The following is a 57,671-nucleotide window of genomic DNA, read 5'->3' on the forward strand; positions in this document are numbered from 1 at the left end:
TCATGATGACTGTTCCTGATTTAGATTTATGTCGCTGTCACAGGAAACATCATCTTTGAAGCGCCATGCAGATCAAGCAAAGATTTCGGGATGTTCCCACGCAGGGGCTAGCCGATTTTTGTGACCGACACATGGCCTGCCGTCCAGCCGCCCGGCCAGACTTCGGCCTCGCCATTACGAAGCGTGCGAACCAGTCCAATCGGCACATCCTTGGCAATCAGAACTTCGCCATCGGCACCGTCATCAAAGGTCGGTTCGGTCTCGGCAAAGCGGCCGGTATGTCCTAGTTGCGGTTCGCACGGGGTATAGACCGAACAACCGGAATAGTTGGTCGGATTGTTGGTGGTGTTGACCGCAGCACCCGTCGTGCCGCAGGCAGCAACCACGGTCATCAGTTCAACCGCACGCGCCTTTGCACAGCCAAACACCCGGTGATAGCCCGATGGTGTCAGTGTCATGGACGGGACCAGCAACAAATCAATATCAAGCGGTGCCAGCAGGCAGGACAAGGCTGGCATTTCAATATCGAGACAGATCAGCACGGCAACATTCAGCCCACGCCATTTGATGACATTAAAAGCCTTGCCCGGCGTCAGGTTCCAGTTTTCAGGTTCCTGTTCGCCCGGAGTCAGGGAAAGCTTGTCCTGAATGATGGCATCGCCTTCGGGGGTGAAAATCATTGCGCTGTTGGTTTGCCCGGCATCTGGATTTTCAGGATCAATGTGCCAGGGCATGCTGCCAGCCACGAGCAGCATGTCATGCTTTTTGGCAAGCTCGGCACCATATTTTCGGGCCTCTGGTGCAAGGTCGGCCATCCAGGCGATTTCTTCACCTGTTTGCAGACCATCTGGCTTGAAGGCCAACCATTGTTCGCTGGCATATTCCGGCAAGACAAAGATCTTTGCCCCCTGCTTTGCCGCCTCGGCCATCTGGGCATCAACGTGATTGGCCCACCCCGCCATGTCTTTAACGGGTCGGCCAAGGTTCGTCGCCCACAGGGCCAGGGTTACATATTCGGGGAAGGATGCCGGAGACGTCATGATCAGCGTTCCTGATATTCAGAGGGGCGTTTAGCTATAAGCGGCATGATCCGGCCATCAACTGACAGCCGGATCAGATAGATCGGGAATGGAACCAGACTTAGTTTTTAAGTTTGGTCCAGACACGGTTACGAAGATCACGCGCCTTGACCGAGCAGTTCTGCGACGCGATCAAAAGGTCTGCGTATTCTTCTGGCATGTTCACGGCCGGATCGGAATTCAGCGCCGGATCCATGAATTCGCCAGTCCCCTTGATCGAGTTCATGTAACCGGCATAGTTCGAGGCTTCTGCCGCGTTCTCGGGCTGCATCATCCAGTTGATGAAGGTCTTGGCATTTTCAAGGTTCGGTGCACCCGCCGGAATGACGAAGTGATCAGCCCAATAGGTCAGACCTTCCTTCGGATAGACAAACACAGCCTCGGGGATGCTTTCCTTGGTCCGGTGGGCGGCACCGTTCCACTGCATGTGCATCTGAACTTCGCGGGCCGACATCCGGTCGATGGTCCCCTCAGAGCTGTAAACAGCAATATAGGGTTTCTGTTTCATCAGAACATCAAGGACCTTCTGGGCCTGTTCGGGATCTTCGGTACATTTTTCAACACCGGCGTAGTAGGACGCGGCATTGAACATTTCGACTTCGTCGTTCAGCGCGCCAATCTTGCCGCGGAATTCTTCACGCGGTTCAAAGAACTCTTTCCAGCTTCTTTCAAGTTCGCCGTCAACCGCGGCCGCATCATAGGTAAAACCGGTAGTGCCCCAAAGATAGGTCACGGAATATTCGCGTTCCGGATCGTATTTCATGGTGTCATGCGGCTTGGCAACATTGCCGAAATTCTCAAGGCTTTTGGCATCAAACTTGGTCGCCAGACCTTCCTTGATCATCACGTCAACCATGTAGTCGGATGCAACCGCAATGTCATAGCCCGATGCACCGGCCTGAAGCTTTGCCAGCATGGTTTCGTTGGAATCATACACATCAAGGGTCACCTTGATGCCGGTTTCTGCTTCGAACTTTTCCATCAGTTCCGGCGGAAAATAGTTCGACCAGTTATAGAAAAACAGTTCGCCATCCGCCTTTGCCGAACCGACCGACAACAAGGCGATCGCGGATGCTCCCAGAAGCACAGAACGTAGTTTCATCGTGAGACTCCCAAATAAGGACGGTGGGTTGTTTTGTTATTCGGATGGCCGGCCCGTCCGGGAACCGGCAATCCCGTTTTGAGTTTCAGAGATCAATATCGAATACGATCAATCAGGAACGAGATGCTGACAAACAAGATTGAGACAATCAGCATCATCGCAGAGACAGCATTGACCTCGGGCGTGATCCCGATCCGGATCATCCCGAAAATATAGATCGGCAAGGTCGTTGCCCCTGCACCGCCAACGAAATAGGAAATGACAAAGTCATCAAGCGAGATGATAAAGGACAACATCGCGCCTGACAAAATCCCCGGCCATAGCAACGGCAAGGTCACACGCCGGAAGGCTTTCCATTCGTTGGCATATAAATCATTTGCCGCCTCGACCAGTGCCGGGTCCATGCCCTCCAACCTCGCGCGGATCGGCAGATAGGCAAACGGAATGCAAAAGACCGTATGGGCAATGATCACGGTCAGAAGACCAAGCTTGATCCCCAATGCGACAAAGAACAGAAGGGTCGCAATCGCGGTCACGATTTCAGGTACGAGCAACGGCAGAACCAGCATGGCGGAAACACCTGCCTCGCCCTTGAACCGGCCGCGTGACATGCCCATCGCAGCCAAGGTGGCGGCAATTGTGGCCAGCACGGTCGCCGACACCGCAATTACGATGGAGTTCTGGGCCGCACGCAGCATGTCATCGTTGGAAAGGGCCGTGACGTACCAGTCCATGGTAAAGCCGGTCCAGATCGTCGCCAGACGGTTTTCGTTAAACGACAGCGCGATCAGAACGACAATCGGCAAATACAGATAGGCAAAGAAAAACATTGCCGTCGAGGTGATCCCGCGAAAACGCCACAGCGGGTTGGAAGCATCGACTTTCATCGGCTTTCCTCCGGCAATGATTTGAACTTGAACGAATAGACCATCATCGAGATCAGAACGAGTGCCAGAAGCACAAAGCCAAGCCCGGCCCCAAGCGGCCAGTTACGTGCGGCACCAAACTGGCTGCCGATCAGGTTGGCAATCATCATGAACTTGCCACCGCCTAGAAGCTCCGGCGTTACATAGGCGCCAAGACACGGAATGAAGACCAGAATACAACCCGCGGCAATGCCCGGTGCCGCAAGTGGCAGGATCACCCGGCTCATCGCACGGCGCTTGTCCGCGCCTAGATCAAAGGCCGCCTCGACCAGGCGGTGATCCAGTTTCTCAAGGCTGGCATAGATAGGCAAAACCATGAACGGCAGATAGGTATAAGTCAGACCGATGGAAACTGCGTACGGCGTGTAAAGGACATCAAGCCCACCGGTTTCAATCCCCATCCAGTTCAGCGCCCCATCAATCAGGCCGCCATTGCGCAGCAACAGCATCCACGCATAGTTCCGTACCAGAATGTTGGTCCAGAACGGAATGGTCACCAGAAAGATCAGGAAGTTCCGGCGGCTTTGGGGTTGGGTTGAAATGTAAAACGCGGTCGGAAAACCCAGCAAAAGGGCAAAGACCGTGGTCATTGCCGACAGGCCAAAGGAACGGGCAAAGATCTGAAGGTAATCAGTATTGACCACCAGATTGTCCATCAGATCGCGTTCAAAGATGAAACTGATATACGCATCCATCGAGAATACGCCCCAGTTCACCCCGCCATAATCGCCGCGCTCCAACATCGAAACATAGGCCATCTGCAACAGCGGCACGGCCATGAAGAAGCCGATATAGACCACCGCGGGCGCGACCAGCCAAAATCGTTTGGATCGTATGATATTACCCATGATCAATCCGCCAGTACCCGAATGGAGTCAGGGGACATGGTGATGCCAACACGTTCGCCCTGGGCGAAATCGGCCTTCGCACCCGATCCGTTTTGCATCCGGACTGTCAACAGGGCGTCATTGCCGAGATCAATCTGATAGGTCGTATCCGTGCCGAAATAGATGACCGTCGAAACCGTCCCGACAAGCAGATTGGCCCCGGCCTGGTTTTCAGCAACCAGTCCAAGACGTTCCGGACGGACCGAAACAGTGACCTCGCCACTTCGTTGACTGGACACATCCTGTGTCAGTTCAATGACCTGACCACCGCCAAGCTTTATGGCGCGTTTGCCAGTACCCTCATCGACAAGATTGCCAACAAGGAAATTACTGTCGCCGATAAAGTCGGCAACAAATCGGTGGGTCGGGGCTTCATAGATTTCACGGGGCGCACCGATCTGAAGAATTTCGCCCGATTTCATAACCGCAATGCGGTCTGACATCGCCAATGCTTCTTCCTGATCATGGGTGACAAAAACAAACGTAATCCCGGTTTCTGTCTGCAGGCGTTTGAGTTCGACCTGCATTTCCTTGCGCAATTTCAGATCAAGTGCAGATAGCGGCTCATCAAGCAGCAAAACCTTTGGCGCCGGGGCCAATGCCCGCGCCAGCGCAATACGTTGCTGCTGGCCACCGGAAAGCTGGCTTGGCACGCGGTCGCCATATTGGGCGAGCCGCACAAGTTCAAGCATCTCTTCGGCGCGGTCATCGGCCTGTTTGCGCGCCACGCCCTGCATTTCAAGACCGAACGTGATGTTCTGCCGGACCGTCAGATGCGGGAAAAGTGCATAGGATTGAAACACCGTGTTGATTGGCCGCTTGTAAGGCGGAAGATCATTTAGCGCCTTTCCTTCAAGCAAAATTTGCCCGGAAGTTGCCTGTTCAAACCCGCCGATCAGACGCAGCAAAGTCGTTTTGCCACAGCCCGAAGGACCCAACATGGTGAAAAATTCATTCTGAAAGATATCGACAGATACGTCGTCCAGTGCCGTGACTTTATCGGCACCCGACCCAAATGTTTTTCCAACAGACTTTGCCGAAATGACTACTTCTGACATGCACTTCCCCGAATTTGTATTTTGTAAAATGATATAAAATCTACAGAGACTTGCAATCCAGTGGTCGAGAAAGCGCCGATATTTGCAGAAGTTCCGCAATATCCGCCTTAAAATGGCATCCAAACTGGTTCTGATTGCGTCATATAGACACTTTACAAAATAATGTGCAGCGCACTATTCCCGCAAAACGAGGACTTCTGGGACAGAAAGGCAATCAGAGGACACCAAACGCACGGACATGGCCATCAGATCAGACAATGCCGGCGTCACGCAGCTTGGCAATCTGGCCGTCACTAAGGTCAGCCACCTTGCGCAAGATTTCATCGCTGTGTTGCCCCAGCATCGGCGGTGCTTTTTCATCCGTGATCGGTGTTTTGGAAAACTTGATCGGGTTGGCAACTGTCGGGACAGTTCCGGCCGTCGGATGATCAAGCTGCTTGACCATACCGCGATGCTTGACCTGCGGGTTATCAAACACACGATCAAGGGTATTGATCGGACCACACGGTACATTGGCCTTTTCAAGCACATCAATCCATGCGTCGGTGGTTTTGGTCACCATTGCCTGACGGATTAGCGGCACCAGTTCGGTGCGATTGGCCACACGGTTGCGGTTGGTGGCATAGCGTTCATCAAGCGGCAAGGCATCCAGCCCCGCGACCGCGCAGAAGCTTTTGAACTGGCTGTCATTGCCAACCGCCAGGATCAGATAGCCATCCGCCGTCGGAAAGGCTTCGTAAGGCACGATATTGGGATGCGCATTGCCAAGGCGGCCCGGCGCATTGCCGGTCGCAAGATAGTTCATCGCCTGATTGGCAAGAACGGCGGTCTGCACATCCAAAAGGGCGAGATCGATATACTGCCCCTCGCCGGTTGCATCGCGGTGGCGCAGGGCCGCAAGAATGCCAATCGTGGCATACAGCCCGGTAAAGATATCGGCAACCGCAACGCCAACCTTCATCGGCTGCCCACCCGGGGCACTATCGGGCGCACCGGTGATGCTCATCAACCCGCCCATGCCCTGAATCATGAAATCATAGCCCGGACGATCCTTATAGGGGCCGTCCTGACCAAAGCCCGTGATAGAGCAATAGACGAGTTTCGGGTTCACCTTGGAAAGGGTCGCATAATCAAGGCCGTATTTGGCAAGCCCGCCGACCTTGAAGTTTTCCAGAACCACGTCACTTTCAGCCGCAAGATTGCGCACGATTTCCTGGCCTTCGGGCTTGGTGATATCGATGGTGAGCGACTTCTTGCCCCGGTTCGCCGTCAAGTAATAGGCGGCCTCGGTGGTGTCATTGCCATTGGCATCCTTGGCAAAGGGCGGCCCCCAGCCACGGGTATCATCACCGGCACCGGGACGTTCGATCTTGATGACCTCTGCCCCCATGTCAGCAAGGGTCTGGCTGGCCCAGGGCCCGGCCAGTACGCGCGAAAGGTCAAGAACACGAAGCCCGGAAAGTGCGCCAGTCATCTGAATATCCCGAAATATCGACTTGGAAAAGGCAGCTGGGAAAAAGCAGCTGGAATCAAATCGGGCGACAACATTTCTGCCGCCGCCCGATCAAGCTTTTGGTATCAAGCCTCTGCGGTGAAGGCCTGAATTCCGGTCTGCGCCCGCCCAAGGATCAGGGCGTGAACATCATGGGTACCTTCGTAGGTATTGACCGCTTCAAGGTTCATCGCGTGACGAATGACATGGTATTCATCGGCGATACCGTTACCGCCATGCATGTCACGGGCAACACGGGCAATATCAAGCGCCTTGCCACAGTTGTTACGCTTCATCAGCGAAATGGCTTCCGGTGCGCCCTTGCCTTCGTCAAGCAGACGACCAACCTGAAGCGCGCCCTGCAGGCCAAGGGTGACTTCGGTCTGCATGTTGGCCAGTTTCAGCTGGATCAGTTGGTTCGCCGCAAGCGGACGGCCGAACTGTTTACGATCCATGGTGTACTGACGTGCGGCGTGCCAGCAGAATTCAGCAGCGCCCATCGCACCCCATGCAATGCCGTAACGTGCCTTGTTCAGGCAACCGAACGGACCACCAAGGCCCTTGGCATTTGGCAGCATGTTTTCTTCCGGCACAAAGACATTGTCCATGACGATTTCGCCGGTGATCGACGCACGCAGCGAAAACTTGCCTTCGATCTTCGGTGCCGACAGCCCCTTCATATCCTTTTCAAGGATGAAGCCGCGAATGACGCCTTCGTCATCCTTGGCCCAGACGACAAATACGTCTGCGATCGGGCTGTTGGTGATCCACATCTTGGCACCCGACAGGGTGAAACCACCATCGGCCTTGCGTGCACGGGTTTTCATGCCGCCCGGATCCGAACCGTGATCCGGCTCGGTCAGGCCAAAGCAACCAACCCATTCACCGGTCGCCAGTTTCGGAAGGTATTTCTTGCGCTGTTCTTCGCTGCCATAAGCATAAATCGGATGCATCACAAGCGAGCTCTGCACCGACATTGCCGAGCGATAACCGGAGTCAACGCGCTCAACTTCGCGGGCCACCAGACCATAGGCGACATGGTTGACACCCGGTCCGCCGTATTCCTCGGGGATGGTCGGGCCAAGCAGGCCAAGTTCGCCCATCTCGGTCATGATTTCACGATGGAAAATCTCATGACGGTTGGCTTCCAGAACGCGGGTCTGGAGGTTTTCCTGACAATATGCACGGGCCGCATCGCGGATCATGCGTTCGTCTTCGCTCAACTGCTCTTCAAGCAGGAGCGGATCTTCCCAATGAAACGGTGCGCGGCTTGCCATTCACATGGTCCTTTATGAATTTTTCTACAGAAAGCAGGGGCAGCGCCATAGAAGGGCGAGATGACGCTACCCCTGAAAAGCTTAGTTGCTTATGGGTTAAAGCTAGGAACTCACCAGCCAACTTGCAAATGATAAAAGTGATGCAGATTATGCAAAAAACTCATAAACTATCCTGAATTGATCACATCAGGATATCGTCTTGGCCCGTCGCATTCCCAGCCTGAAGGCACTGAGTTGCTTTGAACAGACTGCCCGGTTTGGCAGCGCATCGCGCGCCGCAGAGGAACTTTATCTGACGCAAAGTGCGGTCAGTCGCCAAATACAAGGCCTTGAAACCTGGCTTGGCTGCAAGCTTTTTGCCCGTGAAAAGCAACGATTGGTCTTAACGCCAGAAGGCGAAAGTTATCTGCAATCCATCCGACCGGCCCTTGATCAGCTTGAAAGTGCGACCTTGACCCTTTTGTCGGGTGGATCGGAAAGCGGGGTTTTGACGGTTGCCGCGCCGCCGACATTCGGATCGCGCTGCCTTATTCCATTACTGCCTGACTTTCGAGCCAAGTATCCCGACATTGCGATCAATTTCATTTCGCGGATCGGCATGCCCGATTTTGATCGTGAACAGATCGATATCGCAGTTCTGTTCGGCGAAGGAAACTGGTCAGAACTTGATGCCCACATCCTGCATGGCGAGGAAATGGTCCCGATCTGCAGCCCGCAACTGGTTGCCAATCTGGGACGCACGCCACAGCCAGAAGACTTGCGAAACTTTCCGTTGTTGCATATCGCGACCCGGCCACGCGGTTGGGCCGACTGGCTTGCGGCAAGCGGGCTTAGTGATATTGACGGTGAAAACGGACCGAAGTTTGAGCATTTCACCATGGCCATGCAGGCCGCCGTTGCCGGACTTGGTGTGGCATTGTTACCGACCTTTGCGATCACCGATGAGCTGGCAACCGGCCGGATCATTGCCCCGTTCGGCCAACCCAAGGCCAGTCCGTTTCACTATTACGCCTGCTGCCCGAAAAGCCGCGCGCGGCTTCCCAAGATCCGGGCTTTTATGAACTGGCTTGATCAACTTGATACGGTAAAGAACCTTGCCCGTGAAATTGCCATGCAAGGCAAACTGGCCTGATCAGCTTGCCTTTTGATCGGCTGATAGCGCACGCAGTGCATTCATCCCGCGGCGGCGCAGCACATCAGCATCTTCCGGACCATCGACAATCTCAAGCAAGCGTACCGTGGCCATCAAGTTTCGCTGCGCGTTCGGAACTTCTTCGGGTGTCAGTCGACGCATGCTGTCAACGCCTGCACGACCGATCTGATTGAGCTTTTTCTTAAGCTCCACCACCGCCTTTGCTGCCGAACTTTGGGCGGCAAGCACATCGGAAATGCGGGCGGTTTCGGCAATTGCCTCGGCCGATTTTTCAGCGGCTAGGACTTTCTCGTCATCGAATTCCTGCGAGAAGATCGGACGGGCAAGTGCACCACGCCCCGATCCAGGGCCTTGAGCCGCTTCAAGCTTTGGCAAGGCATCGATCACGCGTTCCGGCGTTGCGCCAAACATCGTATCGGCAAGCGCGCGCGATACCCGACGACGGGTTTCAAGCAGCTTTTCACCCCAACGGCCATCCTTGCGGATTTTAAATTCGCGCGTGATGCGGACAAATTCCGACGCATACCAGCGGGCGAGTGACAGGATGTGGGCTTCGTCCTTGCCGGTGCCGACACCCTGTTCAATCTCGGTTACTGTCTCGGCCAACAGGTCAATGATCAGATCACCGGTTTCAGCAAGGTTGGTTTTCTCGATCGTGCGGTCATCAGACTTGGTCGACAGCACACGGATCAGCTTGAACAACTCGCTCGGCCGCAAAAGGCGCGCCAAAACCGCGAGCAGGAACATCGGCTCAAGCCCGGGCTTATCCTTTGAGATCGACATGAACAGGTCACGCAACCATTTCACATCGCTTGCATCAAGCACCCTGATCGGTGCGGACGGGAAGCGTTCACGCAACTGCGCAATTTCGTCGCCAACCCGCAAGATCTTGCCGACTTCGGCAAAGGCCGTAAGATGAATGCGCGAGCCAAGACGGGTTGCCAATGCGCGTTCCTGCTTCACCCCGGTATGAGAATTTTCAAGTTGATTCTCAATCGTCTGCGCCCCTATCTGCCAAAGCTTACGCTCGGCGATGGCAAGTTTTGCAGTGTCGCGGGTCGCAGCAGCCTTGTCGATGTCCTTCATCGCCTGTTGGAACTCAGGACCACCGGATTCCACCACAACATTCCAGATTGGCATCAGTGATGACCGGCTGATCCGGATGCTTTTTTCATTCGGCTCGCCAGAGGTCAGCAGATCTTCAAACGGATCGCAGAACTGACGCATCGGTGTCGGATAGCGTTCCGGTTTGAGCGATGCCAGACGCGGGCGCAGGATCTGAAGAATGGCTTCATGGGGCAATGGCAATTTGGGATCGGCACGATCGCTTTCGATCGCGCGCGTGAAGCGGGCAATTTCGTTACTGCTGAGCGATTCAAACAGTTTGCCAAGTTGCGAAACGCCAAGCTTTCCGGCGTCTTCAATCTTCATGCCGACTGTCTCCTGAAGCGTTCGAGACGATCCATCATATCGGCGTCAATTTCACCACTGCCCAGCTTACGCAATTCACCAGCCCAAAGCATCTGATTAACACGGACATCAGCCCAGAACTGCTGTTCGGACTTCTCAATCTCTGAAAGCGGCAAGACCGGCGCAAAACTTGCGACTTCCTCAACAGTTTCGCGCTGTTTTGCGCGATCCGTAAGAGACCGCCTATCCCAGACATCAATCAGTTCCTGCCAACCATCAAGCAGCCACCAGAGATACTCAATCGTTTCACCAATAGCCTTTTTGGCAGTTTCCCAATCCGTCAGAACCTTGCCAAGTTCGCTGTTCCAGCTATCAACTTCCTCGATGCGCTTCAAGGCATGATTACTTGTCGAACGGGTCGCACTGACGATACGCCCGGCCATAAACCGGAAGTCGGACTGTTCGGAATTTGACCATTCCTCGATATCTTGGGCGAACTTCTTAAGCCCGTTGGCCAGAACGCGAAGCTGGCCCTGACATCCCTCAAGGTCCAGACCAACCGGGGCGATCATCTTGCTCCATTCGCCAAGACTATCAATGATGGTGTCATTGGCGACCTTGTGCTCGGATGCAAAGCGGTTCAGCGCCCGGCGAGCGCGAATTTGACCTTCGGTGGTCATCAATTCTTCGCGCTTCATGTCCTTGACAGCATCACCACCGAGTTGGCGCAGGGCCTGATGGAGAACCGCCATCTGCCCAAGTTCGCGTGATGCTTTTTCCGTCCAGTTGCGCCGCGTGCAGGTGCGCGCCAGCTCCACCCCGCCAACGCCGGTACTGCCAACGTCGCGGCTATGCTCCAGAACCGTTTGCGGACGTACATCCTCCAACTCGATAAGGCGGTCGTAAAGCATACGGTCATGAACCGAAAGATCGAACACTTCGCGCAATGTATCGAGCGGTAATTCATAGGTGCCAAGTCCGCCAGACAGACCGGGCAACATGATCATTTTCCGTCCGGCCTTGCCAATGGAAACGCGCGCGTAACGCAGGGTTTTGGTCGTAAAGGGAGTCCTGACACCGCGCGAAGCAAATGTTTGCGGCAAACACGCCAAAGGATCGTCCGGCACCTCATGCGGTTCAGGAGATTTGTGGCTGACGGAATTTACGATCTTCTGTTTATTCATTCTTGGCTTTGGCTAAGCGGTATCGGCGCTATAATGTCTGGTGGTCACCCTGACGCCCCTTTAAGGGCAGGATTCCCGGCGTAAGAAAGCAGTACGTAATGAACATTTTGTCATTTTGGCCAGAAATCCTCGGGACAACTCAGACTACCCCGACAAGGTGGTAAATACATTAACAACCTTCCCCGAAATTACCACGATCAACTGGCGGCGCCAAATTGCCATTTTTCACCGAATGTCAGCAAGTCCTTATAGTGTCTCTTGCGCTTTTTCCCACGTTTTCACATACGCCTTCCATTCTGCGCCGTCCGGAATGGATTCATCAACCGTCAGGAATGCCCGACTGTCGATCATGACGGCCACTTCTTCGGTTTCCACCGGTGCCTTTACCATCTTTGTCTGATAGGCGCTTGGATGCGGTCCGTGCGGGAAACCGCTTGGATGGAATGTTGCCATGCCGGCCTTTATCTCGCCGCGGCTGAAGAATTCGCCCCGGTGATAAAAGATGAACTCGTCAGCATCTTCATTCGAATGATAGAACGGCACACGCATGATGCCGGACTCGCCCTCTCCCACCTTGGGGATGAAGGTGCTGATTGAAAAGGTTTCTGTGACAAAGGTGCACGACGCTGCGGGCGGCGTTCTCTGACCTTCGGAGCGATGTTTTGCAAGGTCGCGCCAATTCAGTTTCACCACACAAAGATCGCCTTCCCAACCAATCGCGTCCAGCGGATTGAACGGATAAGTCAGGGTCGAAACCTGCCCGCGGCGCTTGATGTGAATTTCCCAGAAGGCATCGTCTTGCTGGGAAATGAAGGCGTCATCAATTCTGGGCAAGCTAAACAGCATCGGATTAATCGCGCTTGGCCCACCCTGTGATGCATCCGGCAGCTTGAAGGCAGATGCCGTTGCCTCGATCATCATGAATTCCGAAAGTTCAGATGGTTCAATCCGCCAGGCGGTGCCACGCGGCAAAAGGATATAGTCCCCGTCGCAATAGGGTAGATGACCGTAATCGCAAAACAGCGCCCCGGACCCGTTGTGAACAAAGATCAGCGTATCGCCATCCGCATTACGGGCAAGCGCATGCATTTTGCTTTCAGTTTTCCAGTAACGTACTTCCATATGATCATTGTGAAGCACCCGGCGGGCTTGCAATGGACAAGCCGGGCCTGGTGAGAGCTTGCCAAGGGAAAACGCACGTGGTCGCAAAGGACCTTCAAATGTCGCCCAGCCGGCCGGCGGGTGACGATGATAAATTTGCGCAGAAGGGCCGGAGAAACCGGCACGCCCGACTTCGCGCTGATATGTTTTTTGGTCGCCTTGCCCATCAGAGCGCGCGACACATTGACCTTCGCTGTTTGGCAGCCTGATCCAGTTCGTCATGTGATCCTCCCAGATCGGTTTTATCGGGAGCCAAACGGAGTGGATCGCAACCAAGCCCCCTTTCTACCGATATGAGAAAGAAGTGGTTGTTTTTCAAGCGTTCCGAATTGCAAACACAAAATCATTGAGCATCTTTCTGCATTCGCAAAATCAACCTATGATATCACTACAGTTCTTTAAAGGCAGTGTGCAGGCCAGGGACCGGAAACGATGTCAGATTGTGACACTCAGAAGGCGATTTTCCCGAAACAAGGCAAGGGCCGCAGCTACGACATGGGTCGAATTAAAGCCGACTTTAAGGCCGATGGTCAGGAAACAGCCAATCAGTATTCCATTTCTGAATGGTGGATGGAGCCAAATACCAAAGGTATTGGCGCGCATTCCCACGATGACGGGAACGAGATTTTCTATGTGCTTGAGGGTACAATGAGCTTTCTGATCGGTGAAGATTGGCAAGAAGCAGAAAAAGGCAGCTTTATATACGTCCCCGCCGGCATTCAGCACGATTTCGAAAACCGCAGCAGAGAAAAGGCGGGCGTGCTGAACATTTTTGCGCCCGGCGCCTTTGAAGAAAATATGCCGAAGATCGTTGAATGGTTCAAAGAAAACCCGCCACAGGACGCGGTATGAAATCGGGCTTCAAGCCCTGCACCAGGGCATGCTTTGTTCTTTTGGTCATAGGGGATAAATGGTGCGCCCGACAGGATTCGAACCTGTGGCCCCCAGATTAGGAATCTGGTGCTCTATCCTGCTGAGCTACGGGCGCACTGCCAAAAGGCAGCTTTCCATTAGCAGCAAAACCGATGGCGATCAATCCACGAGGGGACGGATATTGCCCCAAACGCAAATCAGCCGAGGATGTGATCACCCTCGGCTGAGTAAAACCTTTATCGATGATCGCCTTAGTCGAACAGGCGCTCGATCGGGAAGGAATAGGTCAGGGACAGGATTTCTGTACCCGGGTTCTCGTCACCGATGCTGGCGTTCGAGATGTGCGAGATACCAAGGCTGAGACGTTCGTGGCTGTCAAAGCGGAAGCCCAGCTCAAGCCCCGAACGGAATTCGATCCAGTGACCAAGATCTTCACCATTGCCCTGATGGTATGCACCAACCGAGGTATAGACACTGGAAACGAAATGATCGCCCCACAGAACGTCAACAGCCAGACCGCCATAACCGTGAACGGCACCTTCGGAAGTGACCATCACACCACCGATCGGGCGGGTGACATCAAACATCGCGTGCTGTGCACGGTAGTTCAGACGAAATTCTGCAGCTTCTTCGTCCTGCGTGATGTCGACCATACCGGTCGAAAATTCAAGCAGTCCGGAATCGTTATCATTTCCAAGAATTTGCTGTGCTTGTGCGGTGTTCAAAAAACCAAACAGTACGCAAACTGCAAGCAGTTTCCCCAAAACCAACTTCATTAACCAAGTCCCCACTAGATCAATCGGTTCGATATACTACCCAACCGTGCTTCAAACTCAACAACACAATGCTGCTTGTCGGTTAATTTTACACAAACTTCTTGCCATCGAACCGGTTGGTCGCCAGCACAAGCTCCCGGATAATCCCGGGTTCACTGGCCGCATGCCCGGCATCATCAACGATGACCAGCTCAGAACCATCCCACGCCTTGTGAAGTGCCAAGGCCGAAACCGGCGGGCACACAACGTCGTAACGCCCCTGAACAATGACGAGCGGTGCATGGGAAATGCGACCGACGTTCTTGATCAACTGGTCTTCTTCAAAGAAGCAGCGATGGACAAAGTAATGATGTTCAAGCTTGGCCAGCGCCAACGCGATCTGATCGCCTTCAAAGTCCTCGACCAGACCATCATCAGGCAGAAGCGTACAGCATGTTGCCTCATAGGCTGACCACACGCGTGCGGCATCAATGGCCGCGTCTTCACCATCCCTGCCAGAGAAGATATCGGCATAACGGTCAAGCAAGGGCTGATAACCGGGATTGTCTTTGAAACCAGCAGCATCAAGGAAGCGGCGCTCTGCCTCGGGGAAGAACCGCCCCATGCCTTCCATGAACCATTTGATTTCGGATGTCGTGCCAAGAAAGATACCGCGCAAGACAAAGCCTGTGACGCGTTCCGGGCACGCCTGACCGTAGGCCAACGCCAAAGTCGAGCCCCACGAGCCCCCAAACACAAGCCAGCGATCAATGCCGCGTTCCTTGCGCAGGGCTTCGATATCGCCAATCAGATGATCGGTCGTGTTATTTTCAAGGCTACCGAACGGGCGTGATTTTCCGGCCCCGCGCTGATCAAACAAAATCACACGGTACTTTTCCGGATCAAAGAAGCGGCGGCTGTTAGGCGAAATACCCGCACCCGGGCCGCCATGCAGGAAGATGACCGGCAGCCCATCGGGGTTACCAACTTCTTCCCAGTAAATCTCGTGACCGTCTTCACGAGGTAACCAACCCGACTGATGGGGCGAAATTTCGGGATAGAGCACGCGAAGGACCTTTTCTTTATTAAATGGGACGCTGTCTTTTCGCCGGTGGCGGCGCGTACAAGAAGTCGCATAAACGACCGTATAAGAACAAGCTCTATTGCGCCCCCGACTATCGGGCGAGGCAAAGCCAGAACGGGTTTTCAAGCGTGATGTAAGGGCCACCGCGATTTTCAATCACGCCACGTACCCGAACTTCCTGCCCGACCCAATCCTGCAGGATGTCTTGAAAGTCTTCGCCGTTGGCGACTGCATCCCGGAAGGTGGCATCGAGTGCGATGGTGAAATCTTCGCGCCAGTTCGATCCGAAGTTAAGATAACTACGCCATTCCTGATGTTCGATGCTTCTGATCGTGCCATCAATCACGGCAAATCTGCCGATTGCATCACGGGCGATCGGGATATTCTCTGCCCCTGCATCATGGGCCCGCACGTAATAAGCTGTCTCTGGGCTCGGGTCGGACCAAATGCCAGACTGATTTTCTATTGCGGTGTCTTCGATCCCGATCAGCTCTGACACATCCTGCCTGCTTTCAGGAACAAGCATCCCGAGACCGGCAGCCACAAGTTCTGCATGCCAATCGCCGACACCTTCATCTTGAATGCGAACCGGTAGTCGCCCGAGAAAGTCCGACCTTTCGGCCAGCGGCGTGATCGAAACCTTGTTCGTACTGGCCTGTTCTAGCCATGCCCGTGCCGCGTCTTCATATCCCGGTACAAACGCAATATCTGCCAGCCGAAATGATTTACCCGGCAGCTCGGCGGCAGTGAATGCATCAACCGCTTCAATATTAAGTTGCACGTCATGCCAAACCGGTCTCGGATCCGTTGAGAGCAGCGTTTGAGCATCACCCGCGATGATGTCAGCCCCACAGCGCCAATCTGCGGCCATCACGGGTAGATTGACCCCGCAAAAGACGACAACAAGCAGCATTAATGTGCATTTACGCCACACCAATGTCGATCCGGCCCAAAAATTTCCCCATTTTTGATGCTTTATCGGTGAATGCGAAAAGATTGAATGATCAAGGAACACGCGCTACCAATTCCCGGTTGGTTTTGCAAATATATTGCGCCACAGCTTACGCGGCCAAAGGACACGAGGAAAGATATCAATGGGCTGGCTGAACTTTCGTTCACATAAACATATTGCAGGTGTGCTTGCGGCCATTGCGCTGAGTACTGCCGTTGCCGGATGTTCGACCAACCGGGCGACCGGCGAAGACAGCTTTACGGCCTTCATGTCGCCCGAGCAGGAAAAACAGATCGGCTCGCAGGAACATCCGAAAATGGTCAAGGAATTCGGTGGTCAATACACCGAAAAGGACCTGCAGACCTATGTGACAGAAGTCGGTGAAAAGCTGGTCGCGGTTTCGGAAACCCCGAACGAGAAATTCACCTTCACGGTCCTCGATTCCCCGGTCGTCAACGCCTTTGCCCTGCCAGGCGGATACGTTTATATTACGCGCGGTCTGGCGGCCCTTGCCACCAACGAGGCAGAACTGGCAGGCGTCCTTGCCCATGAGATCGGCCACGTCGTTGCCCGCCATTCCGCACAACGTTATAGCCGTGGTGTGCTGACGCAAATTCTGGCGGGTGGTCTGGCCGTTGCCGTCGGAAACGGTGCTGGCGAGCTGATTGGCACCGGGGCAAACGCATACCTCAAATCCTTCTCGCGCGAACATGAATTCGAAGCCGACATGCTTGGCATTCGCTATATCACGCGTGCGGGCTATGACCCAGATGCCATGGCGACCTTCCTTGAAAAGCTTCGTGCCCATTCACGACTTCAGGCCAAACTTGCTGGTCGATCCCCCGATGATGTCGATCAGTATGATTTCATGGCAACCCATCCGCGCACGCTTGATCGTATTGAACAGGCCCATCAAAGCGCCAATGTCACCGCGGTTGCCAATCCGGAAAGTGGTGCTGTGCGCTATATGACGGCAATTGACGGTATTCTGTATGGCGACGGCCCGGATCAGGGTTATGTCCGGGGACAGGAATTCGTCCATGTGCCATTGAATTTCCGGTTTGAAGTCCCCGATGGCTTCACAATGACCAACCAGCCAAATGCCGTTATCGCCCGCGATGGCAAAGGTGCGCAGATCATCTTCGAAGGTGCGCCGGGCGCAAAGGACATGCGCCTTGATAGCTATCTTCAAAACGGGTTCTCGAAACAGATCGCCATTCGCAATATTGAAATACTCGACATCGAAGGTCAGGAAGCCGCCACCGGCAGTGCTGATATCTCGTTGCGTTCGGGTCCTGCACGCCTGCGCGTGGTTGTGATCCGCCATGGCAGCTCGGCCTATCAGTTCCTGTTTGTCACACCGCTTGATCAGGCTGATAGCTATAACCTGCCACTGCGCCGCACGACCTATAGCTTCCGCCCGCTCACCGATCGGGAAAAGAAGATCTATACCCCGCTTCGCATCAAGGTACGTGCCGTAAACCCGGAATATGACCTGCAGACCTTTATCGACGACATGGAAGTCGACAAGGCACCAGCAGATGTCTTTGCAACTATCAACGGCCTTCGCGATGGGCAGGCCCCGGCGGTCGGGTCGCTGGTCAAGGTGGTTCGGCACTAGAACGCCAACCTATCCAAACCCAAAACGACAAAAGGCAGCATATTAATGCTGCCTTTTTCTTTTTCGATTGCGCCCTGCCCCGAGGGGATAACGGAAAGTCTAACTGCTCGTGATCTGCTCGATCACGGCACCCTGTCCATCAAGGGCAACCGCGATTAAATGACCACCGCGGCCTGCACCACCGTCCAGCGACAGGGTAAATTCGCGTTCCTGCAAGCCTGTCTGACCTTGGGATGCACCGCGCACAATACGGGCACAGTCGTAATACCGTTCGGTGATGGCTTCAAACATTGATCCGCCCCACCAGAAGGTATCCGTCTGGCCTGTCAGTGGCCGTGAGCCATCCAGCCCTGTATGAACAAAGATCAGGCGCCCATCTGTCGAATAGGCCGCGTGCTTCAGATCAGACATCAATGCGTTATGGCCGCTATGGCGACGCACGGCATCCGCAAAGCCCGAGGTCCACTGCGAGATCGCATGTGCGCCCTGATGCATGGTTCTTTGGACACTGACCGGATCAAAGCCATAGGCACGCACTGGTCCGGCGATGCCACGGGTCAGCATCCAGTCAAAAACCTCGCCCGGGTTTGGGGCAAACTGGATCTGCTGCAACTTGGACAGCATTTCTTCGGCTGCACCGCGCAGGAAGGCGATATCACTGATATCAACACCATCCTTGGCAATGAAGAAACGGCGAAACAGCAACAGCTCGTTGATGGTTGCGACGACATTTTCGGCCGTGCCATCGCCCCAGTAATTGCCAAGATAGACAAGCCTGTCGCCCGGTTTCATATGTTGCGCAAGTTTCTGGTGAACGGCGCACAATGCGCCATGATCACCATTGATTGCGCCGACGACCCAGATTCGCTCAGCCGGCTTGATCGGCGCCAGAACTGTACTCATCGCTGTAACCTGCCCAAAACAAAAATAAAACCGGCCCAAGCGTATATCGCGGGCCGGTTTTTATAAATAGTTGTCTGAAGGGCCCTTCGCAATCAGGCAGCCTTCTGCAAAAGCTTTTCGAGTTTGCCAGAAGCCTTGTCCTTGTCGATTTTTTCAATCGCGGCAAGTTCATCAACGAGGCGCTCGAAAGCTGCTTCGTAGATCTGGCGTTCGGAGAAGGACTGTTCCGGCTGGGTCGCGCTGCGGTGAAGGTCGCGCACGACTTCGGCGATCGAAACCGGGTCACCCGAATTGATCTTTGCTTCATATTCCTGCGCACGGCGGGACCACATGGTGCGTTTCACACGCGCGCGGCCCTTAAGGGTAATCAGCGCGGAATCCATCTGTTTCTTCGAGGACAGCTTGCGCAGACCGGAGTTGCCAACTTTGTTCACCGGCACGCGCAAGGTCATGCGGCTAGATTCAAAGGTAATTACATAAAGGCGCAATTCCTGCCCCGCAATTTCCTGGGTTTCCAGGCCATCAACACAGCCAACGCCATGTGCGGGGTAAACAACGTAATCGCCAACAGCAAACGGCAACTTATCCGACATCAAGCATCCTTCCGGCCCAATCAGGCCTGGTCATTCAACTGCAACACTACAGAACCAGCGACGCAAAGAGCTGCACGCGACCAAGCTTTTTGGCAAAGTCGCGGTTCAGACAGGAAATTCAAATACGGAAATCCGACATTTCGGAACGAGCCTGTCGAGCCCTTAGCGCGAATTGTGAACCATAACACAACACGCCATCAGTTTACAGGAATTTTCCCGGCAAGTCGTTCAATGCAGCCATGCGCAAAACCCACTGGCGCAAACCAGTGGGTCAAAAATCGCATGAAATATCGGGGGTTAGCCCAAAAATCAGTCGCCCGTTCCCGGGGCTTCGGACAGCAATTCGGTCTTGCCGGATTTGCCATTCCATTCATCCGCATCGGCAGGCGCATCGCCCTTGCGGGTAATATTTGGCCAAACCTCTGCAAACTTACGGTTGATTTCCAACCAGTTATCCAGATTCGGTTCGGTATCGGGAATAATCGCTTCAGCGGGGCATTCCGGTTCGCAAACACCACAATCGATGCATTCATCAGGGTGAATCACCAGAAAGTTTTCACCTTCATAGAAGCAATCGACGGGACAAACCTCGACGCAGTCCTGATACTTACACTTGATGCAGTTTTCCGTCACCACATAGGTCATGGTGTAACTCCGTACAGGTTGCGGGGCCAGATTGCGGCTGCACCCGCTTTCGGCCATGTTCTCTCTCGGGAATTGGGTTATCACGCACAGCAGTTGTGTGCAACTCCAATAAAACCCTAATTTTTTACGTAGTATTTTCTTCACGACGCACTGACAGGCTGCGTGGCGACTGCTTCGAGTTCGCCCTCAACGCTGCAGTGCAGCGCAGAACATACAGATTTCTCGCGGCTTTTCCAGTTCCTAAATCCCGCGGAGAATTGCTTTTACCCCCGCAAAGCCATAGTCTGCTTCGCAAGGGGTATAACAGAAGAAACTGTGGGGATCGGATTGCCGGAAAAAGGCCTTGATCAACAACGGCTTAGATGGCGCGATCGCTTGTCTGTCAAACAGGCAAGGATTGCGGTCGGCCTTACTTTGCTGATCGGCCTGTTATTCAGTGGCATTCAGATTGTCTGGGATCTTCGTGAAGAACAGAACCTGATTGACCGAACCGTAAACCAGGTTCTTGCGACGCTGCGCGAGTCTGCGACCCAGGCCGCATATGGTCTGGATGAAACACTCGCAGCCCGTGTTATTTCCGGCCTGTTTGAATATGAGCCTGTCTACGAGGCCGAGCTTCGCGACAACTTCAAAAATGTTCTGGCACGCAAGACCGAACAGCCAATCAATTCCAACCGCACATTCCTGACCCAGATCATGTTTGGGGAAAATCAGGAATACGAAATCCCGCTGAATACAGACGGACCAAACGGTCTGGTCGGCCATCTTAGTGTCAAGATCGATACCGACATGATCGCAGAGGGTTTCATCAACCGTGCTTCGCGCATTCTGTTGTCGGGGATTGTGCGCAATCTGCTGCTTGGTCTGGTTCTGGTTGCTTTTTTCTATATCACACTGACCAAACCGCTTCTGGGCATTGCCGCACAATTGCGCCAAATCGATCCGGAAAAGCCAGACTCTGCTGCCATCAATATTCCGCCGCACCATGCCCGCAATGAACTTGGCATGATCCTGCAGACAACACGTGGCCTGGTCGAACGGGTTTCATCAACACTCGACAGGTTGCTTGAAAGCCAGCAAAAGGTCCGCGATCGTGAAAGCCGCCTGAGCGCCATCGTTCAAAATGTCGCGGACGGCATTCTGACAATCACGCCGACGGGTCGCATTGTCGAATGCAATGCCGCAACCAAAGAGATCCTCGGCCTGATGCGTGATGAGACACCGAAGGGCCGTACACTACATGAATTCCTGCTGCCGCGTGCCGTGCCGCTTCTCGAACACAGTCTGGAAGAACTCGCCGCACACGCCCCCGGTGCCGAGGCCGTCGAAAAACGCTTTACCCTGCCGATTGTGCGCGCCGATCAGAAGGAAATCGATGTTTCCATTGCATTGCGCCTGATCCCCGATAGCGCAACACCATTGATGACGGCTGTTCTGAACGACATCACCGTGCGAAAGCGTTACGAAGAACAACTGGTCTATATGGCCAATCATGACACGCTGACCAACCTGCCCAACCGCAGCATGCTTGAACGCAGCCTGTCGGAAGCCTTGAACACCCATAAAAACAATGCGTCCGAGCGCAGCGGCGCCACCGCAATCCTGTTCATTGACCTTGATCGTTTCAAGGTGATCAATGACAGCCTTGGTCATGATGTCGGTGACCTGATGCTCAAGGCCGTCGCACTCAGATTGCAACGCGTGATCGGGCGACAGGAAATTGTCGGCCGATTGGGCGGCGACGAATTCCTGATCATTATTCCTGACCTCAAGGAAACGCAGGATGCCGTCATTCTGTCGCAGGCTGTGCTTGATGCCTTGGCACCGGCCTTTGACATCAAGGGACGCGTTCTGTTTGTCACACCGTCCATCGGGATTGCCCTTTATCCATCTGATGGCGAGGATTTTCCAGCCCTGATGCGCAATGCCGACACCGCAATGTATAGTGCAAAATCCAGCGGCGGCGGTACCTATCACTTCTTTACCAAGACCATGAACGAAAGTGCCATGGCGCGCCTTGTGATCGAAAATGATCTGCGCGAAGCTCTGGTGAAGGATGAATTTGAACTGCATTACCAGCCGAAGGTCGATCTGCGGACAAACCAGGTCTGCGGCCTTGAAGCGCTGATTCGCTGGAAGCAGCCGGGCCGAGGCTATATTTCGCCAATGCAGTTTATTCCGGTTGCCGAGGAAACCGGCCTGATCAGCAGAATTGGCGAATGGGTTTTCCGCGAAGTCTGCCGCCAGATTTCCGAATGGGAGGCACAGTCACTTCCACCGATGCCGATTGCGGTCAATCTATCCCCAAGGCAGTTGATCGAGGGCCACATCACCGAGACGATTTCACGCATCCTTGCCGAGACAGCAACACCAGCTGCCCGTATTGTGCTTGAAGTCACCGAAACGGCGATGATGCAGGAAATCAAGAAGGCGGCCACCATCCTTGATGAGCTGCGCCATCTTGGTTTAAAGATCGCGGTTGATGATTTTGGTACCGGGTATTCGTCACTCGCTTATCTCAAACGGTTGCCGATCAATTCCATCAAGATCGACCGTTCGTTCGTTCGGGATGTCACCATCGACACAGACGACGCCGCGATCACGCGCACCATTATTGCGATGGGGCACAACCTTGGCCTCAAGGTTATCGCTGAAGGGGTCGAGACCCAGGAACAAATGAATTTCTTGCGGGAATGCAATTGTGATGAAGTCCAGGGCTTCCTGATCGCAACTCCGCTGCCGCCCGAAGAAATTGTCCAATACATTCGACGACCATCGATCGACATGTCGAGTGAAATCTAGCCCGCCAGACATGCCCAATTGATAGATGCTTCGCCACCACTGCCCCGCAAAATCGAGATGAAAATGCCAAACACCAAATCCGTATTGCTCGTTGATGACAGCAAGTTTGCCCGCCTTCTGGTCAAGGCATTCATTTCCAGCAACTTTGCCAATTGGGAAATCGACGAGGCCGAGGATGGCGCCAAGGCGCTTGAGATGGTTGACGCCAAAACCTATGACTACATGCTGGTTGATTTCAACATGCCGGGCATGGATGGGCTTGAACTGGGCGAAAAGCTGCGCAGCCGGTTCCCCGGGGCTGTAATTGCGCTTCTGACTGCCAATATTCAACAGGAGATCCAGAACAAGGCCGAGAACCTTGGCCTTGATTTCATCGCAAAGCCCCCGACTGAGGATAAAATTCGCGACTACATCATGTCGCGGGAAGCAACCCGATGATCGAACTGACCGAACTTGAACATGATACAATTAGTGAACTGATCAATATTGGTGTCGGGCGTGCCGCGTCGTCCCTTTCTGAAATGGTTGATCAGCCTGTTGAATTGACCGTGCCTGCCATCTCGTTTGTCGAACGGTTTTCCGACAGCGAACTGGCCAACGCCCCGACCGAAGTTGTTTCTGCCGTCAGTCAAAGTTTTCATGGACCGTTTACCGGTGAAGCCATGCTTGTCTTCCCGGAAGTTCGCAGCCTTGAGCTTGTCCGTAGCTTGCTTAAGGTTGACGTGCCGCTTGATACGCTGACCGATCTTGAACAGGAAGCCCTGATGGAGGTCGGCAACATTATCCTCAATGCTTGCCTTGGCAGTATTTCGAACGTGCTGGGTGAACCGATCAATTGCTCCATGCCGACGTTTCGCAAACGCGAAACGCGTGCATTGCTTGACGATGACACCGCAGGGGGCAGTGCTGCCACGAATCCCGTTTTGATGATTTTGCATGTACAATTCATGCTGCGTCAGAACGATATCGATGGCTATGTTCTGTTTGTGATGGACTTGGAGTCCATCCAGATGTTGCGTGAACTGGTGCGGCGTTTTCTGGCCAACTCCCTTGGATAACCGGTGAGAGGTGAATGACAAAGTCGCAATCCGCTAAGGGGGACCAACCTCCGTCATTTGATCTGAACCGTGACAGCGATGCTGCTGATCTTTTTGCAGCACTGCTTGATACGGCCGATACAGGGCTGATTGCGCTTGCCCCGGACGGGACGATTTGCCACTGGAACCAATGGATGCAAAGCCGGTCGGGCAAGGATGCCGATCAGGTGATGGGCAAGGCGTTGCACGATGTGTTTCCCGACACGAAACTGGGCCGTGTCAGCCTTGCGATTGAAGATTGCCTGAAATTCGGCATGCCGGCTGTCATTTCGCCCTCACTCAATCAGGGTGCCTTGCCGCTTCGTCCCCTACCGCAATTTGCCGCCAGTTTTGATCGTATGGAACAATCCATTCGTGTTCATCCGATCCAGACCAAGCGTAATGGCACGCTTTGTTCATTGATCATTCGCGACGTCACACTGGCTGTTCAGCGCGACCGTCTTTTGCGCCAGCAGGCCGCTGAGCTGGCCGACCTTGTCACGCAAACCAAACGCAGCGAAGACCGCACACGTGCGATTTTGCAAAACACCATCGATGCCATTCTTGTCGCCTCTGACGATGGCAGCATCGAACCGCTTAATTCCCGCGCGCAGGAGCTTTGCGGTCCGACGGGTGATCCGGAACTGCGCAACATCATCCGGTTCTTGCTACCCGATAGCGAACATACCCCGCTGACCCCGCCGCCGCCAAACCGGCTTTTGACCGACCTTGGCACCGGCGTGATCGAAGTACTGGCATCGACACTCAGTGGTCGGAACGTGCCGCTTGAAGTCGCGATCAGCCATTTTTCGGCCGATCAGCGTTATCACTACATCATTACGCTGCGTGATATTTCCCAACGCAAACGTCACGAAAAAGAAATCCAGCGCACGATGCAGGAACTTGAACGTTCGAACGCGGAACTCGAACAGTTCGCCTATGCCGCCTCGCATGACTTGCAGGAACCGCTGCGCATGGTTTCAAGCTACACGCAGTTGCTTGCCCGGCGGTATGAGGGGCAACTCGACGAAACTGCTGACGAATTCATTCATTACGCGGTTGATGGCACGCAACGCATGCAGCGGATGATTGATGACCTTCTGACCCTGTCGCGGGTTGGACGCCACGGCAAACCGTTCAATCCCGTGCCGCTCGACAATCTGTTTGATGCCATCGTCACCAATTTCAGACGTGCCGGTTCTACCATCGAAGGCAACATCATCCGCGAGGGCCACCTGCCGACCGTCATGGGGGATGCAAGCCAGTTGCTATTGTTATTCCAGAACCTGGTGTCAAACGGGCTTAAATACAGCGATCCGAAAAACGGTCAGGTCCGGATTTTTGCCTCGGAAACACCCGATAGCTATCGGATCTTTGTCGCCGATAACGGGATCGGCATCGACCAGCAATATCACGAAACCATCTTTGAAATCTTCAAGCGCCTGCATGGCTATGGGGATTATGCAGGGACGGGAATTGGTCTTGCGATCTGTAAAAAGATCGTCGACCGCCATGGTGGCGGCATCGATGTCACCAGCAAGCCCGGCCAGGGCAGCACATTTTGTGTCGAGCTGCCAAAAGATTTGTCGATTGTCGCCGCATCCGAAAGCATGTAGCTTTCAGTTTACGTAAGCGTAAAGATGATTGAGCCCCCATGAGCGACAGCTACACCATCACCGATCTTGCCCGCGAATTCGAAGTCACCACCCGAACCATCCGCTTTTACGAGGATCAGGAACTGATTTCGCCCGAACGGCAAGGTCAGACCCGGATCTATAGCCAGCGTGACCGTGTGCGCCTGCGCTTGATCATGCGTGGCAAGCGACTTGGATTTTCACTAAAGGAAATTCGCGATTTGCTGGATCTTTATGACGGTGATCGCAGCGAGATCACCCAGCTGACCACACTGGTCGACAAGGTCAATGAACGCCGCGCGACACTTCGCAAGCAACGTGAAGACATTGACGCAACGCTTGATGAGCTCGACAAACTTGAAGAAACTTGCCAGGAAGAACTGTCGCGTAAAAAGGCAGGCTAAGAGCCCTGCCCTTTGCCAGCGTTATTGACTGCTACCTGTTGGGTTCTGCACCTTGGCCAACCGGGCTTCCGAAGGGCGGGACAGGATAAAACAGCTAACAGGAATGGCGACCAGAAGCTGAATAAACGCCACCCAGCGGTTCTCGATCAGCACCAATGATGCCGTAATCACCACCAGAAACGCCACCATCGCAAGAGTTTTGGCACGTCGATTGATCACGCCATATTCGTTCCATTGACGGATCGACAAACCAAAACGCGGGTGATTGCATATCCAGTCATGCAGGCGCGGCGATCCCTTGGCAAACAGCCAAGCGGCCAACAGCATGAAAGGCGTCGTTGGCAAAAGCGGCAGGAAAATACCGATCACACCAAGACCAACAGAAAGCCACCCAAGGGCCAGATAGATATGCGAGACGCGCAGCATTGATTTCCTGTTTACAGTCAGCCCGACCCCTGACAGGTTAAAGCAGAGCTTAATGTAGGCATAGAAATCAGCAAATTCAATCAATCGCCGACCATCACACTCAGTTAATTGATCACCTTGAAACAGTTCGACAATCTGCACGGTTTCCCATGCTTGAAATTGTAAATGGCCTCTATCTGGATGAACGCCATCTGAGTTTTCAGTTTGTCCGTGCCTCCGGCCCGGGCGGGCAGAACGTCAACAAGGTATCCAGTGCTGTTCAGATGCGTGTGCGCATTGATGACCTGACCGAATTGCCAATGCATGTGCGCAATCGCCTGCGTGAACTTGCCGGCAGCAAACTGACCAATGACGGCGAAATCATTTTTGACGCGCAGCGCCATCGCACCCAGGAACGCAACAAGCAGGATGCGATCGACCGCTTTCTGGCACTTTTGCGCAAAGCAGCCGAACGCAAAAAATACCGGGTCAAAACCCGCCCCAGTCTTTCTGCCAAACGCAAACGCGTCGATTCCAAAAAGAAGCGCGGCGACACCAAGAAGATGCGACAAAAACCGTCCTATTGATCGCCCCCACACAAAGGCCTGCCATGACCATCGACTGGAACAGGATTTCAATAGCGTCTCTTCCGGCCAATTGCGGGTGGAAGGGAACCTATCGCGTTCGTTACTCCGAGATCGGCGACAATGGCAAGGTCATGATGTCTGCACTGGCCGACTATATGCAGGATGCCGCTGGCTGGGGCGCGCGTATCCTGAAACTGGCCTATGATGATACGGTCGATCAGGGCATTGCATGGGTTCTGGCGCGCATGGTCATTCATATGCGCGACTATCCGGGAAATGGCGAGGATATCCTGATTGAAACCTGGCCGTCGGGGGTATCACGCCGGGTCGCTACCCGTGACTTTCGCCTGACCAATAGCAAGGGCGAAATCATCGGTGTCGCGCAAAGTTTCTGGGTGATGTTTGACCTTGGCACCCGTCGTGCGGCCCAATGGCCCGATTGGGTGGCCGAACGCCTGCCCGATCCCCCCGGCCCCAAATTGATCGAGCCACCTTTGCGACCAGTCTTTACCACCGATCCTTTGCCGACCATGGATAACATCAAGGCACGGCCGTCCGATCTTGATCTGTATGGACACGTCAACAATGTGCGCCTGATGCAATGGGTCATGGGGGTTGCGGGTCCGGACGGTCGACCGGACTTTCACCCCGAAAGTCTGGATATTCAGTTCCGCAGTGAATGCCGTGTGCAGGAACGTGTTGCCATTCGTCATGCGGATGGCTTTGCAGCCATCACCCGCGAAGAAGATGGCACCGATCTGGTGCGTGCCCACATCATGCCGTTTAACCAGACTTCCGTGGCCTAGGCCCAAATGCCGTGAAAGCGGACCTAGCGGCCATCCATCATCGCATCAAACAAATCAGCAATCGGCTTGAAGCTTTTGCGGTGATGGGCGGTCGGGCCCACCTCGCCCAGTCCAGCCATATGTTTTTTGACCCCGTACCCGGCATTGCCTTCCCAACCAAAGAACGGATATCGCGTGGCCAGGCGGGCCATGGCGCGGTCACGCACCACCTTGGCAACGATTGATGCCGCGGCAATGGAAAGCGACTTGCTATCGCCTTTCACCACCGTTTCCACCGCACAGGGCAACCCGGGATCGCGATTGCCATCGACCAGTGCCTGATCAGGCAAAGCCCCAAGGCGACTGACAGCACGGCGCATGGCGACATAGGTCGCCTGCAGGATATTGATCTGGTCAATCTCGCGCACAGATGCCGCGCCAATGCCGACTTCGGCACAGTTCATGATAACCGCGTAAAGGTGATCACGTTTCTTGACCGAGAGTTTCTTGGAATCATTAAGCTCGGACAGCAGCTCCACCGGCAGACGTTCATCGCGCGGCAGGATAACCGCCGCCGCAACGACCGGACCAGCCAGCGGCCCCCGACCGACCTCGTCGATCCCGGCAATACGCCCCTGATACTGATCTTCGATGGAAAAATCCGGCATGGTGATCTCTGTCCCGTCCCTCTCTGTCATTCGTCTTAGCAACTGGGATGCACGCAGGCAACACACCCTAAAAACAAAACGGCACCGGTTTCCCGGTGCCGCTTGAATTCATCAAAGGTCCTGACCCTTTCAGGTTTCCTTTTCCTGATATTCCTCGCTGGGGTCATACCCCTCTGGCCCGATCGGATCAAAGGTTGCCCAACCTTCATTCTGTTTGCTGGGCGGTAGTTCCTTGTTCGGATCAACATTCAGCAACATATACGCCTTGGCGATCAGGTTTGCGGTGATCGGCGCTGTCAGGAAGATAAACAGCGTAATCAGCAATTCGTGAATGGTGAATTTCCCGCGTTCGATCCAGAAGAACAGCATGGACGCAATCAAGACACCGCCAAGCCCGACAGTGCTGGCCTTGGTCGGTGCATGCAGGCGCGGCAAAAGATCACGCAACTTGATCATCCCGAACGACCCAACCAGCAAGAACAGCCCGCCGATCACGATCAGAAGCGAAATGATGAGTTCAACAACAAACGGCATCGTTACGCTCCCTTATTCGATGATGTCGCCGCGCAAGACGAACTTGCAATAGGCCACGGTTGAAACAAATCCGAACATCGCAAACAGCAATGCCCCTTCGAAATACATCGCGGTCGCCTTGCCGATCCCGTACAGCACCAGAAGGGCAATGGCATTGATCGCCATGGTATCAACGGCCAAAACCCGGTCTGCCGTGGTCGGCCCGACGGTCAACCGATATAGGTTCATCAGAAGTGCCAGCGCAACGCAGATAAAGCCGAAATTCAGTGCATAATCGATCATTCGAAAATCTCCTTCAGACGGCGTTCGTAGCGGTTCTTGATATCGTCCACCACGCTCTGCGGATCGGGTGCGTGCAGGCAATGCACAAGCAGGCTTTTGGCATCGGCACTCAGATCAATCGTCACGGTTCCCGGCGTCATGGTGATCGTACCGGCAAGGGTTGTGATGGCTTCTGGCGAGGTCAGATCAAGCGGCACGACAACCGACTTTGATTCCAGACTTTCGGTCTTCCGAAACAGGATCAAACCAGCCACGATCACATTCGCCACCAGAATGTCCCACAGCACAATCAGCCCGTACTCGCAAATGCCATAGACGTTGCGCAAGCGCGGTCGATCCTGCCAGAAACTGGCCGTGATCAGCGGAATGATGATCGCAAGAATAAGCCCAAAGATCACCGCACCGGCCGAGACTTCATTGACCAGGAACACCCAGACAACAAGCAGCACAAGTGTCAAAAGCGGATGGGGCAGATAACGTTTTATCATCTTTCTATCCTCTCCCCTTATTGACCGACCAGTGACAGGGCGTTTGCGCCCAGCACCGCTTCGATGTAATGCGACGTATCAAACAACTGTGCCGCAACACCGTTCAGATACTCGGTAATTGGTCCGGCAAAAATGGTCAGCGCAATCAGGCCACTGACCATACCGCAACTGGCAATGATCGGCAGAACCGGCCATTTCGCACCTTCGACCGTGATTTCGCCGTCGACGGAGGCACTTTTCCAGAACAGCACACTGCCCGCCCGGCCAAAACCGACGATACACATCAGTGACGTCACCAGAATGATCGACCAGATCCAGACCATGGCATCACTATCGCGTGCCGCATCAAGGATCTGAAGTTTACCGATAAAACCACTGAGTGGTGGCATCCCGGCCATACCGATCGCACCGACAAAGAACAGAACAGCCAGGAAGCCGGTCTGATGGAAACGCGGCGCGGTATGCAAGCTATCGCCGAACTGCCCGCGGCGTGACACCACAAGATCGGCAATCAGGAACAGGGCCGCCGCCGAGAAGGTCGAATGCAGCATATAATAAAGACCGGCCGAAATCGCTTCGGGCGTAAACAGCCCGATGGCAATCAACAAGGTCCCCATTGATCCGATCACCGAAAAGGCGATCAGACTGTTAAGGCGCTTCGCCGCCAGAACCCCGGTCATACCAAGTACCAGGGTCACCAGTGCGGCCGGCAGGACATAAGGCGCTGCGAGCCATGCCATGTCGCCTGCCGTATCGCCAAAGGCCAGCGAATAGACACGCAGCACGCAATAGGCCCCGACCTTGGTCATGATGGCAAACAGGGCTGCCACCGGTGCCGGTGCATTGGCATAGGTGCCCGGCAACCAGAAATGAACCGGAACAAGTGCGGCCTTCACACAGAACACCAGAAGCAGGATCAACGCACCGGCGCGCAGCAGGGCCGCATCACCCGACGCGACATTGGTGACCTGAATGGCAAGGTCGGCCATGTTCAGCGTCCCGGTGACGGAATAGATCATGCCGACACCAATCAGGAACAAGGAAGACCCTGTCAGGTTGATGACGACATATTGCATCCCGGCCTTCAAACGTTCTGCGCCCGCGCCATGCAGCATCAAGCCATAGGACGCAATCAGCAGAACTTCGAAGAACACGAACAGGTTAAAGATGTCACCGGTCAGGAACGCACCATTGACCCCCATCAGCTGGAACTGGAAAAGGGCATGGAAATGCTTGCCGCGCTGGTCCCATTCGCTTGATGCGAAAAGAACAACGCCAAGACCCAGAAGCGATGTCAGGAACACCATCATCGCCGAAAGACGATCAAGCACCAGAACAATGCCAAACGGTGCCGGCCAATCCGAAAGCGCATACATTTCCGGGCCATTGCCACTGGCATAAACCAGAAGCGAAAGTGTGACGGTCACAAGGGCGACCGTGGCCGTGATGGAAAATACGCGCTGCAAAATGATATCGTGACGCACCGCCAGGACAATCAGGGCGGCCATCACGGCGGGCAGCACTATGGGAACAACAATCCAGTCACCCATCAGTTTTTATCTCCTGCTTCGGATGGCGCGCCAACCGGACGACCGTCAACATGGTCATTACCGATTTCAAGGAAAGTCCGGATCGACAAAACAACGATCAATGCCGTCATACCGAACGAAATCACAATTGCCGTCAGGACAAGCGCCTGTGGCAGCGGATCGGTATATTCGGTGACACCCTCACGCAGGATCGGCGGCATATTGATGGTCAAACGTCCCATGGCGAACAGGAAGACGTTCACCGCATAGGACAGCAGGGCCAAGCCAACAACCACCGGGAAGGTTCTCCCGCGCAGCAACAAATAAGTCCCGCACGTGGTCAGAAGCCCAATACTGCTTGCGACAAGAAATTCCATATCAGGCCTCCTTGCCCGGCGTTGCCGCCGGTGCTGCCGACAACGACGGATCGTGGTCCATCGGCTCGGTATTTATCTCGACATGTTCGGCCATACGTTCGACCTGCGAAAGTTTGGCAAGGGCCAGCATCACCGCCCCGACCACGGTCAGGAAGACGCCAAGGTCAAAGCCCATGGCCGATGCCAGTTCAAACTCGCCAACGATCGGCAGGTGAACATGAACAAAACCACTGGTCAGGAACGGCAGACCCGCAACCCAGGCTGAGACACCGGTAATCGCCGCGGCAATCACGCCAAGACCGATCATGCCATGGTAATTGACCTTCATACGGTTCTGGGTCCAGCCAAAGCCCGACGCCATATACTGCATGACCAACGCAACCGACACGACCAGACCGGCGATAAAGCCACCGCCTGGTTCATTGTGACCGCGCAGGAAGATGTAAACACCCACCATCAGAGACAGCGGCAACATCACACGCGTCGCCACAACCATCATCATCGGGTGACGATCAGCCGAGCGACGGTTGCTGACAACCCAGTTGGCCAGACGTTTGGCCGCCTCGCCCTGGGTCACGGTTTCAATCAGCGCAAAGATCGAAAGTGCGGCAATTCCAAGAACGATGATCTCGCCAAAGGTATCAAACCCACGGAAGTCAACGAGGATGACGTTCACAACGTTGGTGCCACCACCTTCGGTTTTCGAGTTCGCCAGATGATAGGACGAGATTGTGTTTGGCAGATCGCGGGTCATGATCGCCCAAATCGCACCTCCAACCCCAAGACCAGCCGCAATCGAGACAATACCGTCACGCATTTTGCGGCCCGGCAGGCTTTCCTTCGGCGTTTCCTTGGGCAGGATGTTAAGGGCAAGCAACATCAGAATGACTGTCACTACCTCGACCGAAATCTGCGTCAATGCAAGGTCCGGTGCCGAAAGATAGATAAAACCAAGCGACACAATCAGACCAACCACACCGACCAGAAGCAAGGTCAGCAAACGGTTGTGATGCATAAAGACCGACGCAATACAGGTCACAACCAGCAACAACCAGCCAATCGCGGCTGGCGGCGAGACTTCAAGAAGCTCACGCGTGCCTGACTGGAAGTCCGGCTGCGCATAGAAGCCCGAAAGCCCGATCCCGATGGAACCGATGATCGTGATTGCAAGATAACGCTGCAATGATCCGTTATGCAGATTGTCCGAAACCAGTCGGCTGAGCGCGACGGCCTTGGCCATGCCGCAATCAAACATTGCCTTGGCATCGGGCCGCGACAGGTTGGCGGTTGCCGACATCAGGCCACCATGGCGCATCAACAACAGCGATCCACCGATAATCGCAATCACACTCATGCCAAGGGCCGGTGTCAGACCATGCCAAAGTGACAGGTGATAATCCGGCAATTCACCACCGATAACGGCCCCTGCGGTCGCAGCGACTAGCGGACCTGCGATGGCTGCCGGGAACAGGCCGATCAGAACCACCAGAACCGTCAGCAATGCGGGCGGTGCCCACATGCCAAACGGCGGGTCATGCGGATGATGTGGCAGGTTTTCATCTCGCGGCTTACCCAGCCAGACGTGGAAGATAAACCGGAAGGAATAGGCCACAGAGAACAGGGCACCAACGGTTGCCAGAAGCGGAACCACCCAGTTCTGATCCAGCCACATGGTGTGCCATGCTTCTTCCAGCATCATTTCCTTGGAAATGAAACCATTAAGCGGAATGATCCCGGCCATCGAGGCCGCGGTGATAATCCCGATGGTGCCTGCAATCGGCATCAGGTTCAGCAACCCACCAAAACGACGGATATCGCGGGTCCCGGTTTCATGATCGACGATACCGGCCGTCATAAACAGGGCCGCCTTGAAGGTCGCGTGGTTGATGATGTGAAACACCCCGGCAACGGCTGCCATCGGCGTTCCGAAACCAAGCAGCATGGTGACAAGACCAAGGTGACTGACGGTTGAATATGCCAAAAGCCCCTTCAGGTCGTGCTTGAAGATCGCAATCCATGCGCCCAGCACCATGGTCACCAGACCAGCGGTCGCGACGATATAGAACCATTCCGGCGTGCCTGACAGAACCGGCCACATGCGTGCCATCAGGAAGATGCCCGCCTTCACCATTGTGGCAGAGTGCAGATAGGCCGAAACCGGCGTCGGTGCGGCCATCGCGTGCGGCAGCCAAAAGTGGAACGGGAACTGTGCGGATTTGGTAAAGCAGCCCAGCAAAATCAGGATCAAGGCCGGCAAATACATCGGCGATGCCTGGATCAGATCGGCGTTCTGCAAGATCACGGTCAGATCATAAGACCCGACAATATCGCCAAGGATCAGCATCCCGGCAATCATTGCCAAACCACCAGCACCGGTCACAGCAAGCGCCATGCGCGCGCCCTGACGGCCTTCTGGCAAATGTTTCCAGTACCCGATCAGAAGGAACGATGACAGCGACGTCAGTTCCCAGAAAATCAACAGCAGCAGGATATTATCGGAAAGAACGATACCGACCATGGCCCCCTGGAACAACAGCAGGAACACATAGAACCTGCCCATCGGGTCGTCCTTGGAAAGATAGAACCGCGCATAGATGATAATTAGCAGACCGATACCCAGGATCAGCGTCGCAAACAGCAACCCGAGCCCATCGAGGAAGAAGGTCACATTCAGACCAAGTTCCGGAAGCCAACTATAACTGACCTGAAATACCTCGCCGGCAATGACCGCCGGGGCCTTTGCCATCAGCAAGATCAGGGCAAGCAGCGTGACAGAACCGGTCGCTGTGGCACAAGCATTGCGCCCGGCCCTGATCATTATGGCGGGTAAGACCGCCCCAATGAAGGGAAGCAAAACAATGAGGGTGAGACTCATGAAAGACCCTTATTTTTGGATATTCGCCGCATCGCCCCGAACGCGAGACAGCAAGAAAATTCCGCCAGAAGTTAATATTAGTACTGATAATGGTCAAGAAAACCCAAACAGCGCAGCTTTTTAACACCCTGCTGTCAAGTGAAGCCGATCACCAAAGATCGCAATTATAGCGGGAAAACCTTACTTTTTACCGGCTGCAAGCTGTATCGCCTCTGGCATCATGCGCAGCCTGACCATGGCAATCGTTCCCAAAGCGGGCCCGACAGCCAACATGGCAAACGCCCCCCACCAACCTGCTTGATCGGCGACAACCGGCACAAGATGGATGGAAACAAGTGCAATCAGGAACCCGATGGCATTTTGCAGGGTTAATGCCGTGCCGACTTGATGCGGGTCGGCCAGTTCAATGACGCAGGACGAGAATTGCGCGGAATCCGCGATCACGGAGATGCCCCAAACGATGCAGACCACAATAAGAAGTATAATCGGGGCATCGGATAGCCCACCGGCAACCAGCGCACAGGCGCCACTAACGATCATGGCGGCAATCGTCACGGTCGTTCTGCCAATCCGGTCTGCATAATACCCCCCGGCCAACGACCCGAACGCACCGATGCCAACAATGGCAAAGGTCGAAAGTGCGGACCAGACACCGGGACTATCCATCACACGATCGGAAAACGCGCCGTACAGGAACAATCCGATCCAGCCCCACATGGCATACAGTTCCCACATATGCCCAAAATAGCCGTAGCAGGCATGGCGCAACGGCTTGTTTGACCAGATCTTGCCGACCATTTTTGGATCAAAGCGCGGGGAACGTCCCGGTGTCCCGCCCAGATGCACGAACAGGATGGCAATCGCCGCGATATAGGCGGTCACACTGGCGGTCATGATCACGTATCGCCAGTCCAAGGGTACCGCCACCGCAAAAAGGTGCGGCATGGCAGACCCCATTGTCAGCGCCCCGACCAAAAGCCCCACCAAGAAACCGGTATCCCCGCGTGACCAGGTTGCCACCATCTTCATGCCAATCGGGTAAATCCCGGCCATACAAACGCCCGTGATCAGCCGCAACAGGATCACAACAATCCCATCAACCGGAACAACGAGGATCAGGATATTGGCGGTCGCGGCAATCATCGCCGATGCCGCCCAAAACCGCCGGGGTTCGATGCGATCCGCCAGACCAAGGATCGCACTGGTTACAGTTCCCAGAACGAAGCCCAGCAAAACTGCACTGGTAAATAGCGATGATTGCAGCGCCCCAATACCAAACTCACTGCGCAATTGCGGCAGCACCGCCGTAGCCGAAAACCACAGCGCAAGCGCCATCAACTGGCAGACCGTAATCATGGAAACGGCAAAAGTCTTGCCCGTACGCACCGTGCTTCCCCCGCGGCATTTTTAGTATTTCGGCCATCATACACAGATGTTGGCGAATGCCTATCTTGGAACACCTTACCTTTCCAGCCGTTTAACAAGGACCCCGACACCTGAGATGGCAGGAAGGTCACAATGGATTTGCTAGATCAATATTCAAACGGCGTCATGACCGCACTTGGTTTCTTCTGGAACGCGCTGTGGGCGTTTGTGCTTGGTTACTCCATCAGTGCCGCGATTCAGGTTTTCGTCCCCAAGAACCGCCTGACTGCGCATATGGGCGACGCCGGTATCGGTAGCGTTTCGCTTGCCGGTTTGTTTGGCGCCATATCAAGTTCATGCTCGTTTGCGGCCCTTTCGGCGGCACGATCGCTGTTTCAGAAAGGCGCACATTTCATTGCCACTGTCGCCTTCATGTTCGCATCGACCAACCTGGTCATTGAACTTGGCGTTCTGATCTTCCTGTTTCTGGGGTGGCAGTTTCTGGCCGCGGAAATCATTGGTGGTATCCTGATGATTGCGATTTCGGCTGTTCTGATCCGTGTGACATATCCCAAGGAGATGATTGAAGCCGCCAAGCAACATGCCGACCAGGAAACCGGCAGCGAAGAAGACGACTTCGACTGGAAGAAACGCATCAAGTCCAAGCAAGGCTGGCAACAGGTCGGCAACCGCTTTGTAATGGAATGGCAGATGGTCTGGCGTGAAATCCTAATCGGTTTCACGATTGCCGGCTTTATTGCGGTCTTTGTCCCGGCCGAATTCTGGCAGACCCTGTTCCTTGCCGGGGACGGCACCGGTAAAGCGTCAGACTTGCCATTTCTGACCGTTCTTGAAAACGCCCTTGTGGCACCATTTGTCGCCGCCGCGACCTTTATCGGCTCGATGGGTAACATTCCATTGGCCACGGTTCTCAGTGCCGGGGGTGTCAGCTTTGCCGGGATTATGGGCTTTATCTATTCGGACCTGATGGTCCCGCCACTGGTCAAGGTCAATGCCCGGTATTATGGCTGGAAAACTGCGCTTTATATCGCAGGTGTCATGTATGCCAGCATTGTGGCCACCGCGCTTATCCTGCATTACGCCTTTGTCGCACTCGGCGCGCTGCCCGAAAGCAGCCGTGACATTGCCGAGGTCAGTGCCTTTGGCGTCAATTATACGCTGTTCCTGAATATCGCGGCCTTTGGGCTGATTGGCATCCTGCTGTGGCTCCGTCGCGAAGGCCAAAAGGCAGCACAGCATGAACACGAGCATGATCATGGTGGCCACGACCACGGACACGATCATGATCACGACCATGGCGATGGGTCTTTGCTTTCGCTTAAAAACGTGATTGTCGGGACGGCTCTGACGCTGCTTGCAGGTGGCCTTGTGCTTAAAGCAGCCAGCTTGATCTAGAAAAAAAGTGCCGCCGGCAAAGCCGAGCGGCACAGGTTTCCCGAGCGGGAATGAAACACTAAGTCAGCTAACTCAATCAGGTCAGATCACGCTGATCATCAATCACCTTGCCGTCATTGGGCAGACTGCCAACCTCTGCCGCCAAAACCGTCCCGCGCAGCTTGCAAACACTGGCTAGCGTTTCGGCAATCGCATCAATCTGACTGTCTTCAATACCCTCGCAGGTCAGGGTCATGACGTCGTTATCGTTTTCCCGGGTAACGACAAGGCGCGCCTTGGCAATATCGCCATGACGTTTGACGATTTCGCCGATCTGTTGCGGATGAACAAACATGCCCTTGATCTTGGTGGTCTGATCGGCACGCCCCATCCAGCCCTTGATACGATGGTTTGTGCGACCACAGGCACTCTCACCCACAGCAATTGCCGACAAGTCGCCAGTCGCAAACCGGACCAGCGGATAGTCCATGTTAAGCGTGGTGACGACGACTTCGCCAACCTCACCCTCTGCCACCGGCTCGCCCGTGCCCGGACGGACGATTTCAAGAATGATGTCTTCGGCAACGATCATCCCGTCCTTGGCATCGCTTTCATAGGCAATCAGGCCAAGGTCGGCACTGGCATAGCATTGCAGCATGGCGATATCGCGCTCGGCAAACCAGGATCGCAGGCTTTCCGGAAGCGCTTCGCCCGATACCAGTGCCCGTTTGATCGATGAAATATCCGCACCAAGCTCCTCGGCCTTTTCGATCAGGATCTTCAGGAAGGATGGCGTACCGCTATATCCGGTTGGCTTAAGGTCGCTGATTGCCTTGACCTGTGCCTCGCTTTGTCCGACGCCGGCCGGAACGACGACACACCCGCAGGCCCGTGCGCCACTGTCAAAGATGAAGCCACCCGGTGTCAGGTGATAGGACAGGCAGTTATGCACTATATCACCCGGCCGGAAACCGGCAGCAAAGAACGCCCGGCCCATCCGCCACCAGTCATCGCCCTTGCCCTGCGGGTCATAGATCGGCCCCGGGCTTTGGAACAGGCGCGCCATCGCCGGGATTGGCGTTGCGTTCAGACCCGCCAGCGGCGGTTCCTTGTCCTGCGCATCAATCAGATCCGACTTGCGGGTCAGGGGCAGTTTTGCCAGCGCCTCGCGGGTGGTGATTTTTTGCGGCTCGATATCGGCCAACAGTCGACCATAAGCCTTCGATTGTGACTTAGCATGATGCAGAATGCGCGGCAGTGCTGCCATCAAGCCGGCCTCGCGGCTTCCGGGAGTTCGCGTTTCGCGCTCGTCATAGTAAGTTTTAAGCATCATACCCGTCTTTCATTCAAAGGCGTCCACCACACCGATATACGGCCCCGGTGTTTTAATCCTAGAGCCAACGTTTGCGGCGCTTGTAGGACTTGATGTTCTTGAAGCTTTTGCGTTCTTCAGAACCGCCGCCAAGATAGAACTCCTTGACGTCCTCGTTATTCAGAAGCTCGTCACGGGTGCCATCCAGAACAACCTTACCGCTTTCCATGATGTAACCATAGTCGGCAACCTTAAGCGCAAAGTTGGCGTTCTGTTCAACGATGAGCATGGTGATGCCCTGTTCGCGGTTGATCTTTTCGATAATCCCGAACACTTCCTTGACCAGAAGCGGCGACAAGCCCATTGACGGCTCATCAAGCAGGATCATTTTGGGCCGCGCCATAAGCGCACGGCCGATCGCCAGCATCTGTTGCTCCCCACCTGAAAGGTACCCGGCAAGTCCGGTACGTTCCTTAAGGCGCGGGAAATATTCAAAGACCATTTCAATATCGTCTTTGACCTTGTTGTCCTTGCGCGTGTAGGCGCCTAGACGCAGGTTTTCGATGCAGGTCATATCCTCGATGATACGGCGGCCTTCCATAACCTGAAACAGGCCGGAGCGCACGATATCCTCGGGGTTTCCATTGGCAATCTGGTTGCCCATGAAACTGATGTCACCACGGGTGACTTCACCGTCTTCGGTTTTCAGCAAACCCGAAATCGCCTTAAGCGTCGTGGATTTACCAGCCCCGTTCGGGCCCAGCAGAGTAACGATCTTGCCTTGCGGAACCTCAAGCGAGACGCCACGCAGGACCAGAATCACCTCGTCGTAAACAACTTCGATATTATTGACCGACAGCATCGGTTCGGCGGTTTCTATTTTGCGGGCGGGCTCTGCCATGGTGTCCCTTTCGAATGATCTTCTTGTGATCTCCAGCTGTCGGAGACAGGGCATCTTGCGTCTTATGCCCTGCCTCCGAACAGTCTGGGAGACATTCGTCTTACTGGATGGTCTTAGTAACCAAGCCAGTCGTCACGACGCGGCAGCGTTACAGTCGTTACTTTTTCGACCGTTGCTTCACCGCCTTTGGCGCTACCGTTATAGATATTGACGGTGTTGATGCCGCGATGGTCTTCGGCGGTCCAGGTTGCTTCCATGCAAACGCCTTCAAGACCGGCCGGCACCCAGTTCTGGCGGGCATACATGCCTGCCTTGATGTTTGCACCGGTGATGCCGCCATTGTTCTTGGCCCATTCCATGGCTTCTTTCATGTAATAGGCAGAGCAAATGCCGCGGATATAGTGATGGGTGCGGAACTCTTCGCCAGAGCGGTCCGACATCTTGGAGATTTCGCGCACCAGATCCATGCCCGGAACACCTTCATCGGTCCAGAAGCTGGTCATCGCCGGGAAGATGTAGTTTTCGACATCGCCAATGGTTTTAAGGGTCTCGTAGTCACCAGCCCAGATGTTGGCCAGCCATTTCGGGGTCGCACCAACCGTGTCACAGGATTTCACCAGCGACACAACCGACGGGCCAAGGTTACCGAGGTAGCCATAGTTGGTCCCGGCTTCCTTAAGGGTCAGGCACTGTGCCTTGAAGTCACCCGGCTTCATCGAAACAACGACCGGTGCAGTTACTTCAAAGCCAAGCTCTGTTGCGTATTCCGCACAGGCTTCTTTCGGGGCGTTCGGATAAGGGTGGTTATCGCCGATATGCGAGAACACCGGCTTGCCCGAACCACCGGATTGTTTCCAGTCTTCTGCAGCCCACTGAACCAGCGCACGGCAGGCGTCGGAATAGGACGCACCATAGAAGAAGTTATAAGGTGCCGGTTTGGCGGTTTTCGGGTTTTTGCCCGTCGGGTCGGTCAGGTGACCGGAATAGGATGCGGAATAGACCGGTACTTCATCCTTGGCAACGAAGCTGATCAGGGCTTCGGTATCGCCCGTGCCCCAGCCCTGCATCGCAACCATGTCGTTGCGCGAACGCCATTTCTTGTAGTTCGCAATCGCCTGCGGAACCTTGTAGGCATAGTCAACAGATTCAGAATCCAGAACCGTGCCATCAATACCGCCATGGGTGTTGATGTAAGACAGCGCATCACGCACACCATCGGCATAGAACTTGCCGATAAAGCCGGTGGCACCGGTGATGTCCATCAGATGGCCGACAAATACCATATCGTCATCTGCTTGTGCTGCCGAGAACGACAGCCCCGTCGCGACCATCGCGGTCGCAGCAATCAGTCTTTTCATAACGACGTCTCCCTTGGACGTTTTCACTAAAGTAAGCCTCCCGGTCGCCCCGTTTTTGTCCCGGCCCTTTTGTTTTTTGTAAGCGGGCCGGGTTCGGGGTTTTAGTCAGTACGAGAAGGGATAAAGCTTCCAGTACGCCCTGATCTGTTGCCAGCGATGGGCAAGCCCATCCGGCTCAAAGATCAGGAACAGGATGATGGCCAGACCAATTGCCATCTCCTTGATATAGGCCAGCCCGTCGGTCACAGCCGTCGAATTGGCCCATTCAAAAACGCTCAGTGCGCTGACACCGGTTTCCATGACTTCGGGCAACAAAACCATAAACACCGTGCCCATCAACGTCCCTTTGACGGAACCAAGACCACCGATGATGATCATGCCCAGGAACTGGATCGACAGCAGAATGGTAAAGCCCTCGGCCGAGACAAAGCCCAGATAGTGGCCATACATCGCCCCGCCGACACCGGCATAGAAAGACGAAATCGCAAAGCTCATCAGGCGATATTTCGTGAGGTTGATCCCCATGATTTCAGCCGAAAGATAATGGTCACGTACCGCGACAAAGGCACGACCATCGCGGGTCCGCATCAGGTTCGTCCCCAGCAGGTACATCACCACCAGGAAGAACAGACAGACATAGAAGAAGCTGAAATCATCCAGAACTTCGTAGCCAAACACATTGACCGGGTTGGCGGCCGCGCCATAGGAACCGCCTGTAAACCATTCGGCACGGGCAAAGAAATCTTCGAGGATGAACTGGGCTGCCAGTGTCGCAATCGCCAGATAAAGCCCCTTGATGCGGGCGGCTGGCAACCCAAACAGCATACCAACCGCAGCGGTCATCAACCCGGCCAGTGGGATCGACAACAGGACGGGAATGCCGGTTGTGTTGTTAATCCAGGCCGACGCAAAGGCGCCAAAGCCAAAGAAGGCAGCGTGGCCTAATGAAATCTGCCCGGTAAAGCCGACCAGAATATTCAAGCCCAATGCGGCAATCGCGAAGTATGAGATCTGAATGAACAGGTTGACGTAATAGCCATCCAGAACAAACGGGATCATGGCGACCGCAAAGATGCCAAGGATCGCGGCGTTGCGGATATAGGTCGTATCAAAGATGCGGGTATCCTGACGATAAGTCGTTCGGAAGTCACCGCAAGGACGTATAGAAAATCCAGCCATAGTATATCTTCCTCGTCCTTAGGGCCTATTGATGATCAGGATGCCGTCGTGGCGGGATCGTATTTTCCCACCTGCAAGAAGTGGATGGCGCTGCGTGGCGGGCCCCACGAAAGCCAGCCGCGACGCTGTAGGTGGGAAAATACGCCCCGTCCCAGAGGGATTGCCGCCTAAGGGCGCGACCCCGCGTCCCTCGTCCTTGAATATGCCAAGCATGTCCTGCGTCCTCACTCCTAATTTCGCGCCCTTAGGCGGCAACCACGGCGGCACCCTGATCATCAACAGGCCCTAAATACGTTCGATGTCTTTGGTGCCAAACAGGCCATATGGCTTGATGCACAGGATAATGATCAGCACGTAGAACGGTGCGATCGAGAACAGGTTGCCCCAGTGCAGATACTGGCCATCAACAAATTCCGCGGTGTTTTCAAGCAGACCAATGATCACACCACCGACAATGGCACCGATGATTGAATCAAGCCCGCCAAGGATCACCGCCGGGAACACCTTGATCCCGATCACCGAAAGGGCGGACGACACGCCATTGACCATGCCGATCACGATCCCGGCGACACCCGATACAAGGGCCGAGATTGCCCAAGACATCGCGAATACGGTTTTGACGGAAATACCAAGGCTTTGCGCGACCTGCTGATCAAAGGCGGTTGCGCGCATGGCAAGGCCAAGCTTGGAATATTTAAAGAACCAATAGAACCCGGCCATGATGAACAACGAGATCACGAAGCTCATGATATAGGCCGTCTCGATCTGCATCCCCAAAAGGTTGACCGATCGGGTTTCAAACACCTGCGGATAGGTCGCGGTGGTTGCCCCGAAGATCCACTTGGTTGCTGCCTGGAAGAAGATCGAAAGCCCGATGGTCACCATGATCACCGAAATGATCGGTTCGCCAATCATCGGTCGCAAGACAACCATCTGCAGAACGATGCCAAACGCCATCATAAACAGCAAGGTAAACAGGAAACCCAGCCAGAAGGGCATATGCATCTCGACAAGGAATGCATAACACACCCATGCCCCGATCAGCAGGAACTCACCCTGGGCAAAGTTGACGATCTGGGTCGATTTGTAGATCAGGACAAAGCACATGGCGACAACGCCATAGAGTGTCCCGACAATCAAACCGTTCAGCAGAAGCTGGAACAGAAGTTCGAAATTCATGTTGCCATCCCTGTAATGGCGACCCAAGCCTTTGGCCGGGGCCACAGTTATGCTGCTGCCTTATTCGGCGGCTTTCGGGGCCGTCTGTGCGGCCTTGTCATTATCAAGATCAACGACCTTCACACTCGTCTGGATGCGGGTTTTGGACCCGTCCTGGAAGGTGATCATGGTGTCGATATCAACCTTGTCATTGCCGGCATAAACCGCATCGATGATGTCGGCATATTTCTCGGCAACCACACCACGGCGCACTTTGCGTGTACGGGTCAGTTCGCCGTCATCGGCATCCAGTTCCTTGTAAAGCAGAAGGAACCGCTTGATCCGCTGGGCTTCCGGAAGTGTCTTGTTCACTTCGCGGATTTCCTCGGTGATCATGTCATAGACCTGCGGCTGGGCTGACAGGTTGGTGTAGTTGGTAAAGGCAATCCCGCGCTGCTCGGCCCATTTCGCCATGATCGAATAACGAATACAGATCATGGTCGACAGGAACGGCAAGCCCTTGCCAAGAATCACGGCCTCGGCAATGAAGGGCGAGAATTTCAGTTTGTTTTCAATAAACTGCGGCGAATAACGCACCCCGGTCGAGGTTTCCGCCAGATCCTTCATGCGGTCGATCACCACAAGGTGCTTGTTCTCGTCCTTGAAGTAACCGGCATCCCCGGTATGCATCCAGCCATCCCGGACATCTTCGTCATAGGCGGCCTGATTTTTGAAGTATCCGGTAAACATGCCCGACGTGCGTGCAACGATTTCGCCAACACCATTTTCGTCGGTGTTGATCACCTTGATCTCCGAATTATCAAAGGCAACGCCGACCGTGTCGAAATCAATATCGCCCGGCTGATGGATGGTATAGGCGCCGCACAGTTCGGTCTGACCATAAAGCTGACGCAGTGGCACGCCCATCGCATGGAAGAACCTGAAGGTTTCCGGACCAATCGCGGCACCACCCGTCGCGGCGGAACGCAGATTGGAAAATCCAAGACGGTCTTTAAGCGCATTCATCAGGATCATATCGGCCATTTTCGAATGGCCACCGGCATCCATCGCGGTGCGCGCCAATGCCATACCGAAATCAAACATCTTTTGCTTGAACGGCGTGGAATCCATCATCCGTGCACGGACATCGGCGGCGATGGTTTCCCAAACGCGCGGCGCCAAAAGGACGAAGTTCGGACCAATTTCGCGCAGGTCGGCCATCATGGTTTCCTGCTCTTCGACGAAATTTACGATCTGGCGGCTGATCAGCGACTGACCAACGACATAGACCTGCTCCATAATCCACGGCAATGGCAGGACCGAGACATAATTGTCACCTGGATATTTCGGGTCGGCGCGAAGATATGCCGCACAGTGATCAAGGAAGTCACCGGAATTGAGCATCGCCATCTTCGGCTTGGACGTTGTACCCGAAGTGGTGCACAGAATGGCGCATTCATCGCCGCGGGTGTCGGCAACCATCTGGTCATAAATGCCCGGATTTTTTGCCTCCAGCTCGCGGCCCAGTTCATAGAGCTTTTCGACATCCAGCAAACGCGGATCGTCGTATTTGCGCATCCCGCGCGGGTCACAATAAACGATGTGGTCGACAGTCGGGATGTCTTCGCCAAGCTCAAGCAGCTTGTCGCACTGTTCTTCGTCTTCGGCGATCAGGATGCGCGCGCCTGAATAGGTAATCAGATAGGCGACTTCTTCGTGCAGGCTGTCCTGATAAAGACCAACCGACATACCGCGCAGCGCATGCGCCGCGATTTCGGCCCAAACCCATTCCGGACGGTTTTCGCCGATGATACCAACAACATCGCCCTGCCCAAGGCCAAGGGCGCGCATGCCAAGCGCCATCCATTTGACGCGGTCGTTGTAGTCCTGCCAGGTGAATTCCTGCCAGATACCGAATTCCTTTTCGCGCATGGCGACTTCTTTGGGCCAGTTGCGCGCGTTATAGGCCAGCACTTTCGGGAAGCTATCAAGCGACTGAACGTCGGCATATTCCGGGATATTGCTGCTCATGATCAGGCCACCTGCTCGTCTTCGTCCGTGTCGTCGTCTTCTTCGCCGAGATAGGCTTTCTTGACATGCTTGTTGGCCATGACCTCTTCCGGCAGGCCTTCGGCAATCTTGCGACCGAAATCAAGGACCATCACCCGGTTGGAGATATCCATGACCACACCCATGTCGTGTTCGATCATGACAACGGTCATGCCCCACTCTTCATTGAGATCGATGATAAAGCGCGCCATGTCCTCTTTTTCTTCGAGGTTCATGCCCGCCATCGGCTCATCAAGCAGGATCAGATCCGGACGCAACGCAACAGCACGCGCAAGCTCAACCCGTTTACGCAAACCATAGGAAAGCGTGCCGGCGGTCGCCTTGCGGATATGGGAAATTTCAAGGAAGTCGATGACATCCTCGCAGAAACGACGATGGTCGAGCTCCTCTTTCTGCGCGCCGCCAAACCAGTAAAGCGGCCCGTTCAGAAAGTTGTTCTTAAGCAGATGGTGACGGCCAACCATGATGTTATCAAGCACATTCATGTGCCCGAAAAGCGCCAGGTTCTGGAACGTACGCCCGATACCAAGTTCGGCACGATCATTCGGCTTGAGCCCGGTAACATCCTTGCCCTTGAAAGATACCGAACCGGTCGTTGGCGTATAACGCCCCGAAACGCAGTTCAGCATGGATGTCTTACCGGCACCGTTCGGGCCGATAATCGAAAAAAGCTCGCCCGGCTGAACGGAGAAGCTGACATCACTCAGCGCACGCACGCCGCCGAAAACAAGCGACACGTCGCTAATCTCTAAAATAGGACTCTGTGACGTCATGCCGTCGCATTCCTCCCTGACTTGGGCCGCAAATGCCGCAGAACCGCATTTCGGGTTCTTTCGCGTGAAAATTTGCAAACCGCTATTCAGTTTCCCTGATGATGTGTCGGTTTATTTTATGACCCTGACCTTACGGAAACCGGGCCTGACACATTTAATAGGCATTTAAGTACCAATTTCAGCATATTGCGTCAATGCAATGATTCTCAAGGGGTTGGGAGTTTTCTACAAATTCGCACCGCACAATTATTTGACGACAGAATACACCGACCGCTCTACCCTTGATTACGTAGCGTTATCTCAGGTTGCAGGTCGCAGACGGCACGCGAAAACACCGCAATGCAAAAATCTTTCGCAATCATGCACCGCACAATTCGCGCGCATTGGGAACATGTCGCTTTGCAGGCAAATTCGAACCCGCCGCCCCGACTCCGGTGCGGAGTCGTCGTTACAGGCGTCCGGATCCTGCGCCCCACACCGACATTCATTGCCGCGAATGCCGGCGGCTTTATAAACATGTCAGGAAAAAACAGACTCCGTGCTTTGCCTGTCCTATTGAAAGGCCAAAAGCCACGGCACATATCGTCTAAAGCCGTTTGACTGCTTGTTGGGCTTTGCCAACATGCTGTGATCAACGGGTTTTCACCAATACCCCTTTTCGGGGTCTGGACTTTCAAAGGGAATTGTGGTGTAACCCCGTTGCACATAGATATGTAGCCGTGACCCGCGTCACGCAACACAGATAGCCCACCGCTCGGCGCTCCGACGGTCGGGGTGTCTTGTCACGACAAGCCCTTTTAACCACCTTGAGGAGGGTCTGATGTCCATTTGTGGCAAAGACAACCTGAAAACGCGCCGCACGCTGAAAGTCGGGGACAAGTCCGTCGACTATTACAGCCTCAAAGTTGCTTCCGAGAAATTCGGCGACGTTTCAAAACTTCCCTTCACGCTGAAAGTCGTTCTTGAGAACCTTCTGCGTTACGAAGACGATTTCACCGTTAAAACCGACGATGTCAAAGCTGTTGTTGACTGGCTCAAAGAGCGCAAAAGCAGCCACGAAATCAACTATCGTCCGGCCCGCGTTCTGATGCAGGACTTCACCGGCGTTCCCGCCGTTGTTGACCTTGCCGCGATGCGCGATGCTGTCGTGAAGATGGGCGGTGACGCCCAGAAGGTGAACCCGCTTTCACCGGTTGACCTCGTCATTGACCACTCGGTCATGATCGACTTCTTCGGCACCGACGACGCACTCGACAAAAACATGGAAGTCGAGTTCGAACGTAACGGCGAACGTTACGAGTTCCTGCGTTGGGGCCAGAACGCCTTCAACAACTTCCGCATTGTTCCGCCGGGGGCTGGTATCTGCCACCAGGTCAACGTCGAACATCTTGCAAAGGTCGTCTGGACCGGCAAGGACGAAGACGGCAAAACCGTTGCCTATCCGGACACGCTGGTTGGTACCGACTCTCACACCACCATGGTGAACGGCCTTGCTGTTCTCGGTTGGGGTGTTGGTGGTCTGGAAGCCGAAGCAGCAATGCTTGGTCAGCCGATCTCGATGCTGATCCCGGAAGTTGTCGGCTTCAAGCTGACCGGTTCCATGAAAGAAGGCATCACTGCAACTGACCTTGTTCTGCGCGTCGTTCAGATGCTGCGTGAAAAAGGCGTTGTTGGCAAATTCGTCGAATTCTATGGCGATGCGCTTGACCACATGAGCCTTCCGGATCGTGCGACCATCGGTAACATGGCACCGGAATATGGTGCGACCTGTGGCTTCTTCCCGATCGATGACGAAACGCTCAACTACATGCGTTCGACTGGCCGTGACGAAGACCAGATTGCACTGGTCGAAGCATATGCCAAAGAACAGGGTATGTGGCGTGACCCGGCACATGAAGCCGAATACACCGCAACGCTTGAACTTGACATCTCGACCGTCGAGCCGGCCCTTTCGGGTCCGAAGCGTCCGCAGGACCGTGTTCTGCTGAAAGATGCCGTTTCGAGCTTCACCAAGACCTTTGCCGATATGGCACCGGGTGTTGATGCGGATCGTTCTGTTCCGGTTTCGAACGAAAACTTCGAAATGAAGGACGGTAACGTCGTCATCGCCGCGATCACCTCTTGCACCAACACCTCCAACCCGAGCGTTTTGATCGCAGCAGGTCTTCTGGCGAAAAAAGCTGTCGAACTCGGCCTTCAGAGCAAGCCGTGGGTGAAAACCTCGCTTGCACCGGGTTCGCTGGTTGTTGCCGACTACCTCGAAAAAGCAGGCCTTCAGGATTACCTGGATCAGCTTGGCTTTAACGTGGCCGGTTTCGGTTGCACCACGTGTATCGGTAACTCCGGTCCGCTGGCAGCACCGATCATCGACGCGATCGATGGTAACGACATGCTCGTCACCGCCGTTCTGTCGGGCAACCGTAACTTCGAAGGCCGTATCAGCCCGCAGGTCAAGGCAAACTACCTTGCCTCCCCGCCACTGGTTGTTGCCTATGCGCTTGCCGGTAACCTGAAGATCGATCTGAACAAAGATCCGCTCGGTAAGGACAAGAACGGTAAAGACGTCTTCATGAAAGACATCTGGCCAACCAACAAAGAGATCGCTGACACCATCGCGTCCTCGATCTCGGCGTCCATGTACAAAGATCGTTACGACAACATCTTTGCCGGTCCGAAACCGTGGCAGGAAATCGAAGTCACCGAAGGCGAGACCTTCGCGTGGGATGGCAAGTCCACCTACGTTCAGAACCCGCCTTACTTCGTCGACATGGCGAAAGAGCCGGGTGACTTCTCTGAAGTTCATGGCGCACGTCCGCTCCTGATCCTGGGTGACTCTGTCACCACCGACCACATTTCCCCGGCCGGTTCGATCAAGGAAGAAAGCCCGGCAGGTGAATACCTCAAGGCGCACGGCGTTGCTGTTCGTGACTTCAACTCCTATGGCGCACGTCGTGGTAACCACGAAGTCATGATGCGCGGTACCTTTGCCAACATTCGTATCCGTAACGAAATGGCACCGGGCACCGAAGGTGGTGTTTCGGTTCATTATCCGTCGGGCGAACAGGGCTGGGTCTATGACGTTGCAATGCGTTATCAGGCCGAAGGCACCCCGCTGGTTGTCATCGCTGGTAAGGAATACGGCACCGGTTCTTCGCGTGACTGGGCAGCCAAAGGCACCAACCTGCTTGGCGTCAAAGCTGTGATCGCGGAAAGCTTCGAGCGTATCCACCGTACCAACCTGGTCTGCATGGGCGTTCTGCCGTTGCAGTTCAAGAACGGCGAAGGTCGTGCGACCTACAAGCTGGACGGTTCGGAAACCTTTGATGTCCTTGGCATCGGTGATGGCATCAACCCGCTTCAGGACGTCACGGTTCGCATCACGCGCAAAGATGGCAGCACCGAGGAAATCGTTGTTACCTGCCGTATCGATACCGAGAACGAAGTTCTCTACTACCAGAACGGCGGCATCCTGCAGTTCGTTCTGCGTAACATGATGAAAGCTGCCTGATTTCAATCTGAAATCTTTGGCTTACACATTGACACCCCACCGGTTTTCCGGTGGGGTGTTCTTGTTTGTAACGAATTTTACTGGGCGACGTTCAATTGAACGCTACTGACTTGATCCAGAACAATTCTCAAGTACGCCGAACCTGCTAGGAATGGCGCCTTCGTCTCACCCTTAAGAATAAAACCGAAAAAGATCAGTCGAACAGAGCAAACGCGCATGATACGCCCCACATCCTCCGATGGACGCCCGTTTGGTCTGACGGTCGGCACACTTTCCCCCGGAACAGTTTTAAGCTGTACACCGCAAACGTCCCTCGGCGACGCCACGGCCAAAATGCGCAAGGCCAACAGCAGCTCCGTCATTATTGTGGTGGACAACAAGCCTGTGGGAATTCTGACCGAACACGATTTGCTATCGTTGCCACCGTCAACCTCGGCCGCCCTTTCTGAACCGGTTTCAACGCGTATGTCCCAACCGGTACATACAATTTCGGTCCATGCCACCCCGCAATCGGCAATCGTGCGCATGCGCGATCGTGGCGTGCGCCATCTTGTCACCATTGATGCGCATGGCTGCCTTGTAGGGATCATCAGTCAGACCGACCTCATCCGTCATGTCGGTGACAAAAAGCCGTTCATTGCCAACGATGTTGCCGATGCGGTTCGCCAATCCACCGTGTTTGCCCACAAGGACATTCGGGTCTGGGAACTGCGTCAGCGCATGCATTCCGAAAAATGCGACAGCGCGATCATTTCCGGTTTCCCGAACGACCAACCGGCAGAACTGCAAACCGGCATTATCACCGAACGTGATATCTTGCGCCATCTGGCAGAAGAACATGAAAACTTGACTGCAGGTGACATCGCCACCCGCCCGGTAACCTTCATTCGTCAGGACATGAACCTTGATGACGCGCGCAGAATGATGATGCGCGACAATTTCCGTCATCTTGTGGTTCATAACCACAACGGCGAAACCATCGGGGTTTTGTCCTTTGCCGATCTGCTTGAATTTATCGAACAGGATTACCTGATCCATCTAAGCAGTCTGGCCGAAGACAGTGGCAGCGAAATTACCAAGGCGCGCCAGTCCCTGGCCCTTGCCAACAAACTGATCGAAAATTCCCCGGACTGTGTGATGATCTGCAATGCGCAGTCAGAGATCGAGGCCGTCAATCCGGCCTTCACGCGCGTCACCGGTTATCAGGCCGAAGAAGTGATCGGCAAGACACCGGCGATTTTGAAGTCGGGACGCCAGAACAAGGCTTTCTATGCCAAGCTCTGGGCGGATTTGGCACGCACCGGAAAATGGGAAGGCGAAATCTGGAACCGACGCAAGTCGGGCGAGATTTATGCCGAATGGCTTTCGATCATGGCAGTTCGGGATGGCGAAGGCACAATCACCCACTACGCTTCGATTTTCACCGACATCAGTGGACGTGAGAAAAACCGCGAAGATGTCCTGCGGATTGCCTTTACCGATGAGTTGACCGGCATGCCAAACCGCCGCCGGTTTTCGGAGCTTTTGTCGCTTCATATCGGACGCGCCCGCCGGGTCGGACGCCCGCTCACGGTTGCCATGCTCGATATCGACAACTTCCAGCGCGTCAACAATGCCCTTGGTCATAATATCGGGGACGATGTGCTGGTCGAAGTATCACGTCGCATCAGCCGCGAACTTGGCCAGGATGCTGTCATCGCCCGTATCGGTGCCGACGAATTCGCCGCAATCCTGCCAAATGTGAACACCGAACAGGAAGCCGTCGGGATCGCAGAAAGTCTTCTGATGCGCCTTGGCGAAGCCCATCTGACCCGAAAGGGCGAAGACGTTTACCTTTCGGCCAGTATTGGCATTGCGTCCTTCCCCGAAGATGCCAATGACACCAGCAACATCATTCGCTGTGCCGAACTGGCAATGGTTCAGGCCAAGGAACAGGGACGTAACCGGGTCGGACTTTACAGCGTCAATCTGCACAGTCAAAAGGGGGCGGACCTTGCCCTTGAAACTGCCTTGCGCCGCGCGATCGACAATGAAGAACTCCATCTTGTCTATCAGCCGCAATTTGATGCAAAAACCGGTGAAATCGCCGGGGTAGAAGCCTTGCTGCGCTGGACGACGGCCGAGGGTAAAACCAATCCGCCCTCGACCTTCATCCCGATTGCTGAGGAAATGGGTGTAATCGGCGAGTTGGGCCGCTGGGTCATTCGCACCGCCTGCAAGCAATTGGTTGCCTGGCGTCAGGAAGGCTTACACAACCTGCGCCTTGCGGTGAATGTGTCAGTTCAGCAGTTCTATGGATCGATGGATTTTGCCGAACAGCTTCGCGCCATCATCGTTGACAAGGGTGTGGCTGCCGACCGGTTGGAAATCGAAGTCACCGAAAGCCTGTTCATGCGCAATATCGACGATATGCGGACCAAATTGCAGCGCCTGCGTGATCTTGGCGTGCGCATCGCACTTGATGATTTCGGGACCGGATTTTCGAGCCTGAGTTATCTGCGCACATTGCCCTTTGATGTGATCAAGCTTGATCGCAGTTTTGTCTGGGACATCGAAGACGGCCCGGATGGTGAAACCTTGCCGATTACGATCATAAATATGGCGCGTAACCTTGGCAAAACCTGCGTTGCCGAAGGCGTCGAAAACCAGCATCAGCTTGACGTGCTGCGCAAGGCCGGATGTGACTTGATCCAGGGGTATCTGCTGGGTCAACCGATGAGCGCAGAATCTGTTTCCAAGCTTGCCAGGGAAGCCGCCCTGTAGAACCAAGACGACCAGCAAACAACAAAAAAGGGCGGGGAATTTCCCCGCCCTTTCGCATATGCCTATCAGCAAACCTGACTTAGAAAACGCCAAGACCTTTAAGCAAGATAAAGGCAATCGCCAGCGGTGCGACGAACTTGACGATCAAGCCCCACGCACCGATCCATACCGGTACAATTCCGTTATGTGCTGCGATTTCTTCCTGGGCCTTGCCCCAGACGATCCAGCCCACAAACAGCGAAATCAACAACCCGCCAATCGGCAAAAGCAGGCTCGAACTGACGAAGTCCATCAGGTCAAAGAAGTTCTTGCCCCACAGGATCTCGACATCCGCCATGACCCCCATCGAAAGCGACGACGGAATACCAAGCAGGAAGATCACGAAACCAAGAACCACAGCCGCGGTTTTGCGATTGATCCCACGATCATCGACGAAATAGGCAACAACCACTTCAAGGATCGAAACCGCAGAGGTCAAAGCCGCAATCGCCAACAACAGGAAGAACAGGAAGGCAAAGAACGAACCAAACGGCATCTGCGCGAACACAGCTGGCAGAGTGATAAAGGTCAGGCCCGGTCCGGCACTCGGATCAAAGCCGAAGGCAAACACCGCCGGAAGAACCAGAAGACCGGCCAGAACGGCAACAGCCGAGTCCAGCAGGGTGACCCAACCGGCAGAGCCCGGAAGGTTTTCTTTCTTAGCAAGGTAAGAGCCATAAGTGATCATTGCCCCCATCCCCAGCGACAGCGAGAAGAAGGCCTGCGACAGTGCATCCGAAACCGTTGCCCAGGTCACTTTCGAAAAGTCCGGCGACAGCAGGAAGGCCACACCTTCCATGCCGCCCGGAAGCGTAACCGACCGTACGATCAGAACGATCAAAAGCGCAAACAGGGCTGGCATCAGGATTTTCGACGCGCGCTCAATACCGGCGCCAACACCGGAAAGCACAACGAAAATGGTCAGTGCCATGAAGATCGCATGGAAAATCAACGGCGAGGTCGTATCACTGATGAAGCTGCCAAAGATATCGCCAAGGGCTGCCGGATCTTCGATCAAAAGCGCCCCGGTGACGGCCTTGATCATGTAGGACAGCGTCCAGCCGGCAACGACCGAATAAAACGACAAAATCATGAAGGCGGCAGCAACGCCAAACAAACCAACGATCGGCCAAAGCCCACCTTTAAGTTTGGCAAATGCGCCAATCGCGTTCTTTTCCGACATGCGGCCGATCACGAATTCGGCCAGCATGACCGAAATACCGATGGTAAAGACCAGCGCGAGATAGATCACCAAGAATGCGCCACCGCCATTCTCGCCAGCCATATACGGGAACTTCCAGATGTTCCCCAGTCCAACAGCCGACCCGGCGGCCGCCAGAATAAATCCAAGGCGTGAGCCCCAGTGTTCGCGTTTCATCATTCGCTTGCAAACCTCGTATTGGACCGATCTTGCCAGATTAAGCTCCCACCAGCAGATCAGTTCCGCATTTTTCATTTAACGCAAAGGTCGTTTGTTCCTTTGCAATGGACAGCTCCCCAGAACTGGTTCCGATTGGTCCGCAGCTCATAGCATCAATCTTTGGAAATCTCCTTTCAAAGATCCACGCAAACGCGCAAATATCTTCCACTTTACACCTACTGCTGATTTCAAGGCCTTGTGATTGGTCGGTGATGGTGGTTTTCAGGCATGATCAATGTCATGAAAAACCCTCGCCCCCTTTTAAGTGCGCTTGCACTGTTGCTCATGACCGTATCTTCACCCGCAAGGGCTGCTGAAAGTGTTTTGCCGCGCGCGGTCGTCGAACTTTACACGTCCCAAGGATGTAACTCCTGCCCGCCAGCCGATCAGGTTCTGCATGATCTGGCAGATCAGCATGATGATCTTTTGTTGCTGTCCTATCACGTTGATTACTGGAACTATCTTGGTTGGGAAGATCCGTTCTCCGACGCCCGATATAGCGAACGTCAACGCGACTATGCCAATCGCATGCGTGAACGTTACGTCTATACCCCGCAGGTCATCATCAATGGTGATCACGTGGTACGCGCCACCGCCAGACAGCAGATCGAAACCACCAGCACCACGGTTGCCCCGTTGCGCGACCTTGCGGATATCCATCTAAGCACCATTGATCACACGCTTCCGGCAAAGGGCACTGTTTCCTTGCACGGTGTTGGCAAACCAAACCCGGGACAGATTTCGCAGATCTGGTTGATCGGCTTTGATCGCGAACATCAGCGCGATGTGCTTTCAGGCGAAAACGCCGGCAAGCGACTGGTGAATGCCAATGTCGTACGCGACATGATCAGCCTTGGCCAATGGGATGGCACCAGTCAGCAGAAAATCCCGTTTTCCATGAAAGCCGCCTATGACGGGGGGATCGCCGTCTTGATCCAGAACGGGCGTGGCGGCCCGATCATCGGTGCGTCCATGGTCCGTTTCGACGACTGATTCCCTGTTTGATCGTGAGTTTGGATTGATTTGAAACAATGCCAACCCGTCGATTGTCGGTTATTGCATGAATAATACGCTGTAACGCGTTATATCATGACGTGTTACAGAATGAATTTCAGACAATCTAACGGGTTATATGGCTGATTTTAGCGGTTCTGATCTGACCTGCCTCCGCGGCGAAAGACTGGTATTTGGCGGCCTGTCCTTTTCGGCCAGATCCGGTGACGCCGTGATGCTGCGCGGTCGAAATGGTGCCGGGAAATCAAGCCTGTTGCGCCTGATGGCAGGCCTTGTGGCACCGCGTTCTGGTGACCTTCGCTGGAACGGTGAAGACATCGCAGAGGATCGCACCGCCCATCATGCGCGCACCCATTATCTGGGTCATCAGGATGCGATCAAACCGGTTCTGACGGTGCATGATAATTTGCGTTTGTGGGGCCAGTTGCGCGGTGTTCGTGATCTTGAACCTGCAATTGACCGGGCGTTAACAGCCCTTCAAATCCATCATCTTGCACGGGTTACCGGTCGGTATCTTTCAAGTGGCCAGAAACGGCGCACCGCCCTTGCCCGCGTTCTGATCGGGCAAAGCGATCTTTGGTTGCTGGATGAACCCACCGTCGGGCTGGATCGCGAAAGCTGTGCCGAGCTGGCCCAACTGATCACCGAATTTCGTGGCCGCGGTGGCATTGTCGTCTATTCAACCCATATCGATCTTGATGTCGAAAACCCGACCATTCTCGATCTTGATGATTTTGCCATCCCGATGGTCGAATGGCTGGCCGAGCAGGACGACCTCGAAGACATGGCGCCGACAAAGCGTGCAGGCTCATCGCAGGAGGCCGCGCAATGAACGGTTTTCTGGCCATTCTGCAACGTGATCTCCGCCTTGCCCTGCGACAGGGCGCGGATTCCGTGATGGTCGTGGCGTTCTTTATCGTTACCACCACGCTGTTCCCGTTCGGTGTCGGCCCGGAAGTCAATATTCTGGCACGTATCGCATCGGGGGTGATTTGGGTCTCTGCCCTGCTGGCAGCCATGCTGTCGCTCGAACGCGTGTTTCAGGCCGATTACGAAGACGGAACGCTTGAACTTCTGACCTTGTCACCGGTGTCACTCGAACTTCTGATCCTGGGCAAGGTGCTTGCACATTGGCTGACAACCGGCCTTCCATTGATCATTGCGGCCCCACTGATGGCGGTGATGCTCAATATGGATCAGGACGGTTTTGTCACTTTAATGATCGCCATGTTGCTTGGTACACCGGCACTTAGCCTGATCGGGGCGATTGGCGCAGCACTCATACTTGGCGCGCGACGTGGCGGAGTTCTTGTATCACTTCTAGTTTTACCACTATATATTCCGGTACTGATATTTGGGGCCGGTGCAGTTGAGGCCGCCCTGCTTGGAATTTCGGCGACCGCGCAATTACAGATCATGGCCGCCATCCTGCTTTTGACATTGGCAGCCGCACCCTTTGCCACCGCCCATGCCGTACGCCAGGCCATGGAATAAAACAACAAGACGACGAGACGGGATGACCCTTTGCGGATTTCCGCACCAAGGATAAGAAAAATGCATCGCTTTGCTAAACCAAGTGTGTTTTTGAAATTTACAGCCCCGATCCTGCCGTGGCTGTCGGCTCTGACCGTGATCCTGATCGCGGCCGGCCTCTATTTTTCCCTGATCGGATCGCCGGTTGATTACCAGCAAGGCCACACCGTGCGGATCATGTATATCCATGTCCCCGCCGCATGGATGGGGCTGTTTTGCTATGTCGGTATGGCAATTTGCGGCGCGATGAGCCTGATCTGGAAACACCCGTTGGCTGATATCTGCGCGCGCGCCACCGCACCGGTCGGCGCGACCTTTACCGCCCTTTGCCTGATTACCGGATCGCTGTGGGGCGAACCGATGTGGGGCACCTGGTGGGTGTGGGATGCGCGTCTGACATCGATGCTGATCCTGTTGTTCCTGTATCTCGGTTACATGGCGCTGGTGAATGCCTTTGACGATCCGGAACGCGGATCAAAGGCCGGATCGGCGCTGGCACTGGTCGGGGCGGTCAATGTGCCGATTGTCAAATTCTCGGTCGACTGGTGGAATACACTGCATCAACCAGCCTCGATCGTGCGCATGGATGGCCCGGCCGTCGATCCGAGCATGCAATTGCCGCTTGCCCTGATGATCCTTGGTTTCACCTGCTATTACTTCGTTGTTCTGATCCTCAGGGTTCGACTGGAACTGAACGAACGACGCATTCGCGCCCTGCATTTGTCAGGCATGTTTGAAGATCCCGAAACCCCGGCATCGGCAAAAGAACAAGCCTATGAAGCGGGTCACAATGCGGAGGCCAAGCAATGAGTGAATTCTTCTCAATGGGCGGCTATGGCGGCTATATCTGGGCAAGTTACGGCGTTACCGCCCTAGCCATGATCGTTTTGCTGATTGCAACGCTACGCGGCTTACGCAGTAGCCGGATCGAACGCGAACAGCTTGAAGCGGTTTTGCAATCACGGCGCCCCCGCCGAACCAAAAAGACCCAACAGGCATCCTGAACGGAGAACGACTGTGTCACTTTCCCGCGCAAAAATCCGTAAACGCCAACGCATGTATGTCATCGGGGCGATCTTGCTCGCGGTTGGCAGTGCCGCGGCCCTGATGCTGACGGCATTTGAAGATTCGGTGGTGTTCTTCTTCAGCCCGACCGAAATCGCCGAGAAATCACCGATTGACCCCGATCAGCGTTTGCGGATTGGCGGCCTTGTGGTTGAAGGGTCGGTTGCAAAACAGGATGATGGGCAAACCATCGCCTTCGTCGTCACTGACATGGCCG

53 protein-coding genes and 1 tRNA gene (2 of these 54 only partly in view) are annotated in these 57,671 nt (G+C 54.6%); 19 read left to right on the forward strand and 35 right to left on the reverse strand.

The window, feature by feature from the left end; all coding sequences use genetic code 11:
* The 8 genes from IT893_RS16095 to IT893_RS16130 form a co-directional block, all read right to left on the reverse strand.
* Nucleotides 1-4: the 5' portion of a ketopantoate reductase family protein gene (locus tag IT893_RS16095; RefSeq protein WP_064779786.1), read on the reverse strand. 890 nt of this gene lie to the left of the window's left edge; 4 of the gene's 894 nt are visible here — the first part of the coding sequence; it begins with the start codon at nucleotides 2-4; its stop codon lies beyond the left edge, outside the window.
* A gap of 103 nt (nucleotides 5-107) precedes the next feature.
* Entirely contained in the window at nucleotides 108-1,040 is a 933-nt protein-coding gene (locus tag IT893_RS16100; RefSeq protein ID WP_197145953.1) for a nitrilase-related carbon-nitrogen hydrolase, read from the reverse strand.
* 100 nt (nucleotides 1,041-1,140) lie between these two features.
* Complete coding sequence (locus IT893_RS16105) at nucleotides 1,141-2,181, reverse strand: extracellular solute-binding protein (RefSeq protein ID WP_197145954.1); 1,041 nt, start codon at nucleotides 2,179-2,181, stop codon at nucleotides 1,141-1,143.
* A 92-nt stretch (nucleotides 2,182-2,273) separates the two neighbouring features.
* Nucleotides 2,274-3,068 carry an ABC transporter permease gene (locus IT893_RS16110; RefSeq protein ID WP_063088623.1) on the reverse strand — a complete coding sequence of 265 codons (795 nt, stop codon included), beginning with the start codon at nucleotides 3,066-3,068 and terminating at the stop codon, nucleotides 2,274-2,276.
* Nucleotides 3,065-3,955 carry an ABC transporter permease gene (locus tag IT893_RS16115; protein ID WP_064779788.1) on the reverse strand — a complete coding sequence of 297 codons (891 nt, stop codon included), beginning with the start codon at nucleotides 3,953-3,955 and terminating at the stop codon, nucleotides 3,065-3,067. The genes IT893_RS16110 and IT893_RS16115 overlap by 4 nt, the downstream gene beginning before the upstream one ends.
* A gap of 2 nt (nucleotides 3,956-3,957) precedes the next feature.
* On the reverse strand, nucleotides 3,958-5,052 hold the full coding sequence (locus tag IT893_RS16120) for an ABC transporter ATP-binding protein (RefSeq protein ID WP_197145955.1): 1,095 nt from the start codon (nucleotides 5,050-5,052) through the stop codon (nucleotides 3,958-3,960).
* 250 nt (nucleotides 5,053-5,302) lie between these two features.
* Nucleotides 5,303-6,526, reverse strand: coding sequence for a CaiB/BaiF CoA-transferase family protein (locus IT893_RS16125; RefSeq protein WP_197145957.1), 1,224 nt, complete (start codon nucleotides 6,524-6,526; stop codon nucleotides 5,303-5,305).
* A gap of 104 nt (nucleotides 6,527-6,630) precedes the next feature.
* Nucleotides 6,631-7,821, reverse strand: a complete 1,191-nt coding sequence (locus IT893_RS16130) for an acyl-CoA dehydrogenase (RefSeq protein ID WP_197145959.1) — start codon at nucleotides 7,819-7,821, stop codon at nucleotides 6,631-6,633.
* Between the two features lie 199 nt (nucleotides 7,822-8,020).
* On the opposite strand from IT893_RS16130, the gene gcvA reads away from it, so the two are divergent.
* The gene (gene gcvA, locus IT893_RS16135) at nucleotides 8,021-8,953 is read left to right on the forward strand and encodes a transcriptional regulator GcvA (RefSeq protein ID WP_197145961.1); all 933 of its coding nucleotides are present in this window, start codon (nucleotides 8,021-8,023) and stop codon (nucleotides 8,951-8,953) included.
* On the opposite strand, the gene IT893_RS16140 is transcribed toward gcvA, so the two are convergent.
* The 3 genes from IT893_RS16140 to IT893_RS16150 form a co-directional block, all read right to left on the reverse strand.
* The gene (locus tag IT893_RS16140) at nucleotides 8,954-10,405 is read right to left on the reverse strand and encodes a hypothetical protein (protein WP_197145962.1); all 1,452 of its coding nucleotides are present in this window, start codon (nucleotides 10,403-10,405) and stop codon (nucleotides 8,954-8,956) included.
* Nucleotides 10,402-11,391, reverse strand: coding sequence for a hypothetical protein (locus tag IT893_RS16145; RefSeq protein ID WP_197145964.1), 990 nt, complete (start codon nucleotides 11,389-11,391; stop codon nucleotides 10,402-10,404). Before IT893_RS16145 ends, IT893_RS16140 begins: the two co-directional genes overlap by 4 nt.
* Nucleotides 11,392-11,814: 423 nt before the next feature.
* Nucleotides 11,815-12,690, reverse strand: coding sequence for a homogentisate 1,2-dioxygenase (locus IT893_RS16150; RefSeq protein WP_252723981.1), 876 nt, complete (start codon nucleotides 12,688-12,690; stop codon nucleotides 11,815-11,817).
* Between the two features lie 471 nt (nucleotides 12,691-13,161).
* Between IT893_RS16150 and IT893_RS16155 the strand changes: the two genes are divergently transcribed.
* Nucleotides 13,162-13,581, forward strand: coding sequence for a cupin domain-containing protein (locus IT893_RS16155; RefSeq protein WP_197145968.1), 420 nt, complete (start codon nucleotides 13,162-13,164; stop codon nucleotides 13,579-13,581).
* A gap of 59 nt (nucleotides 13,582-13,640) precedes the next feature.
* Here IT893_RS16155 and IT893_RS16160 read toward each other — a convergent pair.
* From IT893_RS16160 to IT893_RS16175, 4 genes are all read right to left on the reverse strand, one after another.
* Nucleotides 13,641-13,717 (reverse strand) — tRNA-Arg (locus tag IT893_RS16160).
* 136 nt (nucleotides 13,718-13,853) lie between these two features.
* Nucleotides 13,854-14,378: an acyloxyacyl hydrolase gene (locus IT893_RS16165; RefSeq protein ID WP_064779796.1), complete on the reverse strand. Its 525-nt coding sequence runs from the start codon at nucleotides 14,376-14,378 to the stop codon at nucleotides 13,854-13,856.
* A gap of 88 nt (nucleotides 14,379-14,466) precedes the next feature.
* Nucleotides 14,467-15,423 (reverse strand): prolyl aminopeptidase, encoded by a 957-nt coding sequence (pip, locus tag IT893_RS16170; RefSeq protein ID WP_197145970.1) that lies wholly within the window; start codon nucleotides 15,421-15,423, stop codon nucleotides 14,467-14,469.
* Nucleotides 15,424-15,532: 109 nt separating this feature from the next.
* The gene (locus IT893_RS16175) at nucleotides 15,533-16,222 is read right to left on the reverse strand and encodes a hypothetical protein (RefSeq protein WP_197145972.1); all 690 of its coding nucleotides are present in this window, start codon (nucleotides 16,220-16,222) and stop codon (nucleotides 15,533-15,535) included.
* A 313-nt stretch (nucleotides 16,223-16,535) separates the two neighbouring features.
* On the opposite strand from IT893_RS16175, the gene IT893_RS16180 reads away from it, so the two are divergent.
* Entirely contained in the window at nucleotides 16,536-18,014 is a 1,479-nt protein-coding gene (locus IT893_RS16180) for a M48 family metalloprotease (protein WP_197145974.1), read from the forward strand.
* Between the two features lie 99 nt (nucleotides 18,015-18,113).
* Here IT893_RS16180 and IT893_RS16185 read toward each other — a convergent pair whose 3' ends face one another.
* From IT893_RS16185 to fdxA, 3 genes are all read right to left on the reverse strand, one after another.
* Nucleotides 18,114-18,917, reverse strand: coding sequence for a hypothetical protein (locus tag IT893_RS16185; protein WP_197145976.1), 804 nt, complete (start codon nucleotides 18,915-18,917; stop codon nucleotides 18,114-18,116).
* Between the two features lie 92 nt (nucleotides 18,918-19,009).
* Nucleotides 19,010-19,510 carry a CarD family transcriptional regulator gene (locus tag IT893_RS16190; protein WP_008889261.1) on the reverse strand — a complete coding sequence of 167 codons (501 nt, stop codon included), beginning with the start codon at nucleotides 19,508-19,510 and terminating at the stop codon, nucleotides 19,010-19,012.
* 309 nt (nucleotides 19,511-19,819) lie between these two features.
* Nucleotides 19,820-20,155: a ferredoxin FdxA gene (fdxA, locus tag IT893_RS16195; RefSeq protein WP_007090191.1), complete on the reverse strand. Its 336-nt coding sequence runs from the start codon at nucleotides 20,153-20,155 to the stop codon at nucleotides 19,820-19,822.
* Between the two features lie 375 nt (nucleotides 20,156-20,530).
* On the opposite strand from fdxA, the gene IT893_RS16200 reads away from it, so the two are divergent.
* The 5 genes from IT893_RS16200 (at nucleotide 20,531) to IT893_RS16220 (ending at nucleotide 26,071) form a co-directional block, all read left to right on the forward strand.
* Nucleotides 20,531-22,957, forward strand: a complete 2,427-nt coding sequence (locus IT893_RS16200; protein WP_252723982.1) for a bifunctional diguanylate cyclase/phosphodiesterase — start codon at nucleotides 20,531-20,533, stop codon at nucleotides 22,955-22,957.
* A gap of 63 nt (nucleotides 22,958-23,020) precedes the next feature.
* A complete protein-coding gene (locus IT893_RS16205; protein WP_064780019.1) occupies nucleotides 23,021-23,395 on the forward strand; it encodes a response regulator transcription factor in 375 nt (124 codons plus the stop codon).
* Nucleotides 23,392-24,015, forward strand: a complete 624-nt coding sequence (locus IT893_RS16210) for a chemotaxis protein CheC (protein WP_197145990.1) — start codon at nucleotides 23,392-23,394, stop codon at nucleotides 24,013-24,015. Before IT893_RS16205 ends, IT893_RS16210 begins: the two co-directional genes overlap by 4 nt.
* 14 nt (nucleotides 24,016-24,029) lie before the next feature.
* Nucleotides 24,030-25,649: an ATP-binding protein gene (locus IT893_RS16215; protein ID WP_197145992.1), complete on the forward strand. Its 1,620-nt coding sequence runs from the start codon at nucleotides 24,030-24,032 to the stop codon at nucleotides 25,647-25,649.
* A 38-nt stretch (nucleotides 25,650-25,687) separates the two neighbouring features.
* Complete coding sequence (locus IT893_RS16220; protein WP_064779803.1) at nucleotides 25,688-26,071, forward strand: MerR family DNA-binding transcriptional regulator; 384 nt, start codon at nucleotides 25,688-25,690, stop codon at nucleotides 26,069-26,071.
* Nucleotides 26,072-26,092: 21 nt separating this feature from the next.
* Here the strand turns inward: IT893_RS16220 and IT893_RS16225 are convergent, their stop codons facing one another.
* Entirely contained in the window at nucleotides 26,093-26,497 is a 405-nt protein-coding gene (locus IT893_RS16225) for a YbaN family protein (RefSeq protein WP_063088603.1), read from the reverse strand.
* A gap of 149 nt (nucleotides 26,498-26,646) precedes the next feature.
* Here IT893_RS16225 and arfB point away from each other — a divergent pair, with 149 nt between their 5' ends.
* Entirely contained in the window at nucleotides 26,647-27,063 is a 417-nt protein-coding gene (gene arfB, locus IT893_RS16230) for an alternative ribosome rescue aminoacyl-tRNA hydrolase ArfB (RefSeq protein ID WP_064787466.1), read from the forward strand.
* A gap of 23 nt (nucleotides 27,064-27,086) precedes the next feature.
* Entirely contained in the window at nucleotides 27,087-27,869 is a 783-nt protein-coding gene (locus IT893_RS16235) for an acyl-[acyl-carrier-protein] thioesterase (RefSeq protein WP_197145994.1), read from the forward strand.
* Nucleotides 27,870-27,892: 23 nt separating this feature from the next.
* Here the strand turns inward: IT893_RS16235 and IT893_RS16240 are convergent, their stop codons facing one another.
* The 8 genes from IT893_RS16240 to IT893_RS16275 all read right to left on the reverse strand — a co-directional run bounded on the left by IT893_RS16240 (nucleotide 27,893) and on the right by IT893_RS16275 (nucleotide 35,987).
* On the reverse strand, nucleotides 27,893-28,516 hold the full coding sequence (locus IT893_RS16240; RefSeq protein WP_197145996.1) for a ribonuclease HII: 624 nt from the start codon (nucleotides 28,514-28,516) through the stop codon (nucleotides 27,893-27,895).
* Between the two features lie 129 nt (nucleotides 28,517-28,645).
* A complete protein-coding gene (locus IT893_RS16245) occupies nucleotides 28,646-29,050 on the reverse strand; it encodes a Na+/H+ antiporter subunit G (RefSeq protein ID WP_064779806.1) in 405 nt (134 codons plus the stop codon).
* 12 nt (nucleotides 29,051-29,062) lie between these two features.
* Nucleotides 29,063-29,332 (reverse strand): K+/H+ antiporter subunit F, encoded by a 270-nt coding sequence (locus IT893_RS16250; protein WP_063088598.1) that lies wholly within the window; start codon nucleotides 29,330-29,332, stop codon nucleotides 29,063-29,065.
* Nucleotides 29,329-29,820, reverse strand: coding sequence for a Na+/H+ antiporter subunit E (locus IT893_RS16255; protein WP_064779807.1), 492 nt, complete (start codon nucleotides 29,818-29,820; stop codon nucleotides 29,329-29,331). The genes IT893_RS16250 and IT893_RS16255 overlap by 4 nt, the downstream gene beginning before the upstream one ends.
* Nucleotides 29,821-29,837: 17 nt before the next feature.
* Entirely contained in the window at nucleotides 29,838-31,370 is a 1,533-nt protein-coding gene (locus IT893_RS16260) for a monovalent cation/H+ antiporter subunit D (RefSeq protein WP_197145998.1), read from the reverse strand.
* Nucleotides 31,370-31,726, reverse strand: coding sequence for a Na+/H+ antiporter subunit C (locus IT893_RS16265; RefSeq protein WP_064779809.1), 357 nt, complete (start codon nucleotides 31,724-31,726; stop codon nucleotides 31,370-31,372). The genes IT893_RS16260 and IT893_RS16265 overlap by 1 nt, the downstream gene beginning before the upstream one ends.
* Nucleotide 31,727: 1 nt before the next feature.
* Nucleotides 31,728-34,601 carry a monovalent cation/H+ antiporter subunit A gene (locus tag IT893_RS16270; RefSeq protein WP_197146000.1) on the reverse strand — a complete coding sequence of 958 codons (2,874 nt, stop codon included), beginning with the start codon at nucleotides 34,599-34,601 and terminating at the stop codon, nucleotides 31,728-31,730.
* A gap of 180 nt (nucleotides 34,602-34,781) precedes the next feature.
* A complete protein-coding gene (locus IT893_RS16275) occupies nucleotides 34,782-35,987 on the reverse strand; it encodes an MFS transporter (RefSeq protein WP_197146002.1) in 1,206 nt (401 codons plus the stop codon).
* 132 nt (nucleotides 35,988-36,119) lie between these two features.
* On the opposite strand from IT893_RS16275, the gene IT893_RS16280 reads away from it, so the two are divergent.
* Nucleotides 36,120-37,382, forward strand: a complete 1,263-nt coding sequence (locus IT893_RS16280; protein ID WP_197146004.1) for a permease — start codon at nucleotides 36,120-36,122, stop codon at nucleotides 37,380-37,382.
* Between the two features lie 76 nt (nucleotides 37,383-37,458).
* On the opposite strand, the gene IT893_RS16285 is transcribed toward IT893_RS16280, so the two are convergent.
* The 7 genes from IT893_RS16285 to IT893_RS16315 all read right to left on the reverse strand — a co-directional run bounded on the left by IT893_RS16285 (nucleotide 37,459) and on the right by IT893_RS16315 (nucleotide 46,112).
* The gene (locus IT893_RS16285) at nucleotides 37,459-38,694 is read right to left on the reverse strand and encodes a phenylacetate--CoA ligase family protein (protein WP_197146006.1); all 1,236 of its coding nucleotides are present in this window, start codon (nucleotides 38,692-38,694) and stop codon (nucleotides 37,459-37,461) included.
* 58 nt (nucleotides 38,695-38,752) lie between these two features.
* Nucleotides 38,753-39,535: an ABC transporter ATP-binding protein gene (locus IT893_RS16290; protein WP_008889240.1), complete on the reverse strand. Its 783-nt coding sequence runs from the start codon at nucleotides 39,533-39,535 to the stop codon at nucleotides 38,753-38,755.
* Nucleotides 39,536-39,687: 152 nt separating this feature from the next.
* Entirely contained in the window at nucleotides 39,688-40,932 is a 1,245-nt protein-coding gene (locus IT893_RS16295) for an ABC transporter substrate-binding protein (protein ID WP_064779813.1), read from the reverse strand.
* Between the two features lie 105 nt (nucleotides 40,933-41,037).
* The gene (locus IT893_RS16300) at nucleotides 41,038-42,111 is read right to left on the reverse strand and encodes a branched-chain amino acid ABC transporter permease (protein ID WP_008889238.1); all 1,074 of its coding nucleotides are present in this window, start codon (nucleotides 42,109-42,111) and stop codon (nucleotides 41,038-41,040) included.
* 285 nt (nucleotides 42,112-42,396) lie between these two features.
* Nucleotides 42,397-43,290 (reverse strand): branched-chain amino acid ABC transporter permease, encoded by an 894-nt coding sequence (locus IT893_RS16305; RefSeq protein WP_008889236.1) that lies wholly within the window; start codon nucleotides 43,288-43,290, stop codon nucleotides 42,397-42,399.
* Nucleotides 43,291-43,350: 60 nt separating this feature from the next.
* A complete protein-coding gene (locus tag IT893_RS16310) occupies nucleotides 43,351-45,300 on the reverse strand; it encodes a long-chain fatty acid--CoA ligase (RefSeq protein WP_064779814.1) in 1,950 nt (649 codons plus the stop codon).
* A 2-nt stretch (nucleotides 45,301-45,302) separates the two neighbouring features.
* Nucleotides 45,303-46,112: an ABC transporter ATP-binding protein gene (locus IT893_RS16315; RefSeq protein WP_040822694.1), complete on the reverse strand. Its 810-nt coding sequence runs from the start codon at nucleotides 46,110-46,112 to the stop codon at nucleotides 45,303-45,305.
* 820 nt (nucleotides 46,113-46,932) lie between these two features.
* Between IT893_RS16315 and acnA the strand changes: the two genes are divergently transcribed.
* Entirely contained in the window at nucleotides 46,933-49,620 is a 2,688-nt protein-coding gene (gene acnA / locus IT893_RS16320; RefSeq protein WP_063088588.1) for an aconitate hydratase AcnA, read from the forward strand.
* A 216-nt stretch (nucleotides 49,621-49,836) separates the two neighbouring features.
* Complete coding sequence (locus tag IT893_RS16325; protein WP_197146007.1) at nucleotides 49,837-52,383, forward strand: EAL domain-containing protein; 2,547 nt, start codon at nucleotides 49,837-49,839, stop codon at nucleotides 52,381-52,383.
* Nucleotides 52,384-52,462: 79 nt separating this feature from the next.
* On the opposite strand, the gene IT893_RS16330 is transcribed toward IT893_RS16325, so the two are convergent.
* On the reverse strand, nucleotides 52,463-53,803 hold the full coding sequence (locus IT893_RS16330) for a sodium-dependent transporter (protein ID WP_252723983.1): 1,341 nt from the start codon (nucleotides 53,801-53,803) through the stop codon (nucleotides 52,463-52,465).
* A 279-nt stretch (nucleotides 53,804-54,082) separates the two neighbouring features.
* On the opposite strand from IT893_RS16330, the gene IT893_RS16335 reads away from it, so the two are divergent.
* From IT893_RS16335 to ccmE, 6 genes are all read left to right on the forward strand, one after another.
* Entirely contained in the window at nucleotides 54,083-54,835 is a 753-nt protein-coding gene (locus tag IT893_RS16335) for a thioredoxin family protein (RefSeq protein ID WP_252723984.1), read from the forward strand.
* Between the two features lie 139 nt (nucleotides 54,836-54,974).
* Complete coding sequence (gene ccmA, locus IT893_RS16340) at nucleotides 54,975-55,688, forward strand: heme ABC exporter ATP-binding protein CcmA (RefSeq protein WP_197146010.1); 714 nt, start codon at nucleotides 54,975-54,977, stop codon at nucleotides 55,686-55,688.
* Nucleotides 55,685-56,350, forward strand: coding sequence for a heme exporter protein CcmB (gene ccmB / locus IT893_RS16345; RefSeq protein ID WP_008889228.1), 666 nt, complete (start codon nucleotides 55,685-55,687; stop codon nucleotides 56,348-56,350). The genes ccmA and ccmB overlap by 4 nt, the downstream gene beginning before the upstream one ends.
* Before the next feature lie 60 nt (nucleotides 56,351-56,410).
* Complete coding sequence (locus tag IT893_RS16350; protein WP_197146011.1) at nucleotides 56,411-57,199, forward strand: heme ABC transporter permease; 789 nt, start codon at nucleotides 56,411-56,413, stop codon at nucleotides 57,197-57,199.
* A complete protein-coding gene (ccmD, locus tag IT893_RS16355; RefSeq protein WP_008889226.1) occupies nucleotides 57,196-57,393 on the forward strand; it encodes a heme exporter protein CcmD in 198 nt (65 codons plus the stop codon). Before IT893_RS16350 ends, ccmD begins: the two co-directional genes overlap by 4 nt.
* A gap of 13 nt (nucleotides 57,394-57,406) precedes the next feature.
* Nucleotides 57,407-57,671, forward strand: the 5' portion of a protein-coding gene (gene ccmE / locus IT893_RS16360; protein ID WP_008889225.1) for a cytochrome c maturation protein CcmE. It continues 224 nt past the right edge of the window; 265 of the gene's 489 nt are visible here — the first part of the coding sequence; the start codon lies at nucleotides 57,407-57,409; its stop codon lies off the right edge, out of view.

It is taken from the genome of Thalassospira sp. A40-3, assembly GCF_015871485.1.
Classification (GTDB): domain Bacteria; phylum Pseudomonadota; class Alphaproteobacteria; order Rhodospirillales; family Thalassospiraceae; genus Thalassospira; species Thalassospira tepidiphila.

Coding starts and splice junctions, on each gene's coding strand:
- ccmB (WP_008889228.1), top strand. CDS start 55,685: ATGAACGGTTTTCTGGCCATTCTGCAACGTGATCTCCGCCTTGCCCTG.
- IT893_RS16115 (WP_064779788.1), bottom strand. CDS start 3,955: ATGGGTAATATCATACGATCCAAACGATTTTGGCTGGTCGCGCCCGCG.
- IT893_RS16255 (WP_064779807.1), bottom strand. CDS start 29,820: ATGATAAAACGTTATCTGCCCCATCCGCTTTTGACACTTGTGCTGCTT.
- IT893_RS16165 (WP_064779796.1), bottom strand. CDS start 14,378: ATGAAGTTGGTTTTGGGGAAACTGCTTGCAGTTTGCGTACTGTTTGGT.
- IT893_RS16110 (WP_063088623.1), bottom strand. CDS start 3,068: ATGAAAGTCGATGCTTCCAACCCGCTGTGGCGTTTTCGCGGGATCACC.
- IT893_RS16330 (WP_252723983.1), bottom strand. CDS start 53,803: ATGATGAAACGCGAACACTGGGGCTCACGCCTTGGATTTATTCTGGCG.
- ccmD (WP_008889226.1), top strand. CDS start 57,196: ATGAGTGAATTCTTCTCAATGGGCGGCTATGGCGGCTATATCTGGGCA.
- ccmA (WP_197146010.1), top strand. CDS start 54,975: ATGGCTGATTTTAGCGGTTCTGATCTGACCTGCCTCCGCGGCGAAAGA.
- arfB (WP_064787466.1), top strand. CDS start 26,647: ATGCTTGAAATTGTAAATGGCCTCTATCTGGATGAACGCCATCTGAGT.
- IT893_RS16150 (WP_252723981.1), bottom strand. CDS start 12,690: ATGGAAGTACGTTACTGGAAAACTGAAAGCAAAATGCATGCGCTTGCC.
- IT893_RS16240 (WP_197145996.1), bottom strand. CDS start 28,516: ATGCCGGATTTTTCCATCGAAGATCAGTATCAGGGGCGTATTGCCGGG.
- IT893_RS16190 (WP_008889261.1), bottom strand. CDS start 19,510: ATGTCGGATAAGTTGCCGTTTGCTGTTGGCGATTACGTTGTTTACCCC.
- IT893_RS16225 (WP_063088603.1), bottom strand. CDS start 26,497: ATGCTGCGCGTCTCGCATATCTATCTGGCCCTTGGGTGGCTTTCTGTT.
- IT893_RS16235 (WP_197145994.1), top strand. CDS start 27,087: ATGACCATCGACTGGAACAGGATTTCAATAGCGTCTCTTCCGGCCAAT.
- IT893_RS16300 (WP_008889238.1), bottom strand. CDS start 42,111: ATGGCTGGATTTTCTATACGTCCTTGCGGTGACTTCCGAACGACTTAT.
- IT893_RS16295 (WP_064779813.1), bottom strand. CDS start 40,932: ATGAAAAGACTGATTGCTGCGACCGCGATGGTCGCGACGGGGCTGTCG.
- IT893_RS16305 (WP_008889236.1), bottom strand. CDS start 43,290: ATGAATTTCGAACTTCTGTTCCAGCTTCTGCTGAACGGTTTGATTGTC.
- IT893_RS16325 (WP_197146007.1), top strand. CDS start 49,837: ATGATACGCCCCACATCCTCCGATGGACGCCCGTTTGGTCTGACGGTC.
- fdxA (WP_007090191.1), bottom strand. CDS start 20,155: ATGACCTATGTGGTGACGGAAAACTGCATCAAGTGTAAGTATCAGGAC.
- IT893_RS16210 (WP_197145990.1), top strand. CDS start 23,392: ATGATCGAACTGACCGAACTTGAACATGATACAATTAGTGAACTGATC.
- IT893_RS16215 (WP_197145992.1), top strand. CDS start 24,030: ATGACAAAGTCGCAATCCGCTAAGGGGGACCAACCTCCGTCATTTGAT.
- IT893_RS16335 (WP_252723984.1), top strand. CDS start 54,083: ATGAAAAACCCTCGCCCCCTTTTAAGTGCGCTTGCACTGTTGCTCATG.
- IT893_RS16270 (WP_197146000.1), bottom strand. CDS start 34,601: ATGAGTCTCACCCTCATTGTTTTGCTTCCCTTCATTGGGGCGGTCTTA.
- IT893_RS16315 (WP_040822694.1), bottom strand. CDS start 46,112: ATGACGTCACAGAGTCCTATTTTAGAGATTAGCGACGTGTCGCTTGTT.
- IT893_RS16260 (WP_197145998.1), bottom strand. CDS start 31,370: ATGGGTGACTGGATTGTTGTTCCCATAGTGCTGCCCGCCGTGATGGCC.
- IT893_RS16125 (WP_197145957.1), bottom strand. CDS start 6,526: ATGACTGGCGCACTTTCCGGGCTTCGTGTTCTTGACCTTTCGCGCGTA.
- acnA (WP_063088588.1), top strand. CDS start 46,933: ATGTCCATTTGTGGCAAAGACAACCTGAAAACGCGCCGCACGCTGAAA.
- IT893_RS16155 (WP_197145968.1), top strand. CDS start 13,162: ATGTCAGATTGTGACACTCAGAAGGCGATTTTCCCGAAACAAGGCAAG.
- IT893_RS16185 (WP_197145976.1), bottom strand. CDS start 18,917: ATGAGTACAGTTCTGGCGCCGATCAAGCCGGCTGAGCGAATCTGGGTC.
- IT893_RS16205 (WP_064780019.1), top strand. CDS start 23,021: ATGCCAAACACCAAATCCGTATTGCTCGTTGATGACAGCAAGTTTGCC.
- IT893_RS16310 (WP_064779814.1), bottom strand. CDS start 45,300: ATGAGCAGCAATATCCCGGAATATGCCGACGTTCAGTCGCTTGATAGC.
- IT893_RS16350 (WP_197146011.1), top strand. CDS start 56,411: ATGCATCGCTTTGCTAAACCAAGTGTGTTTTTGAAATTTACAGCCCCG.
- IT893_RS16250 (WP_063088598.1), bottom strand. CDS start 29,332: ATGATCGATTATGCACTGAATTTCGGCTTTATCTGCGTTGCGCTGGCA.
- IT893_RS16280 (WP_197146004.1), top strand. CDS start 36,120: ATGGATTTGCTAGATCAATATTCAAACGGCGTCATGACCGCACTTGGT.
- IT893_RS16290 (WP_008889240.1), bottom strand. CDS start 39,535: ATGCTGTCGGTCAATAATATCGAAGTTGTTTACGACGAGGTGATTCTG.
- IT893_RS16120 (WP_197145955.1), bottom strand. CDS start 5,052: ATGTCAGAAGTAGTCATTTCGGCAAAGTCTGTTGGAAAAACATTTGGG.
- IT893_RS16140 (WP_197145962.1), bottom strand. CDS start 10,405: ATGAAGATTGAAGACGCCGGAAAGCTTGGCGTTTCGCAACTTGGCAAA.
- IT893_RS16180 (WP_197145974.1), top strand. CDS start 16,536: ATGGGCTGGCTGAACTTTCGTTCACATAAACATATTGCAGGTGTGCTT.
- IT893_RS16220 (WP_064779803.1), top strand. CDS start 25,688: ATGAGCGACAGCTACACCATCACCGATCTTGCCCGCGAATTCGAAGTC.
- IT893_RS16285 (WP_197146006.1), bottom strand. CDS start 38,694: ATGATGCTTAAAACTTACTATGACGAGCGCGAAACGCGAACTCCCGGA.
- IT893_RS16145 (WP_197145964.1), bottom strand. CDS start 11,391: ATGATCATGTTGCCCGGTCTGTCTGGCGGACTTGGCACCTATGAATTA.
- IT893_RS16105 (WP_197145954.1), bottom strand. CDS start 2,181: ATGAAACTACGTTCTGTGCTTCTGGGAGCATCCGCGATCGCCTTGTTG.
- IT893_RS16245 (WP_064779806.1), bottom strand. CDS start 29,050: ATGCCGTTTGTTGTTGAACTCATCATTTCGCTTCTGATCGTGATCGGC.
- IT893_RS16100 (WP_197145953.1), bottom strand. CDS start 1,040: ATGACGTCTCCGGCATCCTTCCCCGAATATGTAACCCTGGCCCTGTGG.
- IT893_RS16265 (WP_064779809.1), bottom strand. CDS start 31,726: ATGGAATTTCTTGTCGCAAGCAGTATTGGGCTTCTGACCACGTGCGGG.
- IT893_RS16130 (WP_197145959.1), bottom strand. CDS start 7,821: ATGGCAAGCCGCGCACCGTTTCATTGGGAAGATCCGCTCCTGCTTGAA.